The 47145-nt window shown below is 58.5% G+C and carries 38 protein-coding genes and 1 pseudogene; 25 read left to right on the forward strand and 14 right to left on the reverse strand.

Annotated elements, in window-relative coordinates; all coding sequences use genetic code 11:
- Nucleotides 1-396: hypothetical protein (locus ACRX4W_RS08385; RefSeq protein WP_432300028.1), on the forward strand; the 396-nt coding region annotated here is incomplete at its 5' end.
- 156 nt (nt 397-552) lie between these two features.
- On the opposite strand, the gene ACRX4W_RS08390 is transcribed toward ACRX4W_RS08385, so the two are convergent.
- From ACRX4W_RS08390 to ACRX4W_RS08400, 3 genes are read right to left on the reverse strand one after another with little or no spacing between them, the layout of a single operon-like run.
- The gene (locus ACRX4W_RS08390; RefSeq protein ID WP_117564714.1) at nt 553-2409 is read right to left on the reverse strand and encodes an ABC transporter ATP-binding protein; all 1857 of its coding nucleotides are present in this window, start codon (nt 2407-2409) and stop codon (nt 553-555) included.
- A complete protein-coding gene (locus ACRX4W_RS08395; protein ID WP_432300030.1) occupies nt 2409-4778 on the reverse strand; it encodes an ABC transporter ATP-binding protein in 2370 nt (789 codons plus the stop codon). The genes ACRX4W_RS08390 and ACRX4W_RS08395 overlap by 1 nt, the downstream gene beginning before the upstream one ends.
- Nucleotides 4775-5224 (reverse strand): MarR family winged helix-turn-helix transcriptional regulator, encoded by a 450-nt coding sequence (locus ACRX4W_RS08400; RefSeq protein ID WP_432300032.1) that lies wholly within the window; start codon nt 5222-5224, stop codon nt 4775-4777. The genes ACRX4W_RS08395 and ACRX4W_RS08400 overlap by 4 nt, the downstream gene beginning before the upstream one ends.
- Before the next feature lie 549 nt (nt 5225-5773).
- Here ACRX4W_RS08400 and pflB point away from each other — a divergent pair.
- The 13 genes from pflB (at nt 5774) to ACRX4W_RS08465 (ending at nt 20544) form a co-directional block, all read left to right on the forward strand.
- Nucleotides 5774-7825, forward strand: a complete 2052-nt coding sequence (gene pflB, locus ACRX4W_RS08405) for a formate C-acetyltransferase (RefSeq protein WP_035137643.1) — start codon at nt 5774-5776, stop codon at nt 7823-7825.
- A gap of 85 nt (nt 7826-7910) precedes the next feature.
- Nucleotides 7911-8162 (forward strand): autonomous glycyl radical cofactor GrcA3, encoded by a 252-nt coding sequence (gene grcA3 / locus ACRX4W_RS08410; protein WP_006234861.1) that lies wholly within the window; start codon nt 7911-7913, stop codon nt 8160-8162.
- A 301-nt stretch (nt 8163-8463) separates the two neighbouring features.
- Complete coding sequence (locus tag ACRX4W_RS08415; protein ID WP_432300034.1) at nt 8464-9474, forward strand: LacI family DNA-binding transcriptional regulator; 1011 nt, start codon at nt 8464-8466, stop codon at nt 9472-9474.
- Between the two features lie 183 nt (nt 9475-9657).
- Complete coding sequence (locus tag ACRX4W_RS08420; RefSeq protein ID WP_035137642.1) at nt 9658-11040, forward strand: family 43 glycosylhydrolase; 1383 nt, start codon at nt 9658-9660, stop codon at nt 11038-11040.
- Nucleotides 11041-11085: 45 nt separating this feature from the next.
- Entirely contained in the window at nt 11086-12537 is a 1452-nt protein-coding gene (locus ACRX4W_RS08425; RefSeq protein WP_052044095.1) for a PTS transporter subunit EIIC, read from the forward strand.
- Between the two features lie 101 nt (nt 12538-12638).
- A complete protein-coding gene (locus tag ACRX4W_RS08430) occupies nt 12639-14081 on the forward strand; it encodes a glycoside hydrolase family 32 protein (RefSeq protein ID WP_432300036.1) in 1443 nt (480 codons plus the stop codon).
- Nucleotides 14082-14357: 276 nt separating this feature from the next.
- Nucleotides 14358-15212 carry a DegV family protein gene (locus ACRX4W_RS08435; protein WP_432300038.1) on the forward strand — a complete coding sequence of 285 codons (855 nt, stop codon included), beginning with the start codon at nt 14358-14360 and terminating at the stop codon, nt 15210-15212.
- A 186-nt stretch (nt 15213-15398) separates the two neighbouring features.
- Nucleotides 15399-16217, forward strand: coding sequence for a pyruvate formate-lyase-activating protein (gene pflA / locus ACRX4W_RS08440; protein WP_432300040.1), 819 nt, complete (start codon nt 15399-15401; stop codon nt 16215-16217).
- A gap of 315 nt (nt 16218-16532) precedes the next feature.
- Nucleotides 16533-17651, forward strand: coding sequence for a serine hydrolase (locus ACRX4W_RS08445; RefSeq protein WP_432300042.1), 1119 nt, complete (start codon nt 16533-16535; stop codon nt 17649-17651).
- Nucleotides 17652-17729: 78 nt separating this feature from the next.
- Nucleotides 17730-18470, forward strand: coding sequence for a 5'-methylthioadenosine/S-adenosylhomocysteine nucleosidase (mtnN, locus tag ACRX4W_RS08450; protein WP_432300044.1), 741 nt, complete (start codon nt 17730-17732; stop codon nt 18468-18470).
- Nucleotides 18471-18509: 39 nt separating this feature from the next.
- Nucleotides 18510-19100, forward strand: coding sequence for a ribosome biogenesis GTP-binding protein YihA/YsxC (gene yihA, locus ACRX4W_RS08455; protein ID WP_006234871.1), 591 nt, complete (start codon nt 18510-18512; stop codon nt 19098-19100).
- A 96-nt stretch (nt 19101-19196) separates the two neighbouring features.
- Nucleotides 19197-19880, forward strand: coding sequence for a DUF3990 domain-containing protein (locus tag ACRX4W_RS08460; protein WP_250787811.1), 684 nt, complete (start codon nt 19197-19199; stop codon nt 19878-19880).
- A 31-nt stretch (nt 19881-19911) separates the two neighbouring features.
- Entirely contained in the window at nt 19912-20544 is a 633-nt protein-coding gene (locus tag ACRX4W_RS08465) for a helix-turn-helix transcriptional regulator (protein WP_409064626.1), read from the forward strand.
- Nucleotides 20545-20875: 331 nt separating this feature from the next.
- On the opposite strand, the gene ACRX4W_RS08470 is transcribed toward ACRX4W_RS08465, so the two are convergent.
- From ACRX4W_RS08470 to thrC, 3 genes are all read right to left on the reverse strand, one after another.
- Complete coding sequence (locus tag ACRX4W_RS08470; protein WP_195233986.1) at nt 20876-21406, reverse strand: DUF5626 family protein; 531 nt, start codon at nt 21404-21406, stop codon at nt 20876-20878.
- A 382-nt stretch (nt 21407-21788) separates the two neighbouring features.
- Complete coding sequence (gene thrB, locus ACRX4W_RS08475; protein ID WP_006234874.1) at nt 21789-22670, reverse strand: homoserine kinase; 882 nt, start codon at nt 22668-22670, stop codon at nt 21789-21791.
- 201 nt (nt 22671-22871) lie between these two features.
- A complete protein-coding gene (gene thrC, locus ACRX4W_RS08480) occupies nt 22872-24389 on the reverse strand; it encodes a threonine synthase (protein WP_432300046.1) in 1518 nt (505 codons plus the stop codon).
- A gap of 104 nt (nt 24390-24493) precedes the next feature.
- Between thrC and ACRX4W_RS08485 the strand changes: the two genes are divergently transcribed.
- The 3 genes from ACRX4W_RS08485 to ACRX4W_RS08495 all read left to right on the forward strand — a co-directional run bounded on the left by ACRX4W_RS08485 (nt 24494) and on the right by ACRX4W_RS08495 (nt 28062).
- Nucleotides 24494-25882 (forward strand): aspartate kinase, encoded by a 1389-nt coding sequence (locus tag ACRX4W_RS08485; RefSeq protein WP_432300047.1) that lies wholly within the window; start codon nt 24494-24496, stop codon nt 25880-25882.
- Nucleotides 25883-26055: 173 nt separating this feature from the next.
- Nucleotides 26056-27081, forward strand: coding sequence for an aspartate-semialdehyde dehydrogenase (locus ACRX4W_RS08490; RefSeq protein WP_432300049.1), 1026 nt, complete (start codon nt 26056-26058; stop codon nt 27079-27081).
- A 402-nt stretch (nt 27082-27483) separates the two neighbouring features.
- Nucleotides 27484-28062 carry a methylated-DNA--[protein]-cysteine S-methyltransferase gene (locus ACRX4W_RS08495; protein WP_432300051.1) on the forward strand — a complete coding sequence of 193 codons (579 nt, stop codon included), beginning with the start codon at nt 27484-27486 and terminating at the stop codon, nt 28060-28062.
- A 311-nt stretch (nt 28063-28373) separates the two neighbouring features.
- Here ACRX4W_RS08495 and ACRX4W_RS08500 read toward each other — a convergent pair whose 3' ends face one another.
- Nucleotides 28374-29012, reverse strand: coding sequence for a GyrI-like domain-containing protein (locus tag ACRX4W_RS08500; RefSeq protein WP_117840228.1), 639 nt, complete (start codon nt 29010-29012; stop codon nt 28374-28376).
- Between the two features lie 271 nt (nt 29013-29283).
- Here ACRX4W_RS08500 and ACRX4W_RS08505 point away from each other — a divergent pair, with 271 nt between their 5' ends.
- Nucleotides 29284-29985 carry an ABC transporter ATP-binding protein gene (locus ACRX4W_RS08505; RefSeq protein ID WP_055286850.1) on the forward strand — a complete coding sequence of 234 codons (702 nt, stop codon included), beginning with the start codon at nt 29284-29286 and terminating at the stop codon, nt 29983-29985.
- 5 nt (nt 29986-29990) lie between these two features.
- Nucleotides 29991-32756 (forward strand): FtsX-like permease family protein, encoded by a 2766-nt coding sequence (locus tag ACRX4W_RS08510; RefSeq protein ID WP_432300053.1) that lies wholly within the window; start codon nt 29991-29993, stop codon nt 32754-32756.
- 514 nt (nt 32757-33270) lie between these two features.
- Here the strand turns inward: ACRX4W_RS08510 and ACRX4W_RS08515 are convergent.
- The 3 genes from ACRX4W_RS08515 to ACRX4W_RS08525 all read right to left on the reverse strand — a co-directional run bounded on the left by ACRX4W_RS08515 (nt 33271) and on the right by ACRX4W_RS08525 (nt 36929).
- Nucleotides 33271-34191, reverse strand: a complete 921-nt coding sequence (locus ACRX4W_RS08515) for a helix-turn-helix domain-containing protein (RefSeq protein ID WP_432300054.1) — start codon at nt 34189-34191, stop codon at nt 33271-33273.
- A gap of 433 nt (nt 34192-34624) precedes the next feature.
- Nucleotides 34625-35704: a 6-phosphofructokinase gene (locus tag ACRX4W_RS08520; RefSeq protein ID WP_432300056.1), complete on the reverse strand. Its 1080-nt coding sequence runs from the start codon at nt 35702-35704 to the stop codon at nt 34625-34627.
- Nucleotides 35705-35843: 139 nt separating this feature from the next.
- Nucleotides 35844-36929, reverse strand: a complete 1086-nt coding sequence (locus tag ACRX4W_RS08525) for a carcinine hydrolase/isopenicillin-N N-acyltransferase family protein (RefSeq protein WP_432300058.1) — start codon at nt 36927-36929, stop codon at nt 35844-35846.
- 161 nt (nt 36930-37090) lie between these two features.
- Between ACRX4W_RS08525 and ACRX4W_RS08530 the strand changes: the two genes are divergently transcribed.
- From ACRX4W_RS08530 to ACRX4W_RS08540, 3 genes are all read left to right on the forward strand, one after another.
- Nucleotides 37091-38476 carry a M18 family aminopeptidase gene (locus ACRX4W_RS08530; RefSeq protein ID WP_233543019.1) on the forward strand — a complete coding sequence of 462 codons (1386 nt, stop codon included), beginning with the start codon at nt 37091-37093 and terminating at the stop codon, nt 38474-38476.
- A gap of 214 nt (nt 38477-38690) precedes the next feature.
- Complete coding sequence (locus ACRX4W_RS08535; protein WP_118081124.1) at nt 38691-39071, forward strand: translation repressor RelB; 381 nt, start codon at nt 38691-38693, stop codon at nt 39069-39071.
- A 16-nt stretch (nt 39072-39087) separates the two neighbouring features.
- On the forward strand, nt 39088-39558 hold the full coding sequence (locus tag ACRX4W_RS08540) for a type II toxin-antitoxin system VapC family toxin (protein WP_158567280.1): 471 nt from the start codon (nt 39088-39090) through the stop codon (nt 39556-39558).
- A gap of 134 nt (nt 39559-39692) precedes the next feature.
- Here ACRX4W_RS08540 and ACRX4W_RS08545 read toward each other — a convergent pair whose 3' ends face one another.
- The 3 genes from ACRX4W_RS08545 to ACRX4W_RS08555 all read right to left on the reverse strand — a co-directional run bounded on the left by ACRX4W_RS08545 (nt 39693) and on the right by ACRX4W_RS08555 (nt 42582).
- On the reverse strand, nt 39693-40628 hold the full coding sequence (locus ACRX4W_RS08545; protein WP_118081120.1) for a D-2-hydroxyacid dehydrogenase: 936 nt from the start codon (nt 40626-40628) through the stop codon (nt 39693-39695).
- A gap of 129 nt (nt 40629-40757) precedes the next feature.
- Nucleotides 40758-41645: a type I methionyl aminopeptidase gene (gene map, locus ACRX4W_RS08550; RefSeq protein WP_118081118.1), complete on the reverse strand. Its 888-nt coding sequence runs from the start codon at nt 41643-41645 to the stop codon at nt 40758-40760.
- A gap of 160 nt (nt 41646-41805) precedes the next feature.
- Entirely contained in the window at nt 41806-42582 is a 777-nt protein-coding gene (locus ACRX4W_RS08555; protein WP_055252492.1) for a radical SAM protein, read from the reverse strand.
- Nucleotides 42583-42807: 225 nt separating this feature from the next.
- Here ACRX4W_RS08555 and ACRX4W_RS08560 point away from each other — a divergent pair, with 225 nt between their 5' ends.
- The 3 genes from ACRX4W_RS08560 (at nt 42808) to ACRX4W_RS08570 (ending at nt 46077) form a co-directional block, all read left to right on the forward strand.
- The gene (locus tag ACRX4W_RS08560) at nt 42808-43605 is read left to right on the forward strand and encodes an alpha/beta fold hydrolase (RefSeq protein ID WP_055252491.1); all 798 of its coding nucleotides are present in this window, start codon (nt 42808-42810) and stop codon (nt 43603-43605) included.
- A gap of 211 nt (nt 43606-43816) precedes the next feature.
- Nucleotides 43817-45697, forward strand: a complete 1881-nt coding sequence (locus tag ACRX4W_RS08565; RefSeq protein WP_118081116.1) for a diguanylate cyclase — start codon at nt 43817-43819, stop codon at nt 45695-45697.
- A gap of 23 nt (nt 45698-45720) precedes the next feature.
- Nucleotides 45721-46077: an Hpt domain-containing protein gene (locus ACRX4W_RS08570; protein ID WP_055252489.1), complete on the forward strand. Its 357-nt coding sequence runs from the start codon at nt 45721-45723 to the stop codon at nt 46075-46077.
- A gap of 87 nt (nt 46078-46164) precedes the next feature.
- Here ACRX4W_RS08570 and ACRX4W_RS08575 read toward each other — a convergent pair.
- Nucleotides 46165-46725: pseudogene (locus ACRX4W_RS08575) on the reverse strand (IS3 family transposase); the annotation flags it as partial.
- Nucleotides 46726-47145: the final 420 nt, after the last annotated feature.

Below are 47145 nucleotides of genomic sequence, written 5' to 3' on the forward strand. Positions count from 1 at the left end.
CGCCGTGATGCGCGACCGGGTGCCCTACCGGGAGTAGCGTCGAAGGTTGACAAAACTATAGGAACACCCAATGACTACCTTTCAAACCTGGCAGTTGGGGACGTTCCTTATGTGCTGGCACTTGGGGAAACTCCTTGCGCCAGCGGACGCGGTTTGCTTGCTGGTATTGCCAGATTGTTGGGCGTTCTCCAAGCCCTGTGGGCAAAAAATGCCAAATATGAGTACTGTTGCTGCTGTAGTGCCATATTGCTCCCACAAAATAATGGACATAAAGTAAATATGTTCATTAACGCTAGTACATATAAGCCTGATACAGAGCTGATTGAGCAATGTGGAGGTGCATACAAGCTACAAGAGCGGTGTTTTGGGTCGTTTTGGATGTTACTAAAAAAGTAACAGTACTCATATTTGCCATTTTTTGTCCACGGGGCCTTGAGGGAGGGCGTCAATCAGGTCCCAGGGGAGGCGGTTCGAGGGCTGCAAAACAAAAACGGGGACGCAGATTGTCCTGCGTCCCCGTTCTAGGGCGTTATTCGTTCCCTGCGGCAGAATTTACGCCGCTTCGTCGAACTGCGAGTTGTACAGGTCGGCGTAGAAGCCGCCCTGGGCGAGCAGTTCGTCGTGTGTGCCCTTCTCGACGATGTCGCCGTCGCGGATCACCAAGATCACGTCGGCGTTACGGATCGTGGACAGGCGGTGCGCGATGACAAAGCTTGTACGGCCTTGCATCAGCGCATCCATGGCGCGCTGAATGAGCTCCTCGGTGCGGGTGTCCACGTTGGAAGTCGCCTCGTCTAGAATCAGCGCCGGGCGGTCGGCCAAAATGGCACGGGCGATGGTCACGAGCTGGCGCTGACCCTGCGACAGGTTAGTGCCCTCCTCGTTGATCATAAAGTCGTAGCCACCGGCGAGCGTATGGATAAAGTGGTCGCAGCGTGCGGCGCGTGCGGCGGCCTCGACCTCGGCGTCGGTCGCATCGGGGCGTCCGTAGCGGATGTTCTCGCGGATGGTGCCGTTAAACAGCCAGGTGTCCTGCAGCACCATGGCAAACTCGCCGCGCAGCGCCGCGCGGTCCCAGTCGCGCACGTCGACGCCTTCGACGCGCAGCGAACCGCCGTCCACGTCGTAAAAGCGCTGCAGCAGCTTAATGAGCGTGGTCTTGCCGGCGCCGGTGGGGCCGACGATGGCAATGGTTTGGCCGGGCTGCGCCTCGCAGCTAAAGTCGTGGATGATGGTCTTGTCGGGCGTGTAGCCAAACTTGACATGGTCGAACTCCACGTGGCCGGGGCGCTTTTCGGGAATCTGCGCGTCGGCCTTTTGCTCCTCCTCGGGCGCGGCCAGGAACTCAAAGACGCGCTCGGTGGCAGCGGCCATCGACTGCATCGTATTGCTCACGTTGCCCAGTTGCTGTACGGGTTGCGTAAAGTTGCGAACGTACTGGATAAAGCTCTGGATGTCGCCGGGCGTGGCATTGCCGGTCAACGCGAGCTGTGCGCCCACCACGACGACGCCCACATAGCCCATGTTGCCCACCAGGCTCATAAGCGGCATCATCAGGCCCGACAGGAACTGCGAACGCCAGCCGCTAATAAAGAGTCGGTCGTTTTGACGGTCGAACTCCTCGATCGAGGCCTCGGCGCGGTCGAACACCTGAATGACGTTCTGGCCGGCAAAGTCCTCCTCGATAATGCCGTTGACGGCGCCCAGAACCTGCTGTTGCTCGCGGAAGTACGGCTGCGAGAAGTGAATCATCACGACCAGGATTATCGCGGCGGCCGGCAGCGTGAGCACGGTGACGCCGGTGAGCGGCAGGCTGATCGACAGCATCATGACGAGGACGCCGATAATCTGCGTCACCGACGTGATGAGCTGCGTCACGCTCTGGTTGAGCGACTGGCCCAGCGTATCGACGTCGTTAGTGATGCGGCTGAGCACGTCGCCCTTGCTGTGTCCGTTAAAGTAGCTCATCGGAACGACGGCGATCTTGGCGGCGATCTCCTTGCGCATGCGATAGCAGATCTTTTGCGTGACGCCGGTCATGAGCCAGCCTTGGATCAGGCTGCAAACAGAGCTCGCCAGATACAGGCAGAGCAAAAAGCCGAGCGTCTTGGCGATCCAGTCAAAGTCAACGTCGCCGGTGCCGTTGACCTTGGCAACCAGACCCTCGAATAGCTTGGTGGTGACCTGGCCGAGTACCTTGGGTCCCACGATATTAAAGACGACCGAGCACACGGCAAAGGCGACGGCGGCAAACACGGCAATCTTGTGCTGGCCGATATAGCCGAGCAGCTGCCTCATGGTGCCCTTAAAGTCCTTGGCCTTTTCGCCGCGACGCATGCCGCCCATGCGGCCCATGGGTCCACGCTGGCGGGTGGGCTTGGGAATCTGAGTCTTGGTTTCGTCTGCCATTAGCGCTCGCCTCCTTCCATAACGGCTTCAATCTCTTCTTGGGTAAGCCCCAGCTCCTCGGCGGAAAGCTGCGACTGTGCGATCTCCAGGTACGCCGGGCAGCTGCGCAGCAGCTCCTCGTGCGTGCCGGTGCCCACTACGTGGCCGTCGTCGAGCACGATGATCTGGTCGGCGTGCATGATGGTCGCGATGCGCTGGGCCACGACCACGAGCGCGGCGTCGGTAACGTTTTTGGCCAGCTCCTCGCGTAGGCGCGCGTCGGTCTTGTAGTCGAGGGCACTAAACGAGTCATCGAACACCACGACCTCGGGCTTTTTGGCCAACGCGCGGGCGATGGCCAGACGCTGGCGCTGACCACCCGAAACATTGGAGCCGCCCTGGCTGATAGGGGAGTCGTACCCGTCCTCGCGCTCGGCGATAAAGTCCTCCGCCTGGGCGACGCGTGCTGCCTGGCGCATATCCTCGTCACTCACCATGTCGCCGGCAAACTTGAGGTTGCTCTCGACGGTACCCGAGAATAGACGACCCTGCTGCGGAATATAACCGATGCGGCGGCGCAGCTCGGAAAGTGTCATGTCGCGCACATCGATGCCGTCGAGCGAAATGCTGCCGCCCGTGACGTCGTACAGGCGCGGAATCAGCTGCACGAGCGTGGACTTGCCCGAGCCCGTGGAGCCAATAATGCCGAGCATCTGACCGGCATGCGTGGTGAAGTTCACGCCGCTGATGACGTCGGCGCGGGCATCGGGATACTGGAAGCTCACGTCGCGGAAGGTGAGCTCGCCGCGCGGCGCGCTGGCCGCGGGCAGTTTGGGCGAGACGGGGTCGTTGATGCTGGTGGGGCAAGTGATGACCTCTTCCACGCGCTCGGCTGCGACCTCGGCACGGGGCAGGATAACCGAAACCATGGTGAGGATCATAAACGCCATGACGATCTGCATGGTGTAGGAGATAAACGCCATCATGTTGCCGACCTGCATCACGCCGTCGGACACGCCCTGGGCGCCAAACCAGACGATAAGCACGGTGATGCAGTTCATGACGAGCATCATGAGCGGCATCATAAAGCTCATGGCGCGGTTGGTGTAGAGCTGCGTGGTCATTAGGTCGAGCGAAGCCTTGTCAAAACGCTCGAGCTCATGTTCCTCGCGGTTGAACGAGCGGATGGGCATAAGGCCGTCGAGCAGCTCGCGGGCGGTAAGGTTCACGCGGTCCACAAAGCTCTGCATCTTTTTGAACTTGGGCATGGTGAGGCCCATGAGCACGCCGACAACGGCCGAGACCGCGATGATGGCCACGGCGATGGTCCACTCCAGGCCGGTGTGGTTGGCCAGGACGCGCATGACGGCGACGATGCCCATGACGGGGGCCATCAGGCACATGCGGATAAACAGGGTTGCGGCCATCTGGATCTGCTGAATGTCGTTGGTGCAGCGGGTGATGAGCGAGGCCTGGCTAAACTTGCCCACCTCGGCCGGCGAGAAGTGCATAACCTTGTTGAAGGTCTCGCGGCGCAGATCGCGGGCGATGGAGCAGGCGGTGCGCGACGCCACGGCACCGGTCAGGATGGTGGCGACGAGCGACACCAGGCACAGCCCAAACATCGTGGTCGCCATGCGGCTCAGGTAAGCGTTCTGCACGTCGGCGGGGTCGATGCCCTGCGCTTTGTACTCTTCTTGTACGTAGGTCACGGCGCGCTGGGTCACGATGGAGCCCGACATGGAGCCCATTTTGTCTGCCATATCGTTGGCGCCCTCGACGAGCTTGCCCTGGTCGATTAGGCCGCCTTCAACGCCTAGACGCAGACTCTTCATGGTGACCTTACCGCCGTCGGCATCAATCTGCTTTTGCATGTTCTGCGCCGCTGCGGCCTTCTGCTGCATCTCGGCGAGCTGCTCGGGCGTCATCGCCGCCATCTGCTCGGGGGTGGGCATGGCCTGAGCGGCGCCGTCATCGCTTGCCTCGGTAGATGCGCCGGTCATGTCGCCCATGGAGTTGGCATCGATGCCCTGGTTGAACGAAAGGACGACAGTCTCGGGCAGGCTCATGATGTCGGCAATCTTGCCGCCGTCGGCGCGCTCCTCCTCGGTGCCCTTGTACGTTCGAATGCCGTTATTGTCCGCCTTGCTAAACACGGCCTCCACAGCCTTGGCGTCCTTATCGCTCATAAAGAGCTCAAGGTCGTCGAGCGATTCGGCGCGAATGGTGTCGGGTACGGGCGAGGCGATGCCGCCTTGCTGCACACCCACGTCGACGATGTCGCTCATATAGGTAGGCAGCGCCAGATCGGCGTTGCAGCTGATTACGATAAGTACGATAGCTGCGAACAGTGCCAGGATATGTTTTTTAAAGAGCTTGAGAATCCTCACTCGGCATCTCTCCTTTCTTGATTGCGGTCGATAATTTCGTTGGCACGCCTTAGGAGGCGCACCATCTCTTGGGTATCTGTTTCGCCGAGCTGCTCGAGGAAGGCTGCGGTGCGGTCCTCGAATTCCCGACGTTTGATTTCGATGACCTGGAATCCCTTGTCGGTCACTGTGACGTGTACGCGACGACGGTCGGTCTTTGAGTGCTCGCGCTCGACCCAGCCCTTGGCCTCGAGGGCGCGCAGGATATTGGCGATACGGGCGCTCGAGACCCAGGCACGATCGGCGAGTTCGCTCGGCGTGAGCGAGCCGCCGGCGCGCATGAGGGCGCGCATGACGGCCATCTCGCCGCCGAGGGCTTTGTCCGCAAAGCGCGAAATGCGCTGATGCATGCTGCCGAACTCGGTAAGGAGCTGACGCCCAAGTTCACGGAAATCGGTATCTTCCACCGAAAACCCCTAACACTAGAAACTATTTTCGGTGAAAGATGATACCCCCGCACGCGCACCCTATACGGTAGATTTTGGGACATGCCTAGAAAACAACCTTTAGGCGACCTCCGTACACCGTCGGTATCAGCAAAGTTAGGGGTAGATCTCTGAGCACGTCCTAAAGCCCACTCAGAGGCACTTTACCCTGCTAAAGCTGGCATAACAGCTAGAGTGAACGTCGTACAAAGGCAAAGAAAAAACTAAACAAATCGGTGAACGGTAGTTGTTCACGCTCGCATTTCCTGCGGGTTTGTAAAAAACGCCCTTATGATATAAAAAAAGAAACATATAACAGCCCAGATGGAGAGGGTCGCTATGTTATCCTTCTCAAACGGGTGAAATCTTGGGTTTTGGGTTGCAGTTCCAAGGTGGACAAACGTTTTTCCCTGCACCAACATGTGGTGAAGAACGGAAGAAGCCGGTAGTGCAAGCCGAAAATTCAAGAATTCAATAAGCAGCGGTGTGAGAGAGCGCCGCATTACACGTAACTAGGAGCGTGGTTACACAATGCAGGAGGCATGGGAAGGCTTCAAGGAAGGCATTTGGACGGGAGAGGTTGACGTCCGAGACTTCATCCAGAAGAACTACACCCCTTACGAGGGCGACGAGTCGTTCCTCGTAGGTCCGACCGAGCGTACCAAGGAGCTGTGGGGCGAGGTTCTCGACCTGCTGCTTAAGGAGCGCGAGCAGGGTGGTGTCCTCGATATGGACACCAAGACCGTCACGGGTATCGTGAGCCACCCCGCTGGCTACATCGATAACGCCCACCGCGAGAAGGAGACCATCGTCGGCCTCCAGACCGACAAGCCGCTCAAGCGCGCTCTGCACGTCAACGGCGGTATCCGCATCGCTTGCCAGGCCGCCAGCCAGCACGGCTACAAGGTCGACGAGAACGTTGTCGAGCGCTACACCTTCGAGCGCAAGACCCACAACGCCGGCGTCTTCGATGTTTACACCCCCGAGATGCGTGCTTGCCGCTCGGCTCACATCATCACCGGTCTGCCCGATGGCTATGGCCGCGGCCGCATCATCGGCGACTACCGTCGTGTCGCCCTGTACGGTGTCGACTACCTGATTAAGGACAAGGAGGCCCAGAAGGCTTCCACCCCGACGGTCATGACCGCCGACAACATCCGCGATCGCGAGGAGCTGCAGGAGCAGATCCGCGCCCTCGGCGAGCTCAAGATGATGGCCGAGACCTATGGTTTCGATATTTCCAACCCTGCTACCAACACGCAGGAGGCCATCCAGTGGATGTACTTCGCCTACCTTGCTGCCGTCAAGGAGCAGAACGGCGCCGCTATGTCCATCGGCCGTACCTCTACGTTCATCGACATCTATGCTGAGCGCGACCTTGCCAACGGTACCTTCACCGAGGAGCAGATCCAGGAGTTCGTGGATCACTTCATCATGAAGCTCCGCATGGTCAAGTTTGCCCGTACCCCCGAGTACCAGGCCCTGTTCACCGGCGACCCGCAGTGGGTCACCGAGTCCATCGGCGGCATGGGTGTTGACGGCCGTACGCTCGTTACCAAGATGAGCTACCGCTATCTGCACACGCTCGAGAACATGGGTACCAGCCCCGAGCCCAACATGACCGTTCTGTGGTCGACCCGTCTGCCCGAGAACTTCAAGAAGTTCTGCGCCAAGACTTCCGTCGCCAGCTCCTCGATCCAGTACGAGAACGACGACCTCATGCGCGTCTATCACGGCGACGACTACGGCATCGCCTGCTGCGTGTCCTCCATGCGCATCGGCAAGGAGATGCAGTTCTTCGGCGCCCGCGCCAACCTGGCCAAGTGCCTGCTGTACGCACTCAACGGCGGTGTTGACGAGGTCTCCAAGAAGCAGGTCGGCCCCAAGTATCGCGCCGTCGAGGGCGATACGCTCGATTACGACGACGTTGTGGCCAAGTACAACGACATGATGAAGTGGCTCGCTGGCGTGTACGTCAACTCGCTGAACATCATCCACTACATGCACGATAAGTACTGCTACGAGCGCATTCAGATGGCTCTGCACGACAAGCACGTGCACCGCTGGTTCGCTACGGGCATCGCTGGCCTTTCCGTCGTGGCTGACTCCCTGTCCGCCATCAAGTACGCCAAGGTCCACCCCGTCCGTGACGAGAACGGCATCATCGTCGACTTCGAGACCGAGGGCGAGTTCCCCAAGTACGGTAACGACGACGACCGCGTCGACCAGATCGCTCACGACGTTGTGCACCAGTTCATGGAGTACATCCGCATGAACGACACCTACCGCAACTCCGTGCCCACGACCTCGGTTCTGACCATTACCTCCAACGTCGTGTACGGTAAGAAGACCGGCTCCACGCCCGACGGCCGCAAGGCTGGCCAGCCGTTCGCCCCGGGTGCTAACCCCATGCACAAGCGCGATAGCCACGGCGCCATCGCTTCGCTGTCTTCGGTTTCCAAGCTCCCGTTCCGCGATGCTCAGGACGGCATCTCCAACACCTTCTCCATCATCCCGAGTGCGCTCGGCAAGGAGGACCAGGTGTTCTTTGGCGATATCGACCTTGATCAGCTGGGCGAGTAACTATTGTTAGTGCTATACTAACAATAACGATTACTGATTAGCGCGCCGGTTTCGGCCGGCGCCTATTAATCGAAGGAGACACATTATGAAGGTTTCTGAAGTTTCCGAGACCCAGGCCGATAACCTGGTCCACATGCTCGACGCTTACGCCGAGAAGGGTGGCCACCACCTGAACATCAACGTCTTCAACCGTGAGACGCTGCTCGACGCTCAGGCTCACCCCGAGAAGTATCCGCAGCTGACCATCCGCGTTTCCGGCTATGCCGTGAACTTCCACACGCTCACCAAGGAGCAGCAGGACGAGGTCATTGCGCGTACCTTCCACGACAAGTTCTAAAGGGGTTTAACTCCCGCAGGATCGCCGGGCCGCTTTGGGTTACTTTCCAAAACGTCCTCGGACATGCAAAGGGCTCCGCTGCGCGCTTCGCGCGGCGGAGCCCTTTGCGTCCTGCGGAAATGTTTTGGAAAGTAACCCAAAGCGGCCCGGCGGGGGTCCTGTGTAGTCACCCTTTAGGCGGAACTCTCCTAATTATTTGGATGAGTCGTTTACTTACTTGTGCTGTTACCGTCTTCCCGCTGTTGTTGGGGTATGCTTTGTTCGTATGTAAACGTATGACATGTTGATGGGGGAGGGTGCTATGGCTCGCGAGGGCGCTCGTTCTAAGGATTCTGCTAAGCCTGGCATCAAGGAAGTTGCAGCGGTGGCGGGGGTTTCGCCTACTACGGTATCTCGCGTGCTGAATAATCGCGGCTATATTAGCCAAGAGACCCGCGATAAGGTCCATGCCGCGATGGAGCGCATCAACTATACGCCCAACGATATCGCCCGTGCCATGCTCAACGGTCGCCTTAATCTTATCGGTATGATCGTTCCCTTTGTGAGCAGCCCGTTCCATGCTCAGGTTGTGCAGGCGGTCGAGCGCACGTTGGCGGAAAATGGCTTTAAGATGTTGCTGTGCAACAGCGCCAATCGACCCGATCTTGAGCGTTCCTATATCGACATGCTCCGCCGCAATATGGTCGACGGCGTCATCGTCAACTCCCTCAATATCGGTGCCGAGGCATATGCCGAGATGGGCTTGAGCCTGGTTGGCATCGACTGCGATCTTGGCGAGGGCTCTGTCCAGATTGCAAGTGACAGCTATGGCATCGGCGAGCTCGCCACGCGCCGTCTGATTGATGACGGCTGCAGGCGTATCCTGTGCCTGCGCAGCAATAGCCGCATGCGCATGCCTGCCAATAAGCGTACCGATGCCTACCTCGATGTTGTTGAGCAGGCCGGTTTGTCCGCGCTTGTCCGTGAGATTGAGTTCGTTAAGCCCGACGACGAAAAGGGCGCGGTCGTTGCGAAGATCCTCGATGAGAACCCCGATATTGACGGCATCTTTGCGGGAGACGATACGATGGCGGCCATCTGTCTCAACGTGATGAAGCAGCGCGGCTTGAGCGCTCCAGACGATATTAAGGTCGTGGGCGCGGATGGTGCCCGCCGAACTATGACGTTTATGCCTGACTTAACAACCGTACGTCAAGATATCGATCGCATCGGAGAGCTCGCGGCGCAATCCATCATCGCTCTTATTAACGGCGATAATCCCGAATCGAATATCAAGCTCCCCGTTGAACTCATTGAGGGCAAAACCGCGTAGTTCATCCCGTGCCAAAAGAATTCCTCAAACGCCTCTGATGACCGTTCACCGGCATATGTCAACCGTTTGCCGACGACTGGAACTGCGAAAAGACGTATTGGTGTGAAAACGTTTGACATATGAAAACGATTGACATATCTTGCCATTGTACCGAGTTAGTATGTCGTGGAAAGGAAGTCTCGGATGCACAAGGTGTATTACCAGCCTGAGGGAATTTGGGTAGGCGACATCATGCCGTACGGCGAGGACGGCACGTTCTATCTCTATCATCAGCGTGACACGCGTAACCCCGAACCTTTCGGAGAGCCGTTTGGCTGGGCACTCGCTACGACCAAGGATTTCGTCAACTACAAGGACTTTGGCGAGAGCCTTGAGCGTGGCGGCGACGAGGAAGTCGACCAGTACATTTATGCCGGCACGGTGTTTAAGGTGGGCGACAAGTACCATGCGCTCTACACTGGTTGCAATCGCGATAAGGTCCGCGCACGTTTGATGAAGCAGGTTCTTCTTCACGCAACGAGCGACGACGCCGTCAAGTGGGAGAAGAACATCGCCGAGACGCTGCTTCCGCCCCAGGAGGGTTACGATGACCGCAACTGGCGCGATCCCTTTGTGCTTTGGGATGAGGAGAACGAAGAGTACATGCTCATCCTTGGCACGCGTGTGGGCGAGGACAAGCGTCTGATGACCGGCCGCCTGGTCAAGTTCACCTCCAAGGATCTGACCAACTGGGAGTTCCAGGGCGACTGGTGGAACCCGGGCCTGTACACCATGTTTGAGATGCCTGATCTCTTTAAGATGGGCGACTGGTGGTACCTCGTCTTTTCCGAGTACAGCGACGGCAACAAGACCCGTTACCGCATGTCCAAGTCCATCAACGGTCCTTGGATTACCCCCGCTGACGACTCCTTCGACGGCCGCGCGTACTACGCCGCTCGCACCGCATTCGATGGCGAGCGTCGCGTTCTCTTTGGTTGGGTTCCTACGCGTGACGAGGGCGGCGACCCCAGCTCTTACCTATGGGGTGGCACCTTTATGCCCCTCGAGATCGTTCAACGTGCCGACGGAACGCTCGGCACCAAGCTCCCCGACAGCATGCTTGGCGCCTTTGGCGAGGCTAAGGCAGTCGAGACCTTTGAGCTTTCCTGCGAGTCGGGCAAGGTCGAGCAGGTGCTCGCCGCGGATGCCGGCTCCACCTACTTGCTCGATGCCGACATTGAGCTCGGCGGTAACGCTGCCGGCTTCTCGGTCAAGTTCGCCGAGGACGCCGAGACCGGTCTTGCCTATGAGTTCCGCGCCAACCTGCGCGAGGGCAAGCTCGAGTTCACGCCGGCTCCCCAGTACCCGTGGTTCCAGGTCAACAACATGGGCCTCGAGCGTCCGTTGTTCTTTAAGGGCGAGGGCACTCACCATGTGCGTCTGGTCGTCGACGACGACATCGCGACCATCTTTGTCGATGATGTTGCGCTCAACGCTCGCTTCTGCAACAAGCAGGGCCAGGGTGTGGCGCTTACCGTCACCGACGGTGCGCTCAAGTGCGCAAACGCAACGATCGCGTCTCTGTAGCGGCAACGAACCGTTTTATGATTTAGAAAAGGAATGGAGAGGAACATGGACTACAAGGCAGTGTCCCAGCAAGTCGTCGACAACGTCGGCGGACTGGAGAACATCGAGGGCGCCACGCATTGCGTGACCCGTCTGCGTCTGGTGCTCAAGGATACGAGCAAATACAACAAGGCCGAGCTCGAGAACATCGATGGCGTCAAGGGCGTGCTGTACAACAGCGGCCAGCTCATGATCATCTTTGGTACCGGTACCGTCAACAAGGTTTACGATGAGTTTATGGCTCTGACGGGCGTCAAGGAGATTAGCGCTTCCGAGGTCAAGGGTGCCGAGGCGGACAAGAAAGGCAAGTTCTTCTCGGTCCTCAAGGTGTTCTCGGACATCTTTATCCCCATCATTCCTGCCTTCGTCGGTGCCGCTATCATCATCGGCCTTAAGTCGTTGATCGTTGCCAACGGCCTCTTTGGCATGGAGGGCAGTCTCGCCGATCACAGCGAGTTCCTCAAGAACCTCGCAAGCTTCTTTGCCATTATCGCCACCACGTTCGACTACCTGCCTGTCCTGGTTATGTACAGCGCGGTCAAGCGTTTTGGCGGTAACCCGATCCTGGGCATCCTCGTCGGTATCGTCATGGTTCACCCGAGTCTTATGAACCGTAACACGTTCGTTATGGACCCGACGGGTGCTGAGTACTGGAACTTCGGTCCGCTATCCATTCCCATGGTTGCTTTCCAGGGCGGTGTGTTCCCCGCAATCCTGACTGCCTGGTTTATGGCCAAGGTCGAAAAGATTGCCCAGAAGTACATCCCCGAGGTCGTTTCGTTCGTCTTTGTCCCGACCGTTACCCTGATTCTTGCTAACGTCGCCCTGTTCACCGTGTTCGGCCCGCTCGGCAACCTGATCGGTGACGTCCTCGCCGGCGTAATCGATATCCTGTACAACAGGATGGGCGTCTTTGGTGCCTTTGTCTTTGCCGCGTTCCTGCAGCCGCTCGTCGTTACCGGTACGCATCAGTTCATCCAGGGTATCGAGGCCAACCTCGTTGCCACGACCGGCTTCAACTACATCCAGGCCATCTGGTCGGTTTCCATCATCGCCCAGGGCGGCGGCGCCATCGGTATGTACCTCATTCACAAGAAGCACTCCAAAGAGCGCAACATCTGCATGTCGTCCTTTATCCCGACGCTGGTCGGAATCTCCGAGCCCGCTATCTTCGCTGCAAACATGCGCTACTCGATCATCCCGTTCATCTGCGCATGCATCGGTGCAGGCTGTGGCGGTGCCTTCGTCAAGCTCTTTGAGGTGCGCGCTATCGGTCAGGGTCTGACCGGCGTGCTTGGCCTGCTCATCGTTACGCCCGAGACCCTCGTGTGGTATGTGGCTGGCAATCTCATCGCCTTTATCGTGCCGATCGTCTTGATCTTTGCCTACAACAAGGCAAAGGGCGTGCCGACCACCGATGAAGAGGGCGCTGGCGCTGGCTTCGACGTCAGCTTCTAGTTGAGCCGTTCAGTGTAATCTGAGGATAAGTCCATTTGAGGAAGGGCGTTCGACTCGTGTGAGTCGAGCGTCCTTCCCCATAGACGAGAAAGTCAACGGCGATGTTTAATCAAAAAAATAAGGTGACACGCGCGGACTATGAGCAGTGGCGTGCCGGACAGGATGAGACGGCGGGTCGCATCGCGTCCGACCCCGATAGGCTCCTGTTCCATGTGGAGCCTGAGCTTGGCTGGCTCAACGACCCCAACGGTTTGGTTCAGATTGGTGATACGTATCACATCTATCATCAATACGATCCGTTCGATGCTGCGCATGGCGGTCCAGTGCTTTGGAACCATCTGACGACAAAGGATTTTGTGACGTACGAGAATCATGGCCCCGCGCTGTTCCCCGATTCCGATTTGGATTCGAACGGAGCGTATTCTGGTTCTGCCTTTGTACGCGATGGCAAGATTCACTATTTCTATACCGGCAACGTCAAGCATTTTGACCGCGATGATTACGACTACGTGTTGACGGGCCGTGAGCAAAACCAGATTCATATGGTTGCCGAGAATCCCGACGAATTGGGCGAGAAGTGCATAGCTGTTGGACCGGTCGATTACCCCGACGATATCGGTACGCACGTGCGCGACCCCAAGATCCTTGAGCACGACGGTATCTACTACATGGTTCTGGGTGCTCGTACGAAAGACGACCGTGGCTGCGTGCTTGTCTATACCTCGCGCAATCTTGAGGACTGGAGCTATGCGACGCGCATTGAGTTGGGCGAGAAGTTTGGCTTTATGTGGGAGTGCCCCGATCTGTTTGAGCTCGATGGCGAGCTTATTCTCGTTTGCTGTCCGCAGGGTGTGCCTGCCGATGGTTGGCGTTACCGCAATCCGCATCAGTGCGTGTGGTTCCCCATCGAGGCCGATTGGGAGGCGCCGAGCTTTAAAATCGTCGGGCAGGGCATGCCCCCGATGGTCGATGCCGGTTTTGATTTCTATGCTCCGCAGTCCTTTGAGGATACTGCAGGCCGGCGTTTGATGATCGGATGGTCGGGTTGCCCCGATGCGACGGCAGAAAACCCGACGGTGGCGCGCGGGTGGCAGTGCGCGTTGACGGTGCCGCGAGAGCTGAGCATGCGCGATGGCAAGCTCTGCCAGCAACCGGCGCACGAGATTGAGAGGATGCGCGGCGACTGCGTTCGCGCGACAGGCGGTGAAACCGTTGAGGAGCCGGGCCGCCTGTTTGATCTTGTGGTTTCCTGTGAGGGCGCCAAGATGGTCGAGCTCGAAATCCGCAAGGGTGTCTTTGTGTGCTATGCAGACGGGATGCTTACCCTCGACATGGGTGACGAAGGCTATGGGCGCGACCAGAGGTCGATCGAGCTCAGCGAGCTTCGCGACCTGCGCGTGCTTTCGGACACTACGATGGTCGAGATTTTTGCAAATGGCGGCGAGGCGGCACTTACGAGCCGTACCTATTCGCCGGCGGTTCCGGCGATGGAGCTGCACGCCGAGGGCGCGGCATCGATGAATTTCTACCGCCTCGTGCATTAACCGTGCATGGGGCACGATTGGACTTGCTGGGCGGAATGTGTTGCAGTTGCCGCAGCGAACTACCGTTTATCGCGTATAGCTACCGTTTGCGGGATAAGTAACACTCATTTATAAACCGTGTAAAATCTCAGCCAAGCACGGAGTTTTCCAGGGAGACGCTGTCCTTTGTTGTGTGCAAGGGGCGGCGTCTCTTTGGCGCTTGGACGCTGTTGTGCAACAGTGCGGCGGCGCGTGCCATGTGTTGAAAAGCCAATGTTGAGATGGGTCGTGATGATAATGGGCAAGTACGTAATCGTGGTTGAGTCTGGTTCGGATGTGACGCCGGAGCTCTGCGAACGCTACGGTATCGTGCGCGTGCCCATGCACGTCACAGTTGGCGACGAGACCGTCGAGGACGGCTCGATCGATCCGCTCGAGATTTACTCGCGCTGCAACGAGCTCGGTGTTATGCCTAAGACGAGTGGCTGCGCGCCTGCGGATTTTGCTCACGTGTATGACCGTATCCATGCCGAGCAGCCCGACGCGACTATTCTGCATCTCGCGTATTCCGAGGCCACGACCTGCTCACATCAGTCCTCCAAGATTGCGGCTAAGGGCCGCGACTACGTATTCTCCATGGATACGCGTTTTGTCTCGGTGGGCCAGTCGCTCGTTGCCGTCGAGACCGCCAAATACATCGAGGCTCACCCCGATGCCACCGTTGACGAGATCTTTGCTTTTACGAATTCCGTCATGGACCGTGTGCTGCTGGGCTTTGTTCCTACCGACCTAGCCTTCCTTAAGGCAGGCGGTCGTCTGTCCAATGTGGCATTCCTTGGCGCCCACCTGCTCAAGATTAAGCCCTGCATTGAGGTGACGGGCGGCAAGTTCGTGGCGACCAAGAAGTTCCGCGGCTCTATGCTCAAGTGCGCCCGCGCCTTTATTGACCACATGGTTGCGAAGGGCGAGATTGACTACTCGCACATTGGCCTGGCGTATTCGGTGGGCCTTTCCCAGGAGCTGCGCGACGACATGGAGGTCTATGCGCATGACCTGGGCTTTAAGGATATTACCTGGACTCAGGTTGGCGGCGTCATCTCGAGCCATTGCGGCCCGACCGCCTTCGGCGCGGTGCTCACGCTCAAGGCGTAAAGCCTGGCGTCTATCGATTTCTATTGCCTTGACGGCGGGCGGGTTGCGACAACCTTCCCGTCGCTTTTGCATGGGGCCAAATAGGACAATCCAATTGACCGCTAAACCGTTTCGCCATCAAGCATATAGGCTAGAATGACTCTGGCATTTATGTAGCTAAAACCAATGAGAGGCAAGGTAGCGGGAATGGCTGAGATGACGCTCGAGGGTGTGGACGCTCGTCCTGAGGACTCCGCGTTTGCCCTGGGCCGCGTGCATTCGATTGAGACGATGGGAACGGTCGATGGACCCGGCATCCGCTTTGTGGTGTTTGTTCAGGGCTGCCCCATGCGCTGTGCGTATTGCCACAACCCCGACACCTGGTCGGTTAACGGCGGCACCATGGTGACCGTCGAGCACCTGATGGACGAGTTCCAGAGCAACCATGAGTTTTACCGCAGCGGCGGTATTACGGTGTCCGGCGGCGAGCCGCTCCTGCAGCCCGCGTTTTTAGCCGACCTGTTCCGCGCCATGCACAATAACCCCGATGGTCGCGTGCATACCTGCTTGGATAGCTGCGGCTATGCGTTCGATCCCGCGCATCCCGAGAAGTTCGATGCCGTACTCAACGAGACCGATATGGTGCTGCTCGACATTAAACACGCCGATCCCGTCGAGCATAAAAAGCTGACCGGTTGCGATCCCGCACGCATCCTGGCGTTTGGTGATGAGCTCGCGCGTCGCAAGATTAAGGTTGTTATTCGCCATGTGGTGGTGCCGGGTATCACCGATACGGTGGAGGAGTGCGAGGCGCTCGGTCGTCTAATCGCCCCGTGGCACAACGTGGTCGGCCTGGAGATGTTGCCGTATCACACGATGGGTGTCGTCAAGTACGAGCAATTGGGCATTCCCTATAAGCTCGAGGGCGTTCCACAGATGGATACCACGCGCATGCCCGAGCTGCGCAACGCCGTCATGACGGGCATGAAAAAGCGCCGCGCGGAACTCAAAAACGCTATCGGCTAGCGAGCCATTCTGCTCCCCAAGGGCACTCATTGGGGACAGACTTAAATGAGTGCCCCTGGGCACCAAGTTGATTGCCAAAGAGCCCCGTCAAATTGCGGTGGAATAGTTCTTGTTTTTCGGCTTATGCTGCCCAAACAGGAACTATTCCACCGCAACTGCGTTTTGGGCGGAGATGCGCAACAGAATCGTGCCATTTGGATAAATACGCTTGTGGTTTCTTTAAAGACACCTTAAACGCCGCTGAATATCTTTGGAAAGAAATGCCTGCTCGGTATTATGCTGCTCGTATATAAACGGTAGCAGTCAGGAGACCACGTGCGAAGCAACGCATCGCGGGACGAGTATGTGCCGCAGCATGGCAGCAGATATGAGACGAAGGGCACGCCTTCGCGTGGCCTCGCTGACGTTCGCATCCGCGTGACGAAGATTGCCGCCGTTGGGATGCTAACGTTGGCGGTTATTATCCTCGGAATTACCGCCAAAACCTACGCGTCGGAGCGAATGGCACACTCAGATGCGTCAACGGTACAGACGCAAAACAAAAAGGTCTCTGAATCTAAAGCCACCGCAAGTCAAACCCTGTCGACAGCGAGCCTTAAGACGAGGCTTTCGAAGGCGGACTTTAACGATATTCCCTCAGGCGATACCGTGCAGACCTTCTCATTGGTTGATGACCAGATCCCCGCCCTGGAGGATGAGAGCCTCGCCGCACTCCAAGATGCCCTTGATCAGGCCCGGGAATTGGGCGATGTGGGCGTGGTGTTTTACGATTTGTCGAGCGGCAAGGGCGTGACGTATAACGCCGATGTCGAGGTTTACGGTGCGAGTAGTTATAAGGCGCTCTATGTGCTCTACGTCTGTGAATCCCTGGTCGAGACAGGGCAAGTATCGCTCGATGATACTCTGGGCACCTATGGCGGCTACAGTATGGGCTGGCTGACGGTTCGCGAACTCATCGAGGCCTCGGTCGTTAATTCGGACAACGATTCGTTTATTGCGTTACGCGCGGCGTTTGACCGTGTCGGTTACGAGGATTGGATTGTCGGTCTTGGCATCGATTACGATACCGCACTCGATCCGATGAGTGATTTTCCCACTTATTGCCCGCGCACCTCGGCCAAGTTGTGGCGCGAGATGTGCGAGTATTTGAGCTGTGGCAGTGAGGCCTCCCAGTGGTTATCTGAACTGCTGTCATCAACATCGCGCTCATTTATCCGTGATGGCATTGCGGACGACCAAGCCTTGGTGCGCAACAAGGCAGGCTGGATTAGCGAGGATGGTTGCTATTCGACATGCGATGCGGGCCTTATCGACATCGATGGCCGTACCTATGTCACGAGCATCATGACATCGATGCCGTGGGGCGACCGCTCGAGCGAGGTTACGGCTGCGATTGCAAAGGCTCTGTTTGATACGCGAGCAGCGCTGGCCTAGCGTGTTCGTTTGACGAGGTCAAACAAAATGCTGGTACCATACCGTGGTTGAGAATTTCGTATAGGTTTGGGGAATGGCATGGCTACCATCGCGATTATCGGTGCACTCGAAAAAGAGATCATGCAGATTAAGGAAGAGCTGAGCGACGTTTGCGAGGCACAGGAGGCAGGCTTGACCGTTGTGAGCGGTGAGTTCGACGGCCTGACGCTTGTCGCCACAACGGCGGGCATGGGCACGGTGAATGCCGCTGCCGCAACACAGCACCTCATTAGCAAGTATGCTCCGCAGGCAGTTGTGTTTTCGGGTATCGCGGGCGGTTTGAACCCCAAGCTCCATATCGACGACGTGGTCATCGGCAAACGCCTGCGCTATCTGGATACCGATACCGCGCTTATCGCCGAGTCTGCACCGGGGCTCGAGGAGTTTGGCTCGACGCCTGCGCTGGTGGATATTGCCGCCGATGTGCTTTCTGAGCGTGGCTTTGTCAACGCTTCGACAAATGCAGCCGTCTCGAACGAGGGCGCAAAGCAGTTCCTGGTCGGCACGATTGCCACGGGCAACCGTTTTGTGACGGGCGCCGCCATGCGCAACGACGCTATCGAGGCGACGCATGCCGATTGTGTCGGCATGGAGGGCGCGGCAATTGCCCACGTCGCAACCAAAAATGGTGTCGATTGCCTGGTGCTGCGCGCTATCAGCGATAATTGTGACGAGGCGTACGATGCGATTTGCGACCGCGAGTTCGACCTGTTCGAGTATGCCCGCACCGCGAGTGGCATTACGCTCGATATCGTTCGCCGTATCGCTGCTATCTATTAGCGCGCTTTTTTTGTAAGAACCTACGACCAAGGAGTGTCCATGGCCGATTCCATTAACTACCAGCTTGCCAAGTTCGTTGCCAGCTATGGCAAGGTTTCGCAGATTCCCGAGTCCACTTGCCCCGAGGTGAGCTTCGTCGGCCGCTCCAACGTGGGCAAGTCGTCGATCATGAACAAGCTTTTTGGCCGCAAAAACCTCGTCAAGGTTTCGAGCACACCGGGCAAGACGAGCAACATCAACTTCTTTGAGGCTGACGACGTGCACTTCGTCGACCTGCCGGGTTATGGTTTCGCCCGTCGTTCCAAGGCCGAGCGTGACCGCTGGGCAGAACTTATCGGTGACTTCTTCGACTCGGAGCGCAGCTTTAACCTGGTTGTGTCGCTGGTGGATATTCGTCACGACCCGAGTAAGCTCGACCATGACATGATCGACTACCTGCAGGGCAACGAGTTCAACTTTATCGTCTGCCTCACCAAGGCCGACAAGCTCAGCCGCACCCAGCAGGCCCGCCAGGCAGCAGCCATCAAAAAGCAGCTCAACGTCCCGGCCGAAAACGTAATCATCACAAGCTCCCAAACCGGTACCGGCATCGACGAACTCAAAAAGCGCATCGCCGAGGCTTGCCTCTAATCGGGCCGCAACCCTTCAAAAGCTCCCACCTATATCACCCCAGTGATAGTTATTGGTAAACTATCACTGGGGTGATATTTTTGTTTGGAGGTCGATATGGAGCTTTGGCACGGGTCGGAGGTTGTTGTCGAGCATCCGTCGTTGGATAAATGCAGACAATTCAATGACTATGGGTGTGGGTTTTATTGCACGCCGCATGAGGAAATGGCAATGGAGTGGGCATGTCGGACCGAGTCCGATGGTATCGCGAATCGATATGAGCTCGATATGGATGGTCTTGCGGTCTTGGACTTGGAGTCCGGGGAGTTTTCAATTCTCAATTGGCTTGCGATTTTGGCTAACAATAGGGAGTTCAATGTTTCGACACCGCTGGCGCGCGAAGGACTTCGCTATCTGCTGGATAACTGCCTAATTGATATTTCTCCCTATGACGTAATTCGAGGTTATCGCGCCGACGATTCTTACTTTTCGTTTGCAAGACAGTTCGTTAACGGCATGATCTCGCTCAGGCAACTGCAACTCATTATGCGTTTGGGCGATTTGGGCATCCAATACGCTCTTATGAGTGAGCGTGCGTTTTCAGTAATCAGATTCCGCGAATGGAGGCAGGCGTTGGGATCTGAGTATTATCCCAAGCGCTTTAAGCGAGAACAGAACGCGCGGCGCAAGTACCTGGATACTGTGAATGGATTCGACTCTGAGGGTGTCTACATTAGGGATTTAATGACAGGGAGGGTTGATTTAGATGATCCAAGAGTTGACGAATTGTGGACCGAGTAGAACATATCCCATCTATTACCTCGAGGATGCAATGAACAACCTCGGCGACTGCTTTGATTATGCCGTTAACGATTATGGAGCCGAAGGATCGGAAGTTGCTGAACTCTTTTGCCTGAGCGGCGTAGCTCGCGAGTTCGAACGCGGCAACGCATGGGTCGTATCGGGAAAATCGGGCGTTGAGCTGTTCGCGCTTATCGCTGAAAGGTCCGGCTATCAGAGCGGGTTTATACCGGATCGCACCTATCGTTTTGAGAAGACGCCAGAGTATTGGACAGGCTGGATACTGGCATATCTGCAGTGGCGTTTAGGGGAGTCTTTCGAAGACCTGCTGCATGTCGTTCCGTTTGACGCACTGCGCAGTCTGTACTATCCCTGGCACGAAGCCTCGGAGGAACGCGTGGCTCGCCTCGTCTGCGATATGGCGAAAAAAGCGTCCAGGCAAACCAAACTTGCGTTAGCAAGAAAGAAGCTTAAGAAAACCCAACAAGATCTAGCATACGAATCGGGTGTGTCACTCCGCTCAATCCAAATGTACGAGCAGCGCCAGAGAAACATCAATGAAGCTTCGGTAACAAGCGTAAGAGCCATAGCAAAAGCCCTCCACTGCAACATCGAAGATCTCCTAGAGCCAGTCTTCGAATACAAAGAAACCAGCGCCGCCTAAACCAATATATTGCCAAGGTTTGTATCTAGTAAGCGCTCCTTACCAGCAAGAGTCCCTACCAATAGATAGCGGCTTAAAGGGCCGAAATCGTATGAATGGCATTGCGACTTCCAAATGGGTGACTGCTGCTTGAAAAGCTATAGAAATAGGGGCCGATTTAACGGCCCCAAGCATCGCATAAATGGCATATACGTTTTATCAACTATTTCTTGTTTTTAACCCATTTGCAGATACGCCAAATAAGCACTCCGACGAGAATCCAAACGAGAGCGATCATAATGTCTGAGCGTGCAGGAATTGGGATCATTGAACTTCCTCAATTGATGTGAGTCTAGTTTGCATAGGTGTGGAGCGTGCTGCCTTCCATGGTCGCTTGCAACACGGCGATACCGGACGTCATCCCCATCGATTCATAGTTGAGTCGATATGTCGCCTGTTTCGAGTTCCATATAAAGGACTCGTTAGTTACCGTACAGCCGATAGTCGTATAGTTTTGTCCCCAAGCGCTGGTAATGAGCGAGTTCGCTATCTTGATCTTGAATTCGCGATAAATAAAAGGACTGTTGTAATAGATAGTCCAAGTTCCAGATGCGTTGTTGTAGTAACTGTCCCATATCAGGCTGGGTTCATTGGTTTTTTTAATTCCTATTACTGCAACGGTCCCATCCTTAAGCTTGATTTGATGAGACTGCTCGGGACCTTTCGTTAAATCAAAATCTTGGGTTGCGCCAGAAATTGCGACAGCATCGCTTTCTGCAGCATAAGCAGTCGAAGGGCTAAACGAGAAACATATCGGTAATATCAAAAGTATCGAGAGGAAAAACGAAGCTTTGAGTGTGCGTAACACTTTGACCACCTCCATACTGCGATGCCTAGTTAAATAGTAGCATAGATAAACAGTTTATTATGTAACCTAAAAAGCCCCTATCTGCCCGGCGCCCCTTCAAAGCGTGGGTCCCTGTAGACATCCTCAGCAAGGTAAACGCAGGGATGGTCGGGGTGTTCCCCTCAAAATTATTCCGCAGCGCGAAGGCCTCTCGTCTGTGGCTCCGTTGGAGCACAAGATTAAATCAGCGAATGCGATTATCCTGTCGAGGCTGCGCAGGTCCCCTTGGGGCTTCCCCTGAAAACAATCCGCAGATCGAATTGCCCCGTCGCGCGAAGCGCACGACGGGGCAATTCATGATCGAGGACGTTTTCAGGGGAAGCCCCAAGGGGACCGGTGAGAGCAATGAGGCAGGGCGCTACAGGTACTCGATTTGAGCGCCCTCGGTGTCGCACGTCAGAATATGCGTGTCACACTTGGGGAACTGCTCACGCAGCTTGACCTGCAGGAACTTTGCCACGATGGTGTCGTCAGTCACGGCCATGAGGGTCGAGCCCGAACCACTAATCCAGATGGTCTTGGCGCCGCCGTTAAGGCAGGTATCGCGCACGGCGTTGTAGTCGGGGATGAGGCGGCGACGATAGGGCTCCTGGATGCGGTCGTCATTAGCGGCGGCAATCAGGTCCAGGTCGCCGGTTTCCAGGCCGCGCGTCATGCCGGCGATGCGGCCCATTTGCCATACGGCAGTGGAGAGTGGAATCTCCTGCGGCACAACCTTGCGCGCCTCGCTCGTATGTACCTCGTAGGGCGGAATCACGGTAATAAAACGCAAGCGATCGCTTACCTCGTAGCGCAGGCACTGGGGAAGCGAATCGGTCGGCGTAAAGGAGCAGACGGCGCCGCCCAGGATAGCGGGGGCGACGTTATCGGGATGCCCTTCGACCTCGGTGGCAATGCGGACGAGCTCGGCGCGGTCGACGGTGTGGCCCGTCAGCGCGGCGGCCGCCATGATGCCAGCGACGACGCAGGTTGAGCTGGAACCCAGGCCGCGGGCGACGGGCACGTCGGTCTGAATGTCGATGGCGACGGGGAAGGCCGGCTCGCCCCATGCGGCCAGTGCATCCACAAAGCTCACGTAGACCAGGTTATTCTCGTTTTGGAACTCCTCGGGGCAGCCCGTGATGGTGAGCTTGTCGGCGCGCTCGAAGGTGAAGTGCGAGTAGAGGCTGACGGCCATGCCGAGGGTATCGTAGCCGATGCCTAGGTTGGCGCTGGTTGCTGGGACGGTGATTTTGATCATGTGGATCCTCCTGGGCGGGTCTGGCCGTTTAGTTCGCTGCTCGGGCAGTCCTGGCTCGCTCGGAAAGCACATTAAGTGCTTTCCGGCTCGTGCGGAACTCGCGACGAACTAAACGGCCAGACCCGCTCGCATGCTCGTCATCATTCCGAAAGCTAAATAAAAAGAAGGTGCGCCGGCTTTCGCCGGCGCTTAATAAGGGGTTTAGTTGGTAGCCATCTTTTTTGCTGCGGACTCGACGTAGCTTGCCATCTCATCGACGTCGCAGACGTCTTCGAAGCGGACGGGCTTGGATTCGAGTTCGGCGAGCTGGGTCGGGGCGACCGTGTTGGTGGCCTGCTCGAGCACACGCATAGCCTCAAAATCATCCTCGGGAACGTCGAGGCCCAGGGCGTCGCAGCAGGCGCGCGGGAACTTGTAGGGGCTTGCGGTCGAAAGCAGCACGCGGGCCTTGGCACCCTCGGCGGGAGCGACTTTTTCAAAGACGTGATAGCCGCAAGCGGTGTGCGGGTCGATCACGTAGCCGTTCGCATCCCAGCAGCTCTTGATGGCAGTGCGGACCTCGTCCTCGCTGGCCCAACCGCAGCCAAAGACGCTCTGAATCTTTGCCAGCAGGTCGGCGGGAACCTCGTAGCGACCAGTCTGTGCCAGCTGCTCCATAAGGCCGGCAACGAGCTCGCAGTCGCCGTTGGACAGGAAGTACAGCATGCGCTCCAGGTTGGAGCTAATAAGGATGTCCATCGACGGCGAGATGGTCGTGAAGAACGGGCGGTTACGGTCGTAAACGCCGGTGGTCAGGAAGTCGGCAAGCACGTTGTTCTTGTCGCTCGCCACGACGAGCTTGGCGACGGGCAGACCCATGCGCTTGGCGTAGTAGCCGGCCAAGATATCGCCAAAGTTGCCGGTCGGTACGCAGAACTCCACGGCGTCGCCGGCCTCGATGGCGCCGGCGCGCAGCAGCTGCGCATAGGCGGCAAAGTAGTAGACGACCTGCGGTACCAGGCGGCCGACGTTGATGGAGTTGGCGCTCGAAAGCACCGTGCCGGCGGCCTCCAAGCGCTCGGCAAGCTCCTTATCGGCAAAGATGCGCTTGACGGCACTCTGGGCGTCGTCGAAGTTGCCGCGGATGCCGCAGACGGCGACGTTATCGCCCTCCTGCGTGGACATCTGCAGGTTCTGGACGCGGCTGACCTTGCCCTCGGGATAAAAGACGGTGATGCCCGTGCCCGGAGCGTCGGCAAAACCGGCGAGCGCGGCCTTGCCCGTGTCGCCCGACGTGGCGGTGACGATCATGATGCGCTCGGCGCCGCCGTCCCTGGCGGAAGTGCGGGCCATCAGACGGGGGAGCATCTGCAGGGCGACGTCCTTGAAGGCGCTTGTGGGGCCGCCAAAGAGCTCCATCACATAGGTCTGAGGGGCGTCGGCGCCCGGCGCAGCGTCGAGTTTGACGAGCGGCGTAACCTCTTCACTCGCGAACGTGCCGCGGTATGCTTCGTCGACACACGCCGAAATTTCTTCGGCCGTGTAATCATTCAGTAACATTCCCAACACATCTTGAGCGATTTCAAAGTACGATTTATCTGCAAGCGAGCTGATATCGACCTGCTGGGTGCCGAGCTCGTCCGAGACAAACAAACCCCCGTCGGGAGCGATGCCGGTACGGATTGCCACCTTACTTGAGCACGATAAAGTGCGTCCTCGTGTACTATGATAAGTTCCCATATAACACTGCTCCTCGGATGCCTTGGTCCCAATCGGTGAAACCATGGTATCAGAGCGCGCAAAATAGGTTTGCAGAGGCTTTTTAGAAAGGTAACCTCAAGCCCATGATTAAGATTGCCAAGTTTGGCGGCTCGTCGGTCGCCGACGCTGAACACTTCAAGAAGATCAAGGCCATCGTCGACGCCGACCCTGCCCGCCGTTTTGTGGTGGTTTCCGCCTGCGGCCGCCGCTTTAAGGGCGACACCAAGGTGACCGACCTGCTCTACCTGGTTAACGCGCACGTTAAGTATCACGTGTCGTGCGAGGAACTGCTCGAGGACATTGGCCAGCGCTATTTTGATATCGCTGACGAGCTGGAGCTCACCTATCCCATCCGCGAGGAGTTCGCGGCCTTTGCCGAGCGCGCCCGCTCGGGCGGCTACTCTACCGAGGAGCTCGTGAGCCGCGGCGAGTATTTCACCGCTCGCCTGATGGCCGAGTACCTGGGCCTGCCGTTCCTGGACGCCGCGACGGTTGTGGCGTTCCATCACGACGGTACGCTCAGCATGAATCGCACCTCCGAGCTGGTGCAGGAGTACGGTCAGCAGGGCGGCTTTGTTATGCCCGGTTTCTACGGCGCGACGCGTGAGGGCCAGATCAAGCTGCTCGACCGTGGCGGCGGCGATATTTCCGGCTCGACTCTGGCCAAGTGCCTGGGTGCCGACCTGTACGAGAACTGGACCGACGTCTCGGGCTTCTATTCTGCCGATCCGCGTATTGTTCCCGAGGCTCAGCCCATTGCGCGTGTTACCTACGAGGAGCTGCGCGAGCTTTCGTACATGGGTGCGAGCGTCCTGCACGAGGAGGCCGTGTTCCCCGTGCGCGAGGCTGGTATTCCGCTGGTCATCAAGAACACCAATGCGCCGCAGGACCCCGGTACCATCATTAGCGAGACGGCTGATGAGGGCGAGGCGGAGCCCATCATTACCGGCGTGACCGGCAAGCGCGGCTTTGTCGCCATCAACGTTGCCCGCGACCGCACCAAGCCCCGCGTTGGCTTTATGCGCCGTGCGCTTTCGGTGTTCGAGCGCTATGACGTTTCCGTCGAGCACATGCCCACCGGTGTCGACCGTTTTGGCGCCGTGGTGCAGGAGCAGGACGTGCACGATTCGCTGTACTCGCTCGTTGGTGACATTCAGCAGGAGGTCGAGCCGCTCGAGATCGAGGTTGTCGAGGGTCTGGCGCTCATCGCGACCGTCGGCCGTAACCTGCGCGGCCGCGCAGGTATCTCGGGCCACCTGTTTGGCATGCTTGGCCAGGCCGGCGTGAGCGTGCGTATGATTTCGCAGAGCTGTGACGAGATCAACATCATTATCGGTGTCGAGGAGAAGGACTTCGACCTAGCGATTCGGACCATTTACCGTGCCTTCTCCGATGAGAACGGTATTGTGAAGGTCTCCGACCTGGAGGCCCCCGCGCCGGTCGATCCCGCTCTGGCCGCGCTCAAAAAGTAGCGACTGCTCGGTAGATTTTTGGGTCATGTCTCACAAAACTACGGCGGGGCGTTTCGTTTCGGTTTCGTTTCGACGGGGCGGGTTTCGTGCCCGCCCCGTTCTTGTATAAACTGGCAACAATAATCGGCCTGCTCGGCGTGCGGGCAAAAGCCACAACCTTTAAAGGGGGAAGCATGAAACAGTACACGGTTGCTATTTTGGGCGCGACGGGAGCCGTGGGCACCCAGATGCTCGAGTGCCTCAACGAGCAGGAGTTCCCGGTCGGCAAGCTCAAGCTGTTGGCAAGCGCACGCTCCGCGGGCAAGACCGTTGAGTTCCGCGGCGAGCAAATCGTGATCGAAGAGGCTTGCCCCGAGGCCTTTGAGGACTGCGACATCGTGCTCGGCGCTGCCGGCGACGATATCGCTAAGGAGCTGCTGCCCGAGGCCGTCAAGCGCGGAGCCGTCGTGGTCGACAACAGCCACGCCTTCCGCATGGATCCCGAGGTGCCGCTGGTCGTGCCCGAGATCAATGCCGACGATATCAAATGGCATCACGGCCTTATCGCCAACCCCAACTGCGCGACCATTATCGGCCTGGTTCCCACCTGGCCGCTGCACCAGCTTGCCGGCGTGAAGCGTATGATCGTGTCCACGTATCAGGCAGCTTCGGGCGCTGGCGCGCCCGGTATGGCCGAGCTCGAGGCTCAGCTGGCCGCCCTGGGCCGTGGCGAGGAGATTCCCGAGCCGCGCGCGTTTGCCGCCCAGCTGGCGAGCAACCTGATTCCGCAGATTGGCGGCGTCAAGGAGGAGGGCTTTACCTCCGAGGAGATGAAACTGCAGAACGAGGGCCGTAAGATCATGCATCTGCCCGAGCTGCGCGTGAACTGCACCTGCGTGCGCGTGCCTGTGCTGCGCTCGCACTCCGAGAGCATTACGCTCGAGTTCGAGCGTGACATTACGGTTGAGGAGGCCCGTGCTGCGCTGGCTTCTGCCCCGGGCGTGAAGCTGGTTGACGACATGAGCGCCGAGGATGCGCACGACCGCTTCCCCATGCCGATGGATACGTCCGACCAGGACCTGATTTGGGTCGGTCGCGTGCGCCGCGACATCTCGAACCCCGAGGCCGCGCGTGGCATCACCTTCTGGTGCTGCGGCGACCAAATCCGTAAGGGCGCGGCAACCAACGCCGTCCAGATCGCTAAGCTGCTCTGCGAGTAGTGTGACCTGTCCGGCGGGGGCCGGGCTTGGTTTTCAGAACGTCCTCGACCATGTGTGGCGCCTTGTCCTGCTCCTTCGGAGCCGCGGACAAGGCGCCACACTGGTCTGCGGAGTGTTCTGAAAACCAAGCCCGGCCCCCGCCTGCGGTGACGCTGCTGCGAGCGGCCTGCGATGGGGCCGTTGTTGGTTGGGGCCGCTGGGCTGATGTGGGGGCGCGTGGCCATTGCGGGTCTTGGTCCCGGCGGCGGCCTCGGCGCTTCGCGCCTGCCGCCTTGGGGGACTGTGGGGCGCGGCCGGCAGCTGCGGCGCTTCGCGCCTGCTGCCCGAGGTGACTTTGGGGTCGATTGGGGTTGTCTGCACAATTCGCGGTATTATGGTGCGGAGTTTTGAAAGGAGCCGCTGGTGGTCACGACGACGTTTGCTTCGCCTTTGGGCGAAATCCTGCTTGCCGCTGATGGCCGCGGTCTGACGGGACTTTGGTTTGAGGGGCAGGAGCATTTTGGCTCCACGCTTCTACGGGAAGACTCCGAACATGTTGAAGGCGCCGACGCGGTTTCCGGTATTGGCGGCATGTCGTCGGCGAATCCGGCAAATGGTGCGGCCTCTTCGGTGCTTGAGTGTTCCTGGGCTTGGCTGAATGCTTATTTTGCAGGGCAGGAGCCTCGGTTTACGCCGCCGTTGCATATGATCGGTACGGCGTTTCAGCGTGAAGTTTGGTACGAGCTGCTTTCTATTCCGCGTGGTGAGGTCGCTACGTATGGCGAGATCGCCCAGCGTGTCGCCGCCCGCCATCGGGTGCCGGGAAACGAGGCGCCCGTTGTGTCCCCCCGTGCGGTGGGGGCTGCGGTCGCGCGTAATCCAGTTTCGATTATCGTGCCGTGCCATCGCGTGGTGGCGGCCGACGGATCGCTCAACGGATATGCCGGCGGGCTTGACCGCAAGGAGTGGCTGCTTCGGCTTGAGGGCGCGTACGAGGAGTGACGCTCGAGTACTTTGCCTGTAGTAGCCGACTTCGACCAAAGCTTGCTCGAGTTCGTTTTGATCAGAGCACTTAAGACCCTTGTTTTCTGTCAATAGTGCTATCTGTTCGTTGATGGATATCCACGACTTCTGGTATTTCATTTAAGCCTCTTGATATAAAAAGAGCTGGAGTTGCGCATCGTTGAGAGGCTTTCCAGCTTTAGAGACATAAAATTATAAGATACGATGACCTGCGTCAAGGAAGCTGCCAGATGACCTTGGAGCGGCTGATTGCCTGGCCTAAAACCTGATGCGCGGAACGGCGCCCAACGCTATTCAGCGCGCTTGATAGGATGACGAACCACAGTCTTAAGTTTCTCCGGTGCACATTTGCGTGGATCGGAGAGATAGATTTCGTGATGTAAACGGGTGTCTGAGAGGTCGGGGACATAGCCCAGCTCGGTCGCGTATTCATGCATAGCGTCTACGGTCGCCGGTTCGTTGTCGTAGGGCCCGGTGTGCATGCATTGAACGCAGAGACCCTCGTCAACTTTAAGCAGCTCGACGGCGGAAAAGTCCAGTTTCTTTTTGGCCGTGGCTTCCGCGACTGCCCAGTCAAAGTCATCTCGGGTGACGAAATCGGGCAGGCGGATACACGAGATAAAGTTGAAATCGTCCTTGCGTACATAATCGATGTCGCCGCTCGGGGAGTCTTGCCACCAGAAACCCTCGAGCGGCGGTACCACAAAGTCGAAATAGCCCTCGATACTCCTTGAGCCTTTCTTCGACATCTTGACGGTATAGGCGATTCCGTAAAGCAGCGGCAGGGCGTTTTGATACTCGCCACCTTCGGTATTTGGGTCGCCCTTGCCGCGAACGGCAACGTAGCTCATGGGCGGGACAGTTACGATACTCGGCTTGCTTGCAGGTTTGTAGAGCTCCTTGCATTCCTTCTTAAAGTCGAACGCCATGTTGGCCGCCTTTCTGCGTATTGGCCTGCTTAGATAACGGAATCATATCATAGAAACGAACAGCTGTTCGAATGATTTGTCTGACAGATAGAGATGCGTACGTTGTGTTTGGCGGTCGGCCTGACCCCGTCGATGATTTCTCTGCCTCCCCGGCGCCTCATCTATAGCTGCCGTTTCCCCATATAAAACCTGCCAAAATAAACCTGTCCCTTTTTGGTCGGTGCGAAATGGGTAATACTAAAGAGTTATCCGACCAGATGGGAACCGATCGATGGCCTATATCGAATTCAAAGACGTCATCAAAGCATACGGCGAGGGCGACGCCCGCATTCATGCGCTCGACGGCGCGAGTTTTACGGTCGAGCGCGGTGAGCTCGCCATCATTCTGGGTGCTTCGGGTGCCGGTAAGACCACGGCGCTCAACATCCTGGGCGGTATGGATACGGTAACCTCCGGCACCGTGACGGTGGACGGGCGCGACGTGAGCTCCGCCAACGAGGCACAGCTCGTGGAATACCGCCGCGCCGACGTGGGTTTTGTCTTTCAGTTCTACAATCTGGTCCCCAACCTGACGGCGCTCGAAAATGTTGAGCTTGCGGCGCAAATCTGCCCCGATTCGCTCGATGCCGAGCAAACGCTTTGCCAGGTTGGCTTGGGTGAGCGCCTCGCCAACTTCCCGGCGCAGCTTTCGGGCGGCGAGCAACAGCGCGTGTCCATCGCCCGCGCGCTGGCCAAGAACCCCAAGCTACTTTTGTGCGACGAGCCCACGGGTGCACTCGACTACAAAACCGGCAAGCAGATCTTGCAACTGTTGCAGGACACCTGTCGCAAACAGGGCATTACGGTCATTATCATCACCCACAACTCCGCGCTGGCGCCCATGGCCGATCGCCTGATCCGCTTTAAGAGCGGCCGCGTGGAGAGCGAGACGGTTCAGCAAAATCCCGTGCCTATCGAGACGATCGAGTGGTAGCGCCCATGGACCAAGACCGCCAAAACAGCCAAACCGGCGATGCTAAGCACACGGAGCGCGACCGGGAGTTTACGACCTACCGTACCGCTCAAAGCTCAAACGATATGGTGCCGACGGTTTTTCGCCGTGGCATCTACCGCACAATCCGAGGCAGCCTTAAGCGCTTCCTGTCCATTGTGGTCATCACCGCGCTCGGCGTGAGTGTGATGTGCGGCCTTAAGGCGGGCTGCGAGGATCTGTGCGATTCGGTCGACGCCTACTTTGACCAGCAGAATGTCTACGATATCAACGTCCAGTCGACCTATGGCCTGACCGACGATGATCTCGCCGCCATCCAAGAGGTCGATGGTGTCGAGACGGCCGAGGGCATCTACACCGAGACCGCCTACACCGCCGTGGGTACAACGCGAGAGCGCGTGGTCGTGCAGAGTCTCTCCAAGGAGAACATCGATCAGCCGGTGCTCGTGAACGGCGATTTGCCCGAGAGCGCCGATGAAGTCGCGGTGACTTCGAAGTTCCTGAAGGCATCGGGCAAGAAAATCGGCGATACGGTGAGTTTTGCCGCCAATGACGCGAGCTCGTCCAATCAAAGCGCCAAGGACCAGTTTGCCGCGGGCGATTACACCATTACGGCTGAGGTCCTCGACCCCACTGATGTAAGTTCTGACTCGACAGTCAACGCCTTTCGCGCTGCTTCGGCGGCGGACTATAAGTTCTATGTGAGCGAGGACGCCGCGACATCTTCTTCCTACTCCGCGGTCCACGTGATCGTCGAGGGAGCCAAGAGCCTCAACTCCTATTCGGATTCCTACGCGGCAAAGATCAATGAGGTCAAGGGCAATATCGAGAAGATCCGCGAGGAGCGTGAGAAAGCGCGCGCTCAGGAACTGACGGTCGACACGCCGGCAAGCTTGGATGCGGCCGAGCGCCAGGCGAATATGCTCTTTGGGATTGAGCAGGACAACATCAATCGCATGGCCGAGGGCAGCGACGAGCGTGCGCAGGCGCAAGCCGACCTGGACCAGCGCCGTGCCGCCGCCGACCAGCAGTTTGCCGATGCCCGCGCCGAGCTCTCTGACCTTGGTGAATGCACCTGGTACATCCAGGACCGCGGCAATATCGCAAGCTACTCGAGCGTGGAGAGCGATAGCTCGTCAATTGAGGCCATCGCCACGGTGTTCCCGTTCATCTTCTTTATCGTCGCCGTGCTCATCAGCCTTACCACCGCCACGCGCATGGTCGAGGAGGAGCGCACGCTCATCGGCCTGTATAAGGCGCTCGGTTATTCGCGCGGACGTATCCTGTCCAAATACGTGGACTATGCGCTGTGGGCTTGTCTGATCGGCGGCGTGCTCGGCAATATCATCGGATTTGTGGGCCTGCCGCTGTTCCTGTTTACGGTGTTCGACGACATGTACTCGCTGCCCCAGATGCTGCTTTCGTACGACATCGTGTCGTCGATTGTGTCGGTGGCGCTGTTTGCCGTGGGCGTGGTGGGCGCCACGATTATCGCCTGCCGCCACGAGATGGCCGAGACCCCGGCCTCGCTCATGCGTCCCAAGGCTCCGCGTGCCGGCTCGCGCATCTTGCTTGAGCGCATCGGCTTTATTTGGCGCCGCATGGGCTTTTTGAACAAGGTCACTGCACGCAACCTATTCCGCTATAAAAAGCGCGCCTTTATGACCATCTTTGGCATTGCGGGTTGCACCGCGCTTGTGATCTGCGGTATGGGTATTCGCGACACGTCGGTCGCGCTTTCGCCCAAGCAGTATGGGCATATCACGCGCTATGACTTGCTGGCGGTCGCCAATCCCGACGATTTTTCGCAGACGTGCGCGGCGTTGGATGAGCGCAGCGCGGCCAATGATTCCAACGTGACCGTGACTTCGACGCTGCCGATTATGACCGACAACGTCACCTTTACGTTTGGCGGCAAGAGCGAGACCGTGCAGCTGATCGTGGTGCCCGATGACCGCACGAACGACCTGGACGACTATGTGCGCCTCGAGGACGAGTCCAAAGAGCCGCTGTCTTTGCGTGACGGAGACGTGTATCTGAGTAAGAGTTCACAGCTGGTGCTGGGGATTCAGCCGGGCGATACGGCACACGTCCAGGATTCGTCGCTCAATGTCGCCAAGGTCAAAGTCAGCGACATTTCGCTTAACTATCTGGGCAACACGCTTTACATGACGCAGGGCACCTATGAGCGCGCGTTCGGTCGAAGCGCACGCCTCAACGGCGTCTTTGTGCTGCTTAAGGGCTCGTCGGCCGACCAGATTGCGTTTAGCAAGAATCTTAAGAGCGACGGTTGGCTTACGATTTCGAGTACGGCCGAGCATTGGGAAAACTATGAGGCGAACTTTACGATTATCAATTCGGTCGTGGTGCTCGTGACCTTTATGGCGGCGTGCCTGTCGTTTGTGGTGGTGTTTACGCTGTCCAACACGAATATCTCCGAGCGCGAGCGCGAGCTGGCGACCATTAAGGTGCTGGGCTTCCGCCGTGGCGAGGTGCACCACTACGTCAACAAGGAGACGTTGATCCTCACGGCGATTGGTGCCGCGCTGGGCGTACCGCTGGGTGGTGCGCTGGCCGAGAGCTTTACGTACATCTTGCAGATGCCGTCATTGTACTTTGACGTCGAAGTCGAGCCGCTGAGCTACGTGCTTGCCGTGGTGCTTTCCTTCGGCTTTACGATCATCGTCAACCTCGCTACCAATCGCACCCTCAATAAGATCGACATGGTCGGCGCCCTCAAGAGCGCCGAGTAGCCTGCCAAAAAGGGACAGGTTTATTTTGGCAGGTTTTATCTGGGCAAACGCCGGACAACCATTATGTGGCCCGGCGTTTGCCCCGTCAAACGGGCTTTCCATTTGCCTTTCATTCTATTTGGTTTTCGCTCGCAGGCGTGGATGAGAGGCTCTCTTTGGCCTTCGAGATTGGGCTTGTATGGGTCGTATGCCACAAAATGGGCCTATCTACTACGTTTGCTACCACACCCTCGACCGTGACAAAGATTATGAAATTAAAACCGCAGGTAGAGGGCTTGCCAGTTTTCGGAAAAGGCGAGTATGGTCGGCCCTCTCGAGTTAAACGTAGTAAATAGGCCCTTTTCTTGGCGCGCGGTCAGCTCAATGCTAATCTCCGTGCCGGAACTGACCCAGTTGTTTGTAAGTTGCGGTGAGATAGGGACTGTTTGGCGCTTTGGAGCTTCAAAACAGTCCCTATCTCACCGCAACTTAGGAGAAGGGCGGGGGCGGTTGGGTGCTGGTGGGTCGGAGCGTGTTAGGCCTGTTTGCGGTGCTTCCATTGTTTGCGGCACCAGCGCATGAGCGCCTTTATGACGGGAATCGTGATGAGGATGATCCATGCAGGATGGGGCTGTCCCAAACAGAGCCACATGTAGAGGAACCAAGCGATGGCGGCTGCCGGGTAGATGGCCTCGATCAGCTTAGACAGGTGGCGCCGATCGATGAAGTCACCAATCGCGTAGTAAACGGGAACCAAAAAGACGAGGAAGAGTCCCGTGGCCCATGTGCCGTAGACAATGCCGAGCACCAGATAGGCGAGAGTGACAAGTGCGGGGAAGGGGAATTTGTTCCATGCACGTCCGACCTTGGTGTGGAAATGCTTGCCATGATGGTCGAGCTTGTCGTGTGCTTCCTTCCAGCTGGAAAACGTCTCGCCGTCGATGGTGACGGTGCCATCGTCATTGGTGCGCACGCTATGTCCATCGTCCTCAAGCGTATCGATATGCACGCCGCCCGGCCCCACATGCACCTCTTCGCCCTTGCGCTCGTTGGTCACATGGATGCCGCTCCAACCAACATGGACTTCCTCGCCCTTATTGGGATCAATGACGTGGATACCGCGCGCGAGGGAAATGTCGACAAGTGGTTTGTCGCCGCAATCGGCGTGCTCGGCAGAATCCTCAGCCTCGTCAGCCACATCCGCCGTCTCGGTGTCGGCGCTACCGTCCTCCAGGTCGTCGGCATCGTTGGCCGCCTCCCCATACAGCAGCTCATCCAGCGACACGCCATACAGCGCGGCGAGCGCAATAAGGTTATCGGTATCGGGCGAGGATTCGCTGCGCTCCCATTTACTGACAGCCTGACGACTCACACCCAGCTGGGCGGCAAGCGCCTCCTGAGAAAGCCCGGCAGCCTTGCGGCGATCGACGAGGCGCTGTGCCATCGCAAGATCCATGGTGGTTCCTTTCGTTTGATGGTCGAATCGAATGAGCCGAGTATGCCGAGAACAACCGGTAGCGACCACCATTTCTAGTTAGAATCTGCCCCAACCCTACCGCAACTACCGGTAGCAATCCCTAACGACCAGCCATTTTGGGACAAATGTCAGTGCAAGTAGCAGCCAAGAGTCCCCACTCAGTAAGTTGCGGTGGAATAGTTTCTAGATTCAGCCATTTGCGGGCTAAGCGGGAACTATTTCACCGCAACTCAATTCCGGCCCAGGCACCCGCAGCAAGAAGACGAATAGCCCCGGCGAGTATGTAAACGCAGGGCCCTCCGACCCCGCCCGACGATTTCGATTGGCGACCTTTGACGAAGTCAAGGGAGGAGCCAAATCGAAATACGTCGGGCGGGGTCGGAGGGCCCGATGGGATGGATTTCGGCCGAGGTTATTCGTCGCCGAAGCTGATGCCCAACGCCTTGGCCTCGCGCACCAGATCGCTCTGGGGATCGACGTACTTGAGCTTGCCGGCGACCTTCTCGAGTGGCATGTGGCACATCTTGCCGTCACGCAGGGCAATCATGTAGCCAAACTCGCCGCGTAGGCACCCCAGTGCCGCCTCGACGCCGCACTGGGTCGCAAAGATGCGGTCCTGGGCGTCGGGCTGACCGCCGCGCTGCGTGTGGCCGGGGATGGCGACGCGGGTCTCGCGACCGGTCTTGGCCTCGATCTCCTTGGCGATGTCGTAGACGATCGACGGGCTCGTGCGCTCGGCGAGCTTTTTCTTGTACTCCTTCTTGGACAGCGCCGCGTCCTCCTTGGAGATAGCGCCCTCGGCGACGGCTACGATCGTAAAGCGGCTGCCGGTTTCCATGCGATGCTCGATGGTCTTGATGACGTTATCCATGTCGTAGGGGATTTCGGGAATCAAGATGACATCCGCACCGCCCGCGACGCCGGCGTACAGCGGAATCCAGCCAACCTTGTGGCCCATGATCTCGATGACAAACACGCGGCCGTGGCTCGAGGCGGTAGTGTGGATGTCGTCGATACACTTGGTGGCGACGTCGATGGCGCTCGTAAAGCCAAACGTCAGCTCGGTGCCCCAAGTGTCGTTATCGATGGTCTTGGGCAGGGCGATAACGTTGAGACCCTCTTCGCGCAGGCGGTTGGCGGTCTTGGTGGAGCCGTTGCCGCCCAGCATAAACAGGCAGTCGAGCTGCAATTTATGATAGGTGTGGACCATCGCGGGCACCTTCTCGACGCCGTCGGCCTCGGGAATGTTCAGGCGCTTGAACGGCGTGCGGCTCGTGCCCAGAATAGTGCCGCCGCGGGTGAGGATACCGCTAAAATCGGCGGGCGTCATGACGCGGAACCTGCTGTAGATAAGGCCCTGATAGCCGTCCTCAAAGCCATAAATCTCGATAGGCTCTTCGCTATTGGTCATGAGCGTTTTGACAATGCCGCGCATGGTGGCGTTGAGCGCCTGGCAGTCGCCGCCACTAGTAAGAAGACCGATCCTAAGCATGGTGAATCCTTCCGGGCAAGTTATAACATGCGCATAAGTTTACCCCCGCACACTGTTGATACGGGGGTAAAACGTGTTAGCTCAAGCGTATGGAAATGTAAGCAACGTCAGGGAACGTAAGGTCGACGGGCCTGGCTCCTTACAGTGCGAAGGCATCGACGTTGCCCCAGTGGCGGCGCAGCGTAATAGCGGCGGCGGGTTCGGTATTGTCAAAGACGACCGACCATTGCGTATTGCTGGTGATGTCTTCCGGATTGGGCTCTTGGGCTGCGGCACGAAGGGCCTTCCAAGCGACTGCCTCGTCCTGGGTACCGGCGTGGGCGTCAAGGACATCGGCGATTGCGACGGCGCGCTCTTTACCATGGCCCAGCTCGCCATTCTTTTGGTTGGACAGCACTTCGTCGTCATAGCAGGCGTAGAAGTTCGTAACCTGGCGTACAGGAGTCGCTTTGAAAGCGCGGTCCGGATCGCGCGGGTCCCATTCTACTACGCGCGCGTCACCGGCGGCGTCGTTGATAAAGAAGTGGTAATCGCGTCCTGCCATGGCGTGCATGTCGTAGGCGAAAAGCAGGTCGACAGCTTCTTGCGTGGTGGCGGCACGGTCGAGCACCAGACGGATGGCGAGCGAGGTGTTGATGACGGGCCGTTGCGTGTCCTGGTCACAGGGCTTGGAATCCAGGGTGAGTACGGCAATGAACACGCCGCATTCGTTAACACCGTCGAGCTGGGCAAACGGGCCCATGAGTGCCGCGGCGCGTCCGGCGACGGAGTCAAGTGGAGTGTTATCGCCCAGGTTGTTAAGGGCGGCAAGCCCGATGGAAGCATAGCCGCCGCGTGGGTGATTGCGCACCAGCAGCGCCGAGGTGTCGTCCTTAAAGTCGTAATTGCGACCGGTGCGCACGCGGCCTTCGGCATCTACGGCGACAAAAGCGCTGCAGGCAAACTGGGGCGCCTGGACATGTGCCGGCACACCGGGCAGCACCTGCGCCACCACGGCATCGATGTAGGCCTGGTCGTCGCGCACGCCAGCGGCGATGATGCGATCGAGATCGTAGTCGTAGGCGATGTCGATTGCGTACAGGTCATAGCCATCCGCGTAGCCGGTCAAGCGTTTGAGCGACGCGGCGGACTTGATTTGCTTGTGATAAACGATACCGGTGGCAGCGGCAAGGCCGACGGCGACTCCCGCGACACCGCAGGTGATGGCAATGTTACGTGGCTTCATGACGGCTCCTCTCGTCCTGTTAGCGCAATTGTCGCAAAAGGAGCGCGGGCATGATGGCTCAACTTGGTGAGTGGCGCGGAATTAAGCACGGAATGAAGAGTGCGGCGCTGGCGTGGCGGGGTATGCTGGAGGGGATCATCAACCCAGCGAAAGGGGAGAGCATGACGGATCAGGAAACGCCCGAGCGCGCGCATGTGACGGCCGATGATATCGAGGCCGCCAACGACCTTATCGACTTTATCGAGGCATGCCCCAGCATGTTCCATACGGCGGCGACCATTATGGCCGAGCTCGACGAGGCGGGCTTTACCTACCTGCCCGAGAATGCGGCGTGGGACATCGAGCCGGGCGGGCGTTATTACACGCAGCGCAACACCTCGAGCGTTGTTGCCTTTAAGGTGGGCGAGGACCTGGCCGCGACGTGGGGCGAGGACGGTGTTGCCGGTGACTATCATTTTCAGCTCACGGCGTCGCACAGCGATTCTCCGACGTTTAAGGTCAAGGCCGTGCCCGAACTTGACGGTGCGGGCGAGACGCTGCGTCTGAACATCGAGGCCTACGGCGGCATGATCGACTACACTTGGTTCGATCGCCCGCTGGCGCTCGCGGGCCGCGTACTGGTGCGCGAGGGCGACCGTATCGAGAGCCGCCTGCTTGCTACCGAGCGCGAGGTCGCTATCATTCCGAGCCTTGCCATCCACATGAACCGCGGCGTTAACGAGGGCTTTGCTCCCAACCGAGCCGTCGACCTGTGCCCGCTCATCAGCGTCGGCGAGCTTAAACAGGGAGATTTTGACGCACTGATCGCTGACGAACTGGACGTTGAGCCCGAGCAGATTCTGGGTCGCGACCTGTTCCTGGTCAATCGTCAGGATGCGCGCATTTGGGGCTGGGCCGACGAGTTTATCTCGACGCCCAAGCTTGACGACCTGGCCTGCGCCTATACCTCGCTGCAGGCATTTTTGGGTGCCGAGAATGCGCATGACATCTCGGTCTTCTGCTGCTTTGATAACGAGGAGGTTGGCTCCGAGACCAAGCAGGGCGCCATGTCGACGTTCTTGGCCGACGCGCTGCGCCGCATCAACGGATCGCTGGGCTTTGACGACGAGTCGTACCATCGCGCACTTGCCGCCTCGATGCTTGTGAGCTGCGACAACGCGCATGCCGTGCATCCCAACCACGCCGAGAAGTGCGATGCCCGCAACCAGGTTGTGCTCAACGGCGGCATCGTCATTAAGGAAGCCGCCAACCAGCACTACTGCACCGATGCCTTTAGCCGCGCGGTGTTCCAGGCCATCTGCGATGACGCCGACGTACCCACACAGGCCTTCGCCAACAAGAGCGATATGGCCGGAGGCTCCACACTCGGCAACCTGTCCAATATGCAGGCGAGCATGCATGCCGTGGACGTGGGCCTGCCGCAGCTGGCCATGCACTCAAGCTACGAGACCGGCGGCGTACGCGACGTGATGTACGCCATCCGCGCCCTCACCGCCTTCTACGAGCGCGACCTCCATATCAACGGAGCCGAAAGCGCGGAGCTCTAAAACCTGCCAAAGAGGGATGTTGATTTCGGCAGGTTTTATCTGGGCAAATGCAAAGGGTGAAACCGAGTTAGATCTGTGATACGTGGCCGCCGAGGTGCAGTGTGCCTCGGCGGCTTTTTGTGTACAGAGTACGGCTAATGCTTATAAATGCTATACATGCTTTACGTATTTACCATAGAGTTTTATGATAGTTTTGAAGTATTAAGGAGGGGTCATGACCACAACAGCCGCTCAGATCAACGTGCGTCTCGATGCCGATCTTAAAAGGAGTGGGGACGCCGCTCTCTCCAGGGCCGGTATGACGCCGAGCCAAGCGGTGCGTGCGCTCTGGCAACTTGCGGCATCTCTGGCTGATCGGCCCGGCGCGCTCGAGGATATCCTGCTGCCCAGTCGTGCCCGGGCGGAACAGCGCGAGCGCGAAAAGGCCGCCAAACGTAAGCTCGAGCTCATGGATCAGGGGTCGAAGCTGTTCGCTGCCGCTTGCCGTGAGTCGGGAATCGATATGGTCAGGGCTCAGCCATCGGACGACGAAGAGCTCAAACGGAATGCCTATGCGGATCGCTATGGCGAGGAGATGAGCTGGCTGTATGAGTGAGGCTCCAAGGCGTATCTTGGTTGACACCAACGTGTGGCTCGATTACTTCATTCCCTCACGACGTGGTCGTTCGGTGGCGATTGAGTTTTTACGCGATGCATGCACGGCGCAGGTGGATTTGCTGTATGCGGCGACATCGTCCAAAGACCTGTTCTATTTGATTTCAAGCGAACATAAGGCATGGTATCGGCGCGAGCATGGCTCACTATCCCAAGATGCCGCCGTGGCGGCGACATCACTTGCATGGGATTGCCTCGACGTGTTGTCGCAACTTGCCACGCCGGTACCCTGCGACCTGAGTGACATATGGATGGCGAGCAAGCAGCGTAATCTCCATAGCGATTACGAAGACGATTTAATCATTGCGGCAGCGATGCGCTCCCAAGCAGATTTACTGGTCACCAACGATGTCAAACTCTGTTCACACGCGCCTGTCGCAGCAATGAGCGTAGAAGACGCAAGAAGCTATCTAACAACGCTTAAATAGCGCTAGACCCCTTTGGTCGAATAATGGTCAGCGAGAGCCCACAGGTAGGGCCGCGCCAGCAAAGCGCCGCAGGTTGGCCAAACGGCGGGCTCGCAGCGTCGGCTCATTACGCCGTTTGTAAAACGGCGTAATTCTTAGTGTTCGATCCAACGGCGGAGCGTCTCACCCGCTTGCAGATGACGCAAGTTCTCCGCGGCAATGTCGACCACATTGTTGAGCGTGGCCTCCAAGTGGAACCAGCCCGAGATATGCGGTGTGATGAGCATGTTGGGCGCATCCCACAGCGGGCTTGTCGCGGGCAGGGGCTCGGGGTCGGTGACGTCGACCGCGGCGCCGGCGAGATGTCCCGACTCCAAGGCGGCAACCAAGTCGTCGGCGACCACAAGGTCCCCGCGGCCGCCGTTGGCAAAGAAGGCGCCCGGCTTCATCGCGGCGAAGAACTCGGCGTTCGCCAGGCCGCGGGTCTCGGGTGTGCTCGGCATAAAGGATGCGACGATGTCGGCCTCCGCCAAGCGCTCAGGTAGGGCGTCCATGCCGTCCATGTCCTCAAACACAATGGGGTAGACGAGCGGATGGCGCTTGATGCCGCGGACGTGCGCACCCATGCTGCGGCAGAGCGTGGCAAAGTGGCCGCCAATGTCGCCCGCGCCCAGCACCAGCACGTTGGCATTTTTGAGCGAGGTAACCGGCCCCAAATCCTCCCAGCGATGCTCGCGCTGCAAATCGTGATAGCCGGGCAGGCGCTTCATCATGGAAAGGACCATGGTAAACATGTGCTCGCTCACGGCCTGACCGTAGGCGCCGATCGAGCAAGACAGCTTAGCTTCAGCCGGCACGGTGCCGGCGGCCAAGTAATCGTCATAGCCGGCGGTCTGCAATTGCAACAGCTGGAGATGCTCGCATGCCGTGAGCATGCCAGGGTCGATGTTGCCCAGGATCACGTCGGCATCGGCGACCTGTTCACGTGTGGCGGCGTCGGCGCTCGTGTAGATAAAGTCCTCGCCTGGAGCGCTCGACTCGAGGATCGCACGATGGCGGTCGTTGACAGGCAACAAAACCAGGATGTTCACAAGCAGTCATCTCCGCTCAGCCTGCCAAAAAAGGACAGGTTTATTTTGGCAGGTTTTATCAGGCAAAACGTTCAAATAAAACGCCGGATGCAAAGCGGGTTTGCCCGTCAGCATCCGGCGCATCTGCGGCTACCAGCTCAGCAGCTCGTAGCCGTCCTCGGTCACCACGAGCTGTACCTCGCACTGAGCCGAATCGCTGCCGTCCTTGGTGCGCACGCACCAACCGTCACCCTTGCTAATCTTAATGTCGGGCGCCCCGGCGTTGACCATGGGCTCGATGGTAAAGACCATGCCCGGAGCCATGATGGTGTCCACATCGGGCGCCTCGGTGGTAAAGCCCACAAACGGGTCCTCGTGGAACTCCTTGCCAATGCCGTGTCCGCCGTACTCGCGCACCACGCTAAAGCCGGCGTCCTCGACCGTCTTTTGCACGGCTTCGGCCATAACGGAGAGCGGCAACCATGGCTTGACGGCTGCCAAGCCCGCTTCCACGCTGGCGCGGGTGACCTCGACCAGGCGCTGGCGCTCGGCAGAGACCTCACCGATGCAGAACATGCGGCTCGAATCACTAAAGTAGCCGTCCAGGATCGTGGAGCAGTCGACGTTGATGATGTCGCCCTCGTGCAGCACGTCCGTATCGCAGGGGATACCGTGACAGACCACGTCGTTGATCGAGGTGCATACGCTCTTGGGGTAGCCCTCGTAGTTGAGGTCGGCCGGCGTGCCGCCGTGCTCGACGGTGTAGTCGTAGATCATCTGGTCGATCTGGTTGGTGGTCATGCCCGCGGCGATGTGCTCGCCTACGTAATCGAGCACGCCCACGTTGATGGCGGCCGAGCGCTTGATGCCCTCGATATCGGCGGGCGTCTTGTAGAGCGTGCGGGGCAGAACCTCCCAGCCCTCTTCCCACAAGCGCTCGAGGCGCTCATCAAAGGTGCTATGGCATTTCTTATATTTTTTGCCGCTGCCGCACCAGCAAGCGTCGTTGCGGCCGGGCACGGGTCCTTTGTCAAACATGGCTAACTTCCTTTCATCCGCAGCTAGTATAGCCCACTCACGCGTCTATAAAAGTTGCGGTGATATAGTTCCGATTTAAGCGGTTTAACAGCACAAATAGGAACTATATCACCGCAACTGATGGGGCGGGATGGCGGGCACTGGCTGCTGCGTGGTTTTGCTAGTAGCTCACCTGGCAGGGGATGCCGAGGGCGCGCACGCGTGCGGCGATCGTGTCGAGTGCCTCGGGCGCTGCTTTGGCAAGGCCGGCGACCGGTGTCTCGCGCGCCACCGTGTAGATGGTCGTCTCCTGCGGGCGAATGCGCTCGAGCGCCGCGAGCCAAGGGCCGACGTACTCCTCGCCGGTGTTATCGAGAGACTTGCCCCGGTGCTCGCCGGTCAAAAAGATCGTCTGGATAATGACGCGGCCGTTAAAGCTCGCGAACGTCTCGATCTGGTGCTCTACATCGTAGGGGCCAACGGGCTGGTCGAGCAGCTGGATAAAAGCCGGGTCGACCGTATCGAGCTTGAGGATGTTGTCGTCGACCATCATGAGCGCATCGTGTACCTGGGGACGGTCGGCGCGCGTGCCGTTGGAAAGCACGGCAATCTTGGTGTTTGGGGCCAGCTCGTCGCGCAGCGCGACGGCGCCGGCGATGGCCTGCGGAAACTCCGGTGCGGCGGTGGGCTCGCCGTTGCCTGCGAAGGTGATTACATCGGGGAGCTTGCCCTCGGCTGCCATCTCGCGCAGCTTTACCTCGAGCGCGTCGAGTACCACGGCAGCTGTGTTGTACGGCTCATGGCAGGGGCGCTCAGCGTTGAGACCGTTTTCGCAGTAAATGCAGTCGAACGTGCAGATTTTGCCGCTGGCCGGCATCATGTTGACGCCGAGCGAAAGGCCCAGGCGACGGCTGCGAACGGGCCCAAAGATGGGGCCGGCATTCAAAAACGTAGACATAGGCATATGCTCCTCAAGACAATTGTGCCTAAGCATAGCATCGGCTCCAAAGCAAGGTGTGGGCTCTTGCTTTACAAGTTTCGTTTTTTCACGTCGCTCATTATGCCGTGCCATGAAAAGCCTCGGGTCGGGTACAGTTAATCTGTTAACAAGTCGTAAGGCAATGCGGGTCCATCCAATCGTACTGACGTGCAACTGGATGGGCGTTGATGATGGGAACACAGTATGGATTTTACGGTCGAGAATGCGGGCACTACGATCGCCTGCCGCGAGTATGCCGGCCCGGTTGTATCGTCCGATGCACCCGCCTTGGTTTGCGTGCACGGTGCGTGCGTCGACGGTGTCTTTTTTGACGGCATCGCCCGCGAGCTCGCCTGTGACTATCGCGTCATTACCTACGACCGCCGCGGTTGCGGCGAGAGCGGCGACGCTGCAGACGGACGCTACGACCTCGCCGCCCAAGCCGCCGACCTGCAGGTCGTTATCGAGCATATTGGCGCTCCGGCAAACGTGCTCGCGCACAGTGCCGGTACGTTGGTGGCCCTGGAGCTTCTCCGTGCAAACCCCGCCATAATCTCGCGTGCGATTCTGCATGAACCCGCCGTGACGGATGAGGGCGCCGGTCTGGGCGCGGCCCCGGTTTTGCTCGAGATGATCGCCGCGGGAAAGGTCTCCAGGGCATTACGGGCCTTCCTGGGCGCCATCGGCGATTCGGACCCTGAGGCCCCCAAGTTAACCGAGGCGGAAGCCAAGCATGCCCTGCGCAACGGCCGCAGTTTCATGGCGAACGAATACGGGATTACTATGACCTGCGTTCCCGATTGGGATAGCGTCCGTGCGTCGAAAACGGTGGCCGCCGTGCTCCTGGGCGAGCTCTCGATTGGCACGCCTCGCGAGGCGGGCACGAGGGTGGCGGCTGAGCTTTTGGACTGTCCGCTCGTAATGGTTCCCGGCGCGCACAACGGCCTGCGCGATCGCCCGGGAGCGGCTGCCCAGACTGTCCTTGGCATCCTGGGGCTCTAACACCCGCAATAGCCAAAGCAGACTTCACCCGCAAACGTTTCGGCCGTGTTAACAAATGTGCTCAAAACCTCACGTCTGCGGCTTTAATCGCGCCGTCTGCCAACTCATAAAAATGTAACAGCATTCACGTGCTTACCTGCATCGACAAGGTGTTACCCTTGTAACATATGGAACCCACCGCCACCATGCGAAACTATCGAAAGGGCCCCATATGCTCAATAATCACGAGGTCAATCTAACCGACGAGGAGGCTGCCGCCGAGGTCGCCCGTGTCGCGAAGACCTACCCCGTGGTACGTTTACTGTCGGCCGATCAGATTAAGAGCGAGCCTAACTGCCTGCTCGCCGGCGATCGCTGCCCTTGTTTGCGCCAGGCAAGTCTTGAGGCCTTGACAGATTCCGATGAGGTGTCGGAGCAACTGCTCAACGATGGCGTTGAGTACCGTGCCCATCTGCGCCCTCTGAAGGTCGAGGGCAAGCCTCATGTCCTGCTGATGGTGCGTCCGATCGATGGGCAAGAGGCTGCAGAAGAGGACCTTGTCTACACCGACGTGCTGACGAGCGTGCATAATCGCCGGTATTACGAGGAAAAGCTCCGAAGCGCCCGCATGAATGCCGGCGTTGCGATGATCGACCTTGATGATTTTAGGGTCTTCAACGATACGTGTGGCCGTCATGCCGGCGACCTTGCGCTCGGTGCTGTGGCGACAGCCATGCGCAGCGGAATCCGTTCGACTGACGAGCTTGTGCGCTATGGCTGCGACAAGTTTGTGGTTGTCATGCCCAATATTCCCTCCGATGACTTCACCCGTCGCCTGCATCAGGTGTCCGATGCCGTTCGTTCCACGATTATTCCGGGCCATGAGTACGTGAGCTTGACGGCATGTGTTGGTGGCGTTCGCATTCATGGCGAGACGGTCGATGAGGGCGTTGGCCGCGCTGTCCAGTTACTGAGCCGCGCTAAGGCAAAAGCCGGTACGGTCGTGACCGATGCCGATTCCATCGAGGCCTTCCAAAGCGAAAGGCCTTTGGTGCTTATTGTCGATGACTCCGAGATGAACCGAGTCATTCTCAGCGAGATGCTCAAGGACGAATATTGCATCCTCGAGGCCGATAACGGTCGTGCGGCGCTCGACATTGTCGACCGCTATGGCGATGAGTTGTCGCTCGTGCTGCTGGACATTGTCATGCCGGGCATAAGCGGCTTTGAGGTGCTGGCCGGTCTGTCGCGCCGATCGGTTGGTGACAATCTGCCTGTCATCATGATTTCGAGCGAAGACTCCGATGATATGGTTCTGCGCGCGTACGAGCTAGGCGCCTCGGACTATATCAACCGCCCGTTTGACTCCCGTGTCGTGCGCCGCCGTGTAAGCAACACCATCCGCCTATACGCCAAACAGCGCCGCCTGACGAGCCTGCTGTCCCAGCAGTACAACGAGCGTGTCAAGAACAGTCGCATGCTCATCGACATCATGGCTGGCGTCATGGAGCTTCGCAACGGCGAGAGCGGCAGGCACGTTACGAACATCGAAAAGCTGACCGAGCTGCTGCTTGGCTGTCTGGTCCAGCGTAGCGACACCATTTCCCTTGACAATGAGGAGCGCTCCACGATTGCCCTGGCTTCGGCGCTGCACGATATCGGCAAGATGTCGATTGACGATGCGATTCTCAACAAACCCGGGCGCCTTACGCCCGAGGAGTTCGAGATTATGAAGACGCATACCACAATCGGCGCCGACATGCTGCTTGAGCTGGGTAGCCATCACGCCGGCAATGCGCTTATGGAATATGCGTACCAGATTGCGCGTTGGCATCACGAGCGCTGGGACGGCAAGGGTTATCCCGATGGCCTTAAGGGCGACGAAATTCCCATTGCCGCACAGGTGGTTTCGGTGGCCGACGTGTACGATGCTCTGACGAGCGTGCGCGTGTACAAGGACGCTATCCCGCACAAGGAGGCAATTCAGATGATCCTGGACGGTAAGTGCGGCACCTTTAACCCGCTGCTGCTCGATTGTCTGCTCGAGGTGCAAGACCAAATTGCCGAGACGTTGGCACGCCCCGCTGACGTCGTCGCGTTTCCCACGATTTAGTTTGACCAAAGGAGTTTTAATCCATGATTTCCATGCGTGAGGCGTATGAGAAGATCGGCGCTAATTATGATGACGCGTGCGCTCGGCTGATGGGCGAGGAAATGCTTGCCCGCTTTGCCCTCAAGTTTTTGGATGACGAGAGCATGGACAAGCTGGAGGCCGCCATGGCGGCAGGAGACGCCGAAGGTGCGTTTATGGCAGCGCACACGCTCAAGGGCGTGAGCCAGAACCTGGGATTCGATAATCTGTACGAGCCGGCGGTCGTGGTGACCGAAGCGCTGCGCGGTGCCGGCTCCGTTGACGGCGCTCGCGAGGGAATGCATGCGCTGCAGCAGCAATATGCAGCTACGATGTCGGCCCTGCGCGAGGTGGCCGAGTAAGAGGCTGTGAGCCTTGATGACTATGAGAGTGGATAATTTCCCGTTTTAGGCCCGGTGACGGGGAACTGCGGACGATTTCCTGGACCGTCACGCGGCCCTTCCCAGCGCGGCGCGGAACTCGGCCGGCGTGCGGCCGCCGAGCGCATCGCTGCGCCTCTCCGTATTGTAGCGGCCGATCCAGCCACCGAGCTCCTCGATGAAGCGGGCGGGGGCCCAGCCCGCCCAGTCCCTGCCGTGCCAGAACTCCCTCTTGAGCAGGCCGAAGAAGCCCTCCATCGCCGCGTTGTCCGGGCTGCAGCCCTTGGCCGACATGCTCCTGGTGAGGCCGTGCCCCTCGCAGATCGAGATCCAGCCGGGCCAGCGGTAGTGCCCGCCGCGGTCGGAGTGGATGACGGGGCCCTCGCCGGGCGCGAGCAGCGCGCAGGCGTCCTCGAGCGTCGAGTTGGCGAGCGCGGCGTCCGGGCTCTCGCCGGCCCTCCACGCCACGACCGAGGAGTCGAAGCAGTCCCTGATGGCCGACAGGTAGACCTTCCTGCCGGAGGGCAGCCTGAACTCGGTGATGTCGGTGAGCCACAGGAAGTTCGGCAGGGCCGAGCGGAAGTCGCGCCGCGCTCGCGGAGCCTGCGCACCACGAAGCGGTAGCCGCGCGCGCCGTCGCCGTCCTCCAGGAACACGCGCCGCACGAGGGCCCTCAGCGGCGCCAGGCGGTCCGGCCTGGCGATCGCGCGCCGCTGGTAGTCATAGGAGCTCCTCGATATCCTCAAGAAAGCGGTGAGTTCTCTCAAGGACCACTTCCCCGCAGGCCTCAGGCGGTCTATCACCAGGGTCTTCTCCCTGTTCGACATCCCGTCGAGGCTCGCGGCTTTTAAAACGTCGTTCACCGCCCTGAGGACGGCGTTCTCCAGGACGAGGCGCTCTATCAGGGCGTCCTTGTCGTCCGGGTCGATGTCGGGGTACACCGGACCGTCCCCGACGACCTTCGGCAGCTCCATGTTAGCGCTACTGTAAAAACAACCATTTTGACCAACGCTCAACAACCAATCATGCCAACGCAATCCCGCCATTTGC

It is taken from the genome of Collinsella aerofaciens (assembly GCF_964283865.1).
GTDB lineage: Bacteria > Actinomycetota > Coriobacteriia > Coriobacteriales > Coriobacteriaceae > Collinsella.

What these genes read in the sequence shown, in the direction of transcription:
- ACRX4W_RS08390 (WP_117564714.1), bottom strand. Translation starts at nt 2,409, where the DNA reads ATGGCAGACGAAACCAAGACTCAGATTCCCAAGCCCACCCGCCAGCGT.
- pflB (WP_035137643.1), top strand. Translation starts at nt 5,774, where the DNA reads ATGCAGGAGGCATGGGAAGGCTTCAAGGAAGGCATTTGGACGGGAGAG.
- grcA3 (WP_006234861.1), top strand. Translation starts at nt 7,911, where the DNA reads ATGAAGGTTTCTGAAGTTTCCGAGACCCAGGCCGATAACCTGGTCCAC.
- ACRX4W_RS08415 (WP_432300034.1), top strand. Translation starts at nt 8,464, where the DNA reads ATGGCTCGCGAGGGCGCTCGTTCTAAGGATTCTGCTAAGCCTGGCATC.
- ACRX4W_RS08420 (WP_035137642.1), top strand. Translation starts at nt 9,658, where the DNA reads ATGCACAAGGTGTATTACCAGCCTGAGGGAATTTGGGTAGGCGACATC.
- ACRX4W_RS08425 (WP_052044095.1), top strand. Translation starts at nt 11,086, where the DNA reads ATGGACTACAAGGCAGTGTCCCAGCAAGTCGTCGACAACGTCGGCGGA.
- ACRX4W_RS08430 (WP_432300036.1), top strand. Translation starts at nt 12,639, where the DNA reads ATGTTTAATCAAAAAAATAAGGTGACACGCGCGGACTATGAGCAGTGG.
- ACRX4W_RS08435 (WP_432300038.1), top strand. Translation starts at nt 14,358, where the DNA reads ATGGGCAAGTACGTAATCGTGGTTGAGTCTGGTTCGGATGTGACGCCG.
- pflA (WP_432300040.1), top strand. Translation starts at nt 15,399, where the DNA reads ATGGCTGAGATGACGCTCGAGGGTGTGGACGCTCGTCCTGAGGACTCC.
- mtnN (WP_432300044.1), top strand. Translation starts at nt 17,730, where the DNA reads ATGGCTACCATCGCGATTATCGGTGCACTCGAAAAAGAGATCATGCAG.
- yihA (WP_006234871.1), top strand. Translation starts at nt 18,510, where the DNA reads ATGGCCGATTCCATTAACTACCAGCTTGCCAAGTTCGTTGCCAGCTAT.
- ACRX4W_RS08460 (WP_250787811.1), top strand. Translation starts at nt 19,197, where the DNA reads ATGGAGCTTTGGCACGGGTCGGAGGTTGTTGTCGAGCATCCGTCGTTG.
- ACRX4W_RS08465 (WP_409064626.1), top strand. Translation starts at nt 19,912, where the DNA reads ATGAACAACCTCGGCGACTGCTTTGATTATGCCGTTAACGATTATGGA.
- ACRX4W_RS08470 (WP_195233986.1), bottom strand. Translation starts at nt 21,406, where the DNA reads ATGGAGGTGGTCAAAGTGTTACGCACACTCAAAGCTTCGTTTTTCCTC.
- thrB (WP_006234874.1), bottom strand. Translation starts at nt 22,670, where the DNA reads ATGATCAAAATCACCGTCCCAGCAACCAGCGCCAACCTAGGCATCGGC.
- thrC (WP_432300046.1), bottom strand. Translation starts at nt 24,389, where the DNA reads ATGGGAACTTATCATAGTACACGAGGACGCACTTTATCGTGCTCAAGT.
- ACRX4W_RS08485 (WP_432300047.1), top strand. Translation starts at nt 24,494, where the DNA reads ATGATTAAGATTGCCAAGTTTGGCGGCTCGTCGGTCGCCGACGCTGAA.
- ACRX4W_RS08490 (WP_432300049.1), top strand. Translation starts at nt 26,056, where the DNA reads ATGAAACAGTACACGGTTGCTATTTTGGGCGCGACGGGAGCCGTGGGC.
- ACRX4W_RS08500 (WP_117840228.1), bottom strand. Translation starts at nt 29,012, where the DNA reads ATGGCGTTCGACTTTAAGAAGGAATGCAAGGAGCTCTACAAACCTGCA.
- ACRX4W_RS08505 (WP_055286850.1), top strand. Translation starts at nt 29,284, where the DNA reads ATGGCCTATATCGAATTCAAAGACGTCATCAAAGCATACGGCGAGGGC.
- ACRX4W_RS08510 (WP_432300053.1), top strand. Translation starts at nt 29,991, where the DNA reads ATGGACCAAGACCGCCAAAACAGCCAAACCGGCGATGCTAAGCACACG.
- ACRX4W_RS08515 (WP_432300054.1), bottom strand. Translation starts at nt 34,191, where the DNA reads ATGGATCTTGCGATGGCACAGCGCCTCGTCGATCGCCGCAAGGCTGCC.
- ACRX4W_RS08520 (WP_432300056.1), bottom strand. Translation starts at nt 35,704, where the DNA reads ATGCTTAGGATCGGTCTTCTTACTAGTGGCGGCGACTGCCAGGCGCTC.
- ACRX4W_RS08525 (WP_432300058.1), bottom strand. Translation starts at nt 36,929, where the DNA reads ATGAAGCCACGTAACATTGCCATCACCTGCGGTGTCGCGGGAGTCGCC.
- ACRX4W_RS08530 (WP_233543019.1), top strand. Translation starts at nt 37,091, where the DNA reads ATGACGGATCAGGAAACGCCCGAGCGCGCGCATGTGACGGCCGATGAT.
- ACRX4W_RS08535 (WP_118081124.1), top strand. Translation starts at nt 38,691, where the DNA reads ATGACCACAACAGCCGCTCAGATCAACGTGCGTCTCGATGCCGATCTT.
- map (WP_118081118.1), bottom strand. Translation starts at nt 41,645, where the DNA reads ATGTTTGACAAAGGACCCGTGCCCGGCCGCAACGACGCTTGCTGGTGC.
- ACRX4W_RS08555 (WP_055252492.1), bottom strand. Translation starts at nt 42,582, where the DNA reads ATGTCTACGTTTTTGAATGCCGGCCCCATCTTTGGGCCCGTTCGCAGC.
- ACRX4W_RS08560 (WP_055252491.1), top strand. Translation starts at nt 42,808, where the DNA reads ATGGATTTTACGGTCGAGAATGCGGGCACTACGATCGCCTGCCGCGAG.
- ACRX4W_RS08565 (WP_118081116.1), top strand. Translation starts at nt 43,817, where the DNA reads ATGCTCAATAATCACGAGGTCAATCTAACCGACGAGGAGGCTGCCGCC.
- ACRX4W_RS08570 (WP_055252489.1), top strand. Translation starts at nt 45,721, where the DNA reads ATGATTTCCATGCGTGAGGCGTATGAGAAGATCGGCGCTAATTATGAT.